The organism is Paenibacillus sp. NPDC058174 (genome assembly GCF_042883865.1).
Classification (GTDB): domain Bacteria; phylum Bacillota; class Bacilli; order Paenibacillales; family Paenibacillaceae; genus Pristimantibacillus.
The window spans coordinates 173,015-215,268 of record NZ_JBHVUY010000004.1 but is presented as its reverse complement, the minus strand read 5'-3'; the positions used below and the strand labels follow the sequence as shown (position 1 = coordinate 215,268).

34 protein-coding genes (1 of these 34 cut by a window edge) are annotated in these 42,254 nt (G+C 50.8%); 10 read left to right on the top strand and 24 right to left on the bottom strand.

Annotation, left to right across the window (positions count from 1 at the left end; genetic code table 11):
* Positions 1-742: 742 nt before the first annotated feature.
* From ACFVVF_RS20185 to ACFVVF_RS20170, 4 genes are all read right to left on the bottom strand, one after another.
* Entirely contained in the window at positions 743-865 is a 123-nt protein-coding gene (locus ACFVVF_RS20185; protein WP_387813601.1) for a hypothetical protein, read from the bottom strand.
* Positions 866-1,084: 219 nt separating this feature from the next.
* Positions 1,085-1,915, bottom strand: coding sequence for a sugar phosphate isomerase/epimerase family protein (locus ACFVVF_RS20180; RefSeq protein WP_387813598.1), 831 nt, complete (start codon positions 1,913-1,915; stop codon positions 1,085-1,087).
* Positions 1,916-1,935: 20 nt separating this feature from the next.
* A complete protein-coding gene (locus tag ACFVVF_RS20175; protein ID WP_387813595.1) occupies positions 1,936-2,820 on the bottom strand; it encodes a sugar phosphate isomerase/epimerase family protein in 885 nt (294 codons plus the stop codon).
* Between the two features lie 2 nt (positions 2,821-2,822).
* Positions 2,823-3,899: a Gfo/Idh/MocA family protein gene (locus ACFVVF_RS20170; RefSeq protein WP_387813592.1), complete on the bottom strand. Its 1,077-nt coding sequence runs from the start codon at positions 3,897-3,899 to the stop codon at positions 2,823-2,825.
* Positions 3,900-3,992: 93 nt separating this feature from the next.
* Between ACFVVF_RS20170 and ACFVVF_RS20165 the strand changes: the two genes are divergently transcribed.
* A complete protein-coding gene (locus ACFVVF_RS20165) occupies positions 3,993-4,859 on the top strand; it encodes a helix-turn-helix domain-containing protein (RefSeq protein ID WP_387813589.1) in 867 nt (288 codons plus the stop codon).
* Between the two features lie 100 nt (positions 4,860-4,959).
* Here the strand turns inward: ACFVVF_RS20165 and ACFVVF_RS20160 are convergent, their stop codons facing one another.
* A complete protein-coding gene (locus ACFVVF_RS20160) occupies positions 4,960-5,121 on the bottom strand; it encodes a hypothetical protein (RefSeq protein WP_387813586.1) in 162 nt (53 codons plus the stop codon).
* Between the two features lie 284 nt (positions 5,122-5,405).
* Between ACFVVF_RS20160 and ACFVVF_RS20155 the strand changes: the two genes are divergently transcribed.
* On the top strand, positions 5,406-6,233 hold the full coding sequence (locus ACFVVF_RS20155) for a hypothetical protein (RefSeq protein WP_387813585.1): 828 nt from the start codon (positions 5,406-5,408) through the stop codon (positions 6,231-6,233).
* Between the two features lie 59 nt (positions 6,234-6,292).
* On the opposite strand, the gene ACFVVF_RS20150 is transcribed toward ACFVVF_RS20155, so the two are convergent.
* Positions 6,293-7,501, bottom strand: coding sequence for an RDD family protein (locus tag ACFVVF_RS20150; RefSeq protein ID WP_387813582.1), 1,209 nt, complete (start codon positions 7,499-7,501; stop codon positions 6,293-6,295).
* A gap of 220 nt (positions 7,502-7,721) precedes the next feature.
* Here ACFVVF_RS20150 and ACFVVF_RS20145 point away from each other — a divergent pair, with 220 nt between their 5' ends.
* Entirely contained in the window at positions 7,722-10,460 is a 2,739-nt protein-coding gene (locus tag ACFVVF_RS20145; RefSeq protein ID WP_387814284.1) for a TPM domain-containing protein, read from the top strand.
* A gap of 236 nt (positions 10,461-10,696) precedes the next feature.
* On the top strand, positions 10,697-11,368 hold the full coding sequence (locus ACFVVF_RS20140) for a DUF2306 domain-containing protein (protein ID WP_387813579.1): 672 nt from the start codon (positions 10,697-10,699) through the stop codon (positions 11,366-11,368).
* 499 nt (positions 11,369-11,867) lie between these two features.
* Here the strand turns inward: ACFVVF_RS20140 and ACFVVF_RS20135 are convergent, their stop codons facing one another.
* A complete protein-coding gene (locus ACFVVF_RS20135) occupies positions 11,868-12,707 on the bottom strand; it encodes a protein-glutamine gamma-glutamyltransferase (RefSeq protein ID WP_387813576.1) in 840 nt (279 codons plus the stop codon).
* A gap of 245 nt (positions 12,708-12,952) precedes the next feature.
* Between ACFVVF_RS20135 and ACFVVF_RS20130 the strand changes: the two genes are divergently transcribed.
* On the top strand, positions 12,953-13,522 hold the full coding sequence (locus tag ACFVVF_RS20130; RefSeq protein ID WP_387813573.1) for a MerR family transcriptional regulator: 570 nt from the start codon (positions 12,953-12,955) through the stop codon (positions 13,520-13,522).
* A 30-nt stretch (positions 13,523-13,552) separates the two neighbouring features.
* On the opposite strand, the gene ACFVVF_RS20125 is transcribed toward ACFVVF_RS20130, so the two are convergent.
* A complete protein-coding gene (locus ACFVVF_RS20125) occupies positions 13,553-16,699 on the bottom strand; it encodes a choice-of-anchor A family protein (RefSeq protein WP_387813570.1) in 3,147 nt (1,048 codons plus the stop codon).
* 230 nt (positions 16,700-16,929) lie between these two features.
* Between ACFVVF_RS20125 and ACFVVF_RS20120 the strand changes: the two genes are divergently transcribed.
* On the top strand, positions 16,930-17,661 hold the full coding sequence (locus ACFVVF_RS20120; protein WP_387813567.1) for an ankyrin repeat domain-containing protein: 732 nt from the start codon (positions 16,930-16,932) through the stop codon (positions 17,659-17,661).
* 43 nt (positions 17,662-17,704) lie between these two features.
* Here the strand turns inward: ACFVVF_RS20120 and ACFVVF_RS20115 are convergent, their stop codons facing one another.
* The 5 genes from ACFVVF_RS20115 to ACFVVF_RS20095 all read right to left on the bottom strand — a co-directional run bounded on the left by ACFVVF_RS20115 (position 17,705) and on the right by ACFVVF_RS20095 (position 20,297).
* Entirely contained in the window at positions 17,705-17,881 is a 177-nt protein-coding gene (locus ACFVVF_RS20115) for a hypothetical protein (RefSeq protein WP_387813564.1), read from the bottom strand.
* Positions 17,871-18,365 (bottom strand): hypothetical protein, encoded by a 495-nt coding sequence (locus tag ACFVVF_RS20110; RefSeq protein WP_387813561.1) that lies wholly within the window; start codon positions 18,363-18,365, stop codon positions 17,871-17,873. Before ACFVVF_RS20110 ends, ACFVVF_RS20115 begins: the two co-directional genes overlap by 11 nt.
* Positions 18,366-18,503: 138 nt before the next feature.
* Positions 18,504-18,830, bottom strand: coding sequence for a DMT family transporter (locus tag ACFVVF_RS20105; RefSeq protein WP_387813559.1), 327 nt, complete (start codon positions 18,828-18,830; stop codon positions 18,504-18,506).
* Positions 18,827-19,384 (bottom strand): TetR/AcrR family transcriptional regulator, encoded by a 558-nt coding sequence (locus ACFVVF_RS20100; RefSeq protein ID WP_387813557.1) that lies wholly within the window; start codon positions 19,382-19,384, stop codon positions 18,827-18,829. Before ACFVVF_RS20100 ends, ACFVVF_RS20105 begins: the two co-directional genes overlap by 4 nt.
* A gap of 163 nt (positions 19,385-19,547) precedes the next feature.
* The gene (locus ACFVVF_RS20095) at positions 19,548-20,297 is read right to left on the bottom strand and encodes an SDR family NAD(P)-dependent oxidoreductase (RefSeq protein ID WP_387813555.1); all 750 of its coding nucleotides are present in this window, start codon (positions 20,295-20,297) and stop codon (positions 19,548-19,550) included.
* A gap of 121 nt (positions 20,298-20,418) precedes the next feature.
* Here ACFVVF_RS20095 and ACFVVF_RS20090 point away from each other — a divergent pair, with 121 nt between their 5' ends.
* Together ACFVVF_RS20090 and ACFVVF_RS20085 are read left to right on the top strand one after the other, a co-directional pair.
* Positions 20,419-21,324 (top strand): LysR family transcriptional regulator, encoded by a 906-nt coding sequence (locus ACFVVF_RS20090; protein WP_387813552.1) that lies wholly within the window; start codon positions 20,419-20,421, stop codon positions 21,322-21,324.
* Between the two features lie 14 nt (positions 21,325-21,338).
* Positions 21,339-21,956, top strand: coding sequence for a cyclase family protein (locus tag ACFVVF_RS20085; RefSeq protein WP_387813549.1), 618 nt, complete (start codon positions 21,339-21,341; stop codon positions 21,954-21,956).
* Positions 21,957-22,013: 57 nt separating this feature from the next.
* Here ACFVVF_RS20085 and ACFVVF_RS20080 read toward each other — a convergent pair whose 3' ends face one another.
* A complete protein-coding gene (locus ACFVVF_RS20080) occupies positions 22,014-22,250 on the bottom strand; it encodes a DUF6953 family protein (RefSeq protein ID WP_387813546.1) in 237 nt (78 codons plus the stop codon).
* A gap of 126 nt (positions 22,251-22,376) precedes the next feature.
* Between ACFVVF_RS20080 and ACFVVF_RS20075 the strand changes: the two genes are divergently transcribed.
* Both ACFVVF_RS20075 and ACFVVF_RS20070 read left to right on the top strand, forming a co-directional pair.
* Positions 22,377-22,724, top strand: a complete 348-nt coding sequence (locus tag ACFVVF_RS20075; RefSeq protein ID WP_387814282.1) for a DUF1304 domain-containing protein — start codon at positions 22,377-22,379, stop codon at positions 22,722-22,724.
* Positions 22,725-22,923: 199 nt separating this feature from the next.
* On the top strand, positions 22,924-24,324 hold the full coding sequence (locus ACFVVF_RS20070; RefSeq protein ID WP_387813543.1) for an aldehyde dehydrogenase: 1,401 nt from the start codon (positions 22,924-22,926) through the stop codon (positions 24,322-24,324).
* A 1,262-nt stretch (positions 24,325-25,586) separates the two neighbouring features.
* On the opposite strand, the gene ACFVVF_RS20065 is transcribed toward ACFVVF_RS20070, so the two are convergent.
* The 10 genes from ACFVVF_RS20065 to ACFVVF_RS20020 all read right to left on the bottom strand — a co-directional run.
* A complete protein-coding gene (locus ACFVVF_RS20065) occupies positions 25,587-26,642 on the bottom strand; it encodes a hypothetical protein (RefSeq protein ID WP_387813540.1) in 1,056 nt (351 codons plus the stop codon).
* Complete coding sequence (locus ACFVVF_RS20060) at positions 26,639-28,423, bottom strand: HSP90 family protein (protein ID WP_387813538.1); 1,785 nt, start codon at positions 28,421-28,423, stop codon at positions 26,639-26,641. The genes ACFVVF_RS20065 and ACFVVF_RS20060 overlap by 4 nt, the downstream gene beginning before the upstream one ends.
* Positions 28,424-28,592: 169 nt before the next feature.
* Positions 28,593-30,002 carry a glycoside hydrolase family 30 protein gene (locus tag ACFVVF_RS20055; RefSeq protein WP_387813535.1) on the bottom strand — a complete coding sequence of 470 codons (1,410 nt, stop codon included), beginning with the start codon at positions 30,000-30,002 and terminating at the stop codon, positions 28,593-28,595.
* Between the two features lie 118 nt (positions 30,003-30,120).
* Positions 30,121-31,701, bottom strand: a complete 1,581-nt coding sequence (locus ACFVVF_RS20050; RefSeq protein ID WP_387813533.1) for an extracellular solute-binding protein — start codon at positions 31,699-31,701, stop codon at positions 30,121-30,123.
* Positions 31,702-31,772: 71 nt separating this feature from the next.
* Complete coding sequence (locus tag ACFVVF_RS20045; protein WP_387813531.1) at positions 31,773-32,714, bottom strand: carbohydrate ABC transporter permease; 942 nt, start codon at positions 32,712-32,714, stop codon at positions 31,773-31,775.
* A gap of 12 nt (positions 32,715-32,726) precedes the next feature.
* The gene (locus ACFVVF_RS20040) at positions 32,727-33,629 is read right to left on the bottom strand and encodes an ABC transporter permease (protein ID WP_387813529.1); all 903 of its coding nucleotides are present in this window, start codon (positions 33,627-33,629) and stop codon (positions 32,727-32,729) included.
* A gap of 255 nt (positions 33,630-33,884) precedes the next feature.
* A complete protein-coding gene (locus tag ACFVVF_RS20035; RefSeq protein ID WP_387813527.1) occupies positions 33,885-36,206 on the bottom strand; it encodes a helix-turn-helix domain-containing protein in 2,322 nt (773 codons plus the stop codon).
* A 15-nt stretch (positions 36,207-36,221) separates the two neighbouring features.
* Positions 36,222-37,220 (bottom strand): LacI family DNA-binding transcriptional regulator, encoded by a 999-nt coding sequence (locus tag ACFVVF_RS20030; RefSeq protein WP_387813524.1) that lies wholly within the window; start codon positions 37,218-37,220, stop codon positions 36,222-36,224.
* Between the two features lie 699 nt (positions 37,221-37,919).
* Complete coding sequence (locus ACFVVF_RS20025) at positions 37,920-38,927, bottom strand: LacI family DNA-binding transcriptional regulator (protein ID WP_387813521.1); 1,008 nt, start codon at positions 38,925-38,927, stop codon at positions 37,920-37,922.
* A gap of 108 nt (positions 38,928-39,035) precedes the next feature.
* Positions 39,036-42,254, bottom strand: partial view of an S-layer homology domain-containing protein gene (locus tag ACFVVF_RS20020; protein WP_387813518.1) — the 3' portion only. 1,476 nt of this gene lie beyond the right edge of the window; only the last 3,219 of its 4,695 coding nucleotides appear in the window; its start codon lies beyond the right edge, outside the window — the gene reads right to left on this strand; its stop codon occupies positions 39,036-39,038.

The following is a 42,254-nucleotide window of genomic DNA, read 5'->3' as shown; positions in this document are numbered from 1 at the left end:
TTCCTGCGATTAGAATCCAACTTTGCACTCATCACACTACTTGCAACGAACCAGCTTCGCTATTTAGCGAAGACAATTTCGCTGCGCTGCTTGCAGCATGCATGCCCTACAGCTCCAACGAAGGTAGCTTCGCTACTCGTGAACCTAGGTTCACGAACTGCGAAATTCAGTTCGCTGTTGCCCAACAACCACCGTTCTAGCAACACTTTAGCGAATTTAGCTTCGTTAATTAGCGAACCAGCTTCGCTGAACAACAATTTCACTTAACCCACTTAACCATCCCTGCCCCTTCCTGCGATTAGAGTCCAAATTTGCGCTCATCCCAAACTCAGAACGAACCAGCTTCGCTATTTAACGAAGACAAGTTCGCTGTGCTGCCTGCTGCAAGCATGCCCTGTAGCTACAGCGAAGCTAGCTTCGCTACTCGTGAACCTAGGTTCTCCAACTGCGAAATTCAGTTCGCTATTGCCCAACAACCGCCGTTCCAACCACCCATTAGCGAATTTAGCTTCGTTAATTAACGACTCTGCTTCGCTAAACTGCACCAATCGCAAAACCGACAACAGCAATGTTACTTAACTAACTTTACCACCTCGCCGATGCGCCTGAAGCCAGTCCTCCTTAAGCATCATCCGCAATCGCCCCGTCCCCAGATGAATGCAACTATGCGAAAAAGCCGCCATCCCGAATCAACGATTCGAGATGACGGCCCCCATCTATACATGAATGCTGTGGCTCCGGCTTATACGTCGGAGTCGTCCCATTTTTTCGAATAGGCCTTTTTCGTTACCCACAATGTCATCCAAGTGAGCACGGCCACAATAATAATAGCAAAAATCCATACACCAGCTGGTACGCCGCCCATGCATGACCCTCCTTTGCCTTTTTCATTATCATACCGGACATTGGAGGCGCATACTCGCCGTAAATATTAACATTTTGCAACTTTTTTGTCATTCAACGCTTACAGCTCACAGCATGTGGCATGGACAATGTACTCCCCGAACTTAGCTCATTCATCCGCTTAATTGTAGTATGCTTCATTATCTAACCCCGCATACAATCATTGCTCTCAAGCCGCAGTCTAAAGCAATTGCTCCAATGTCGCCAACGCGCGCTTTGAGGCAGATTGCTGCTCCTCATCGCCTTCGTACTCCACGGTGTACCAGCCATCATAACCGATTTCCTGCAGCTGCCCGATAATAAACGGCAAGTCGACTACGCCTTCGCCTGCAACGCGCCCGGCATAAGGCTTCCCGCTTAAGGAGCGGTAGAACGAGCCTTCATAATCTTGTTCCACCTGTACAAAATCCTTCACATGCACATGCCTAACCAGCGATTTCAACTCTTGAACCGCATTGCTGGGATCCTCATCAACAAGCAGAAAATTACCGGCATCAAACGTAGAGCGCAAGTTAGGCGAATTGACATCCTGTATAATTGCCGCAACCTGCTCCGCTTTGCCAGCGAGCAAGCCGTGATTTTCCAAGCACAACATGATACCCTGCTCTTCCGCGTACACTGAAGCTTCCTTCAAGCCTTCAATAATCCAGGAACGCACCTCGTCGAAAACAAGCCCGTCCCGCAAATCGCCTGCGAATACGCGCACGACACCCGCTCCCAGCAGGACGGCGTTATCAATACTTAACTTGATGTCCGCCAATTGAGCCTGCCGTTTCTCTGGGTCAGCGTCAGCAAAATTGTTAGAAGCGCCGAAGCAAGCCAGCTTAAGCCCAGTACGGGCCAAAGCCTCCTTCACTTCCTCCGGGTCCCGCTCCGGATTCCAATAGAAGCTAAGCAGCTCCACGCCCTGTGCATCCGTCGTTGCCGCAAATTCGATAAACTGCGCATTTGTCCATCCATCGTTATAGAAGGAATGACAGCTCCATGCGCTTAGCGCGATTTTTGCTCCCATGGTGAACCTCCCTGCCTGCCCTATTTAAAAGAATGAAGAAACTGTACCGCTTTGCGAATATCCGTCTCCGGCTGATCTCCCACTTCACGTTCGATCGTCAAGTAGCCTGTATAGCCGATCTCTTTCAGCGCCGTTAAATAAGCCGGAAAATCTACGCCGCCCTCGCCAAGCGGAACCTCGCGGAAAAACTCGCCCCGCGTCACCATTTCCGATATCGTGTCGTGATCCATCTCGCCATAACCTAAGTAACCGTAGACTGCTCGCGGATCAACATCGGCAAGCTTGATGCCATCCTTAGCATGCGTATGAACGATATAATCCTTCAGCAAGTAGACGCCCTGTACCGGATCATCGCCTGTAACCATGACCATATTCGCCGGATCGAAGTTAACGGACACTCCGTTTGTAGACAAGGAATCCAGGAATTGCTTCAATCTTGCAGCTGGCTCTGGTCCAGTCTCTATCGCAAAATAAGCGCCTTTTTCACTCGCATAATTGCTTAACTCCTCGCAAGCTTCCTGCATCGCCGCATAAATCTCGGAGCTGCTGTCCTCTGGAATGATGCCGATATGCGTCGTTACAATAGAAGTGCCAAGATCGAGCGCCAGATCGAGAATACGTTTGGACTTCTCAATCTTCTCCACATTAGCCTTCCGGTCTTGAAAGCCATGACCGCCAAGATCGCCGCAGAGGGCAGATACCGTTAATCCGAGTGAAGCAATGTAATCCTTCAATTCCTTGCGCGCTTCCGCCGTAAGATTGTCCGGGTCCATCTCGCCGCTCACAGCATAAATCTGAACGCCGTCTGCGCCAACCTCTTTCGCTTTCTGCAGACCGCCGCGCAGCCCTGCATTAAAGCTCTCGACGATTACGCCAACCGGATTGTTAATTTTCACCTCAGTCATCGTTATCCTTCCTCCCCATCGCTCAGTACGATCTCGCGTCCTTCTGCTGCCGATTGATAAACCGCATTCAAAATCCGCATCAGCTCCAGACCGTCTTCAACCGGACTGACTGGCACCGCTTCGCCCTTGCAGCAAGCGACAAAATGAGCAATCTCGTTATTGAACGCCGACTGGAATTGGAAGGTAAGATGATCGATTTGCGGCTCTATATTCACGATCGTATTGAACTGTTCGCTAACAATGACAAGCTCCGGCTCCAGCTCCGCGCCGCCTTTGGTGCCAAAAATTTTGGCCGAGGATTCATCCTTGGAAGCATGCAGCGTAAAGCTCACGTCGACATACAAGCTTGCCCCGTTCTCGAATCGAATAAGAGCATTAGCCAAATCTTCAACATCATTTTTATCCGCATCATAATCGGCTGCTTGGTAGAAGGAAAGACCCTCCACATGCGAACGGTTGCCGAGCTGCCGATACGTATTGCCGCTGACCGATTTCACCTTCGGTTTGCCCATCAAATACCAGCATACATCAATCATATGTACGCCAAGATCGATAAGCGGGCCGCCGCCAGAACGTTCCTTGTCGGAGAACCAGCCGCCTGGATTGCCGAGCCTGCGTATAATCGACGCCTTCGCATAATAAATATCGCCAAATGCGCCGGCTTCTCTATATTTATTCAATAGCTTCACCTGATCGCTGTAACGGCGGACAAAACCTACAAGCAGCAGCTTGCCCGTCCGTTTGACGGCAGCCTCTACCTGCTGAGCTTGTTCGACCGTCTGCGACAACGGCTTTTCACATAGTACATGCTTGCCTGCTTCCAGAGCTGCTACAGCAATTTCCGCATGCGTGTTATTCCATGTACAAATGCTGACCGCATCTATCGCCGGATCGGCAAGCAGCTGTCTGTAATCGGTATAAATGCGAGGAATGCCGAAGCGTTCCGCCTTCTCTTGCGCGCGCCCTTCGTTAAGATCGGCAATCGCTGCCAATTCTACTTCGGGATGGATAGAATATGCCTGTAAATGCGTGCTGGAAATGGAACCTGCGCCTATAACGCCAACCTTGAGTGTTGTCATCGTTTTCTTCGCCTCCATGCTTCATATAACTAATCCTTGCATCCTTAACCATTCAAACTTAACATGATTATATAAAGGAAAGGAATGAACAACATGGTTAAGTTCATGGATTATATGATCAGCACTGAACCGATACGGGTAATCGATCTGACCCTCGATCCGGCCAAGCTGTCTGTTCGTTCGCTCGTCATCCGCAATGTCGGCCATTTGCCGGGAAGAACCTTGTTTCGCCATGAAGCGGTATTCCATCACTGGGCCATTGTATATATAGCCGGAGGCTCTGGCAGCTTTCAAATGAGCGGAGGTTCTCCCCAGCGGGTTAAAGCCGGCAGTCTATTCTTCTTCCAGCCCGGTGTCGTCTATAACTATGGGCCTGACGAGGGCGGACACTGGGACGAGTATTATTTTACGGTCAAGGGGAGCCGCATTGAGGAATGGGTTCGGGATTGGGCTATTCCCGTTCGATCGGTTGTCTACCCGGGAATCGACGCATCCCAGCAAAATCGGATCGACCGGATTTTCGCTTTAATGGAGAGCGGACAGCCGGCTAATGCCGACCGGGCAGCGCTCCTGCTGGAGGCGACCGTCTTCGAATGGATACAGCGCCAATTGCCTTCACCTGCTATTGAAAAAAACGCACGTCTTGCCCAGCTTCTAGAGGACTTATCGCAGTCGTTGCATGAGCCCTTCGATGCCAAAGCATTCGCAGAGCGCCATCATTGGTCGCTCTCAACGCTTCGCCGCACGGTCAGCGAATATACCGGCTTTGCACTGCATGAGTATGTACACCGGCTCAAAATCGCGGAAGCCAAAAACCGGCTGCTCAACACCGATCAGCCCGTGAAGGAAATTGCCGCTTCACTCGGCTATAGCGATGTGTTCTATTTCTCGCGGCTGTTCAAGAAGCTGTCCGGCGAAGCGCCCAAGCTGTTCCGCGAGCAGCGGCAATCGCAGCGTTAACGAGAACGGGCTGTATCAGCAAAAAAAGCCCTTCAAGCCGCATCATCGGTCTCCCAAAGGATTACTCGATGCCGGTTTGAAGGGCTTTAGTTCAGATCGTTTAGGACTGGGACTGAGGAGCAGCATCCGTCTCGCATACCTCTTCGGCAGCCGACTGAAACTCCTCTTCATTTCTTTGTGCCAGCTTATCCCCGAATTGATCTAACCGGTCCGGGCTGCTTGCCGGTCCATCATTATCGGGCTTGTTGTTTCTGCCTGACATTGCAACACACCTCCTCCATGAAGAAATCAACTTCCTTGGCTATCATTGCACGCCGCTTCTTCCGTTATGCATCCGTTGTATGCCGCATCAAAGGACTAGCGATGCTTCCTTTTATTCCATTCAGAAAAAGCTTGACTATCATTTGGATATTCTTGTATATTGATAGCGATTCAACCAATTTAATCGGCTAACAATGGGAAGCACCCGTAAGAGAGAGGCGCATAGCGCCTTCCTTTTGCAGGTGCTTTTTTGCATGTTCAGCCGTAAACCAAGGAGGTAAGACCATGTTGTTGAGAAAATCGAAGCTTGTCGTCATCATGCTGGCGCTATCTTTAGCCGCCGCCGTCTCGCTGCCCGTGCCTGCCGCTAATGCCGCCCCGTTCGAGTTCACCGTTACCGCCAAAACCGCCTATGACAAAATGATTGCCGCTGCTCCTGCCGCGACAGCATCAAAGCTGGCCAAGCAGTACAGCGACTTGCAGACATCCCAAAAATCCGATATCGAATGGGACAAAAAAATTAACGATCTCCATTATCGTAATGAGGAAAACATGCTAGCGGCCCGCGCTAAAGTGAAAGAAATCGATGTCGCCAAACACGCCAAGCTTTCCGAAGCGATTGTGCAAGCCCGAAAAAAATACGAGCCGCTCTTTAATATGCATGAGACGTTGAAAAAGCAGCTCGCTATGGCGAAATCCGCTAAAAATAAGGCAATGGTAGCTATTCTGCAGCCTCAAGTGGACACGGCCAAAACCGCAGTCACGATAGCTAAGGAAGATATTAAACAAAAGGAGGCAGCGCTGAAAAAGGCCAAAGCGGAAACGATAGCAACCAAGAAGACGATTAATACCACCTTATCCAGCGCCGATACGCTGAAAGTCAAAATCAAGGCAGCAAAAGGGACAATCAGCAGCTTGAAAAAGTCATTTTCGACAGAGGGAACTTTGCTGAATCAAGCCGTTCGCAAAGGAGATGCAACAGCCTCCTCCACATCGTTCACGCGGATGCTGTCCTGGCAGCAGCAAATCATCGCGCAAAAGCAGAGCATCTACAGCTATGAGCAGCAGATTGAAACGGTAATCGCCAAAGCCAATGGACAAATCCCGAAATAACGCTGTAAAAAAACCAGGCGGCGGTTATTACACCGTCGCCTGGTTGAACATACGCCCCTCTACAGAGAGTAGGCCGTTTCTGTGAAGCTTTCTATTATGTTCTCCAGTTCAAACTGAACCGCCTCAAATTTATCAACATCGGATAATGCGATAAACTGATGGACAGCAGTTTCTGTCTGAATGACAACAACCAAATAAACATACTCGTAGCTCTCAATTTGTATCTGGATAATAAATTTCTGCGCGTCATATCCGTTAACAGTGAGCGCCACAGGCTCCTCAACGATCGTCGTATCATCGTAAATCACCAAGTTATCCATGAAGGCTTCCGCATAATCGCTTAGCAGATCAGAATCGATTTCGCCCGGCTCTATATTCTTGGAGACGACCATAAGCGAATTGTTCTCGAAGTCAACCAAGGATAGATTAACCCCATTACCCTCTTCAGACATCACACTTTCTTCCCAATAAGAAGGAGTCGTCACTTTAAATGCAGCGTCCCGGCTGGTCCACTCGATATCTCCTGTCGATTGCTCCTCAGATTCCATAGCGTCGCTGTACTCCGATTGAAAATCACTGATCAAGTTGCTGTCGCTTGCGTTGCTTGCCTTGACTAGACTTACAATACCTAACACCCCGCCAATAAGGCCAATCAGAGCGATGACTGTAAATACCGGCGCCAGCACCACGTTATTTCCTCGCTTGTCCGGTTCTAAATCCCGAACTTTAACGACAAAGGTTTTAGCCGCCATATCGCCAAGCCGCTGCTTGTTCCGTGTAGCAAGCACCGTAATACCTGCCGGCAAGCCTCCCGCCAGAAACGGATTGGTGTCAATGATTCGTACCGAAGATCGAATGAGACCTTTAACAAAGCCGGGTGTACCCCCTTCTCCATTCACAACCCGAATTCTAAGCAGCATTTTGCCAAGCGTATAACCGGTGAGTCCCTCTAGCAAAATATAATAGGCAAACACCAAGAGAGGGTACGCAACCACGATCAGCAAAATAGCGCCTAAATTATCACTTCTGATATAAGAGCCCAGCACTCCGTAGAATGAAAGCAAAATCAAGAGCAATAAAATAGAATCGATAACGGTAGCACCCCACCGGCGAAAAAAGATCGAGCTGGAATACGTGGCAGACAATGTCTGCATCGGAGGCTCCGGCGTCTGGTTAAAATAATAAGGCGGCGGGCTTAACGGCGTACCGCTTGTTGATTGCGCCCCGTTCCACTGCTGCCCTCCATTATTAGCATCATCATGACTCAAAAATCGCACCTTCTTTTTTACATATTATCTCAATATTAAAACACCCCTTCCTTAAAGCGTCAATTATCAGCTGCTCTCAGCGTACCCTTCGACAGCTGCTGTCGAAGCTTGTTTTTTGTGTATAGTGCTAACGTCACAATTCCGCTATACTAGAGAGACGAATAGAAAATGCTGGAATAGATTGATTTCCGTGCGTTAAGGAGGACTTTCATTGAGACTAATGCGAATTGCCGTGTTCCTCGTTCTTTGTATGCTGCTGGGGACAAGCACGATCTTTGCAGCGGAATATCCTAAAAACTTAGGCCATGTGCAGGACCGCGCCCAATATTTTCAGGAGAAGGATAAAAAAGCGCTGCGGGCCGAAGCCGTTAGCGGCAGCCTGCACTATTATATTCTTACGATCCCATCGCTAGGCGGCGAGGATTCCGCTAATTTTGCTACCGGAGTCTATAAAAAATGGGAATTGACTAAAAACGATATATTAATCGTAATCGCTGACCAAGAGCGGCGCGTAGAAGTTAACTTCAACAACAAGGAGCTTCAGAAAAAGCTCGATAAGCTGCCTGCCGATTATGACGGCGACGGAAACAAAAACGAAAAGAAGCTAGTCGAATTTGTCGATAAGCATTTCATTCCCTCCGCCAAGGAAGGCGACTTCACAGGTGCTGTACGGAGTTTAATGACTTCGATGAATAAGCTGATGCCCGCGGAGACAGCTAAACCTACTGAGAAACCAGCTGCAGCCGGAGCTCAAAGCCCGGTAAAGACTGAGGGTACAAAAAAACCGGAAAAGACTGAGAAAGCGGAGAAGCCAGAATCGTCTGGCGAGCCTATTAACGTAGCACCATTTTTCATAGGCGTATTGATATTCTTCCTTTTCATAGCTTTCATAATAGCAGCCATTATAATATTGAAGCGTTTGTTCGGCGGCTTGAAGCTGAAAAAGAAGCTTGCGGAAGTTCGTGAGCAGATAGCGATGCAGTCCGTTGAACTGGCTCAAGCGCTGGACTCGCTTACTCCACTCGCGGAGATGAGCCAGGGCCGGACAGGCGCTGTCGTCAAAGATCAAGAGAAGCAATTAACGACGCTTCTGCTAGATACGGAAAACATCGGTAAAGCAATGGATGCCGACTCTATTATGGTTTTGAATACAAAGATGCTCTATTACAATCTGCTCCTCTATACCGAGCATATGGTAGAAAACGAGAAGAAAATTGCCGTCGTTACACGCAAGGCCAATGAACTAGCGGACGCCGAGAAAAAGCTTGGGCCGTTCGCCAGCCGGATTGCCGGCAACTTGAACCGGATCGAAATCGGTATTAATGATATGGCCCAGAAGCTGGGCAGCCAATTGATGCCTCTCCGTCAATCGCTGGAGGAAGCCAAAAACGTACTTGCCAAAGCAACGGAGCAATCCGCTTTCGATGTGCTCTCAGGGACAGAATGGGCCTTAAAGGCGGAGCGTACCTGTAATGCCTTGCAATCGGAATACGATGAGCTGGTGGAGCTGCATGGCCTATTGCTCGGATTCCCCGAGCAGGAACGAAATTGCCGCGAAAGCGTCAAAGAAATCATTCACATTCATAATTTGCATGCATTTGAAGCCGACACTCTCTCTCTCGTTGACCGGAGTAAAACGCTGTCGGAGCAGATGCTGGATGAATTAAAGCAAGGTCAAGTCTCACTCGCACGCTCCTTGTGGGAGCAGTGCCTGAAGCTTCTGCGTGAAGCCGTGACCAGCATTACCAAGCTGGGTGAACTCAGACGGAGCAACATGGACAAGGCTGAAGCTTTGGACCATAAGCTTAAGCAGCTCATCGTCACACGTGATAGATTGAACGACGAATTGCTGCAATTATCTCACCGCTATGTAAAATCATTGTGGGCAGAGATGCAAGAAGAATATGACAACTGGCAGAGGGATCTAGCTGCGGCGAGCAAGGACCTGGATATTGCGAAAACCCAGACCGGGGACCGCGAGCAAAACTTTGAGTCCGCCAAAAACATTTTCGACGACTTAGCTGAAGATTTCGAGACATTTGAAGCTGCTGCAGCCTCCATGCTCGAGACGATCGGGCAATGGGATAAGGCCAATTATGATCTGCGCAACCAGTTCGATGCCGATCTTTCCCTTTACAACCAAGCCATTGAGCATTGTAAGACTAACCGTATTTTTCTGACGCCAGAGTTCATACATGACGCAGAAAGCGCCATTCGCACGCAATCAGAGACATTCCAGAATGCAGCAACCAGCAGTCCATGCAACTTGATGCTGCTTGAGCAGTACGGTAACAGCTTCCACGAAACGGTGGCTTCAATCTGTACGATGATTCAGCGGATCGAACAAAACAAATATACGGCTATTCAAAAGCTTACGATGCTGGACACCTCCTTTAAGCAGCAATTGGTATTGGCCAAAGGGATGCTGTACAAACGGAAGATCAAGCAATCCTATAATGAATTGAAAAATGCGGCAGAACGCTGCATTCAGACCGGCATGTACGAGGAAGCGCTAGGATGGCTCAAACAATTGGAAGAGTTCGTTCTCTCCCTCAGCAGCGCCAATCGTATCCAAAGCCAGCTGCACGCAAATGCGCAAATACAGCAGCAACAGCGGGTCCAAGCGACCCGAGCCGCTGTATATTATCAAACAACCAATGAAGATCGTGAAGAGTATGAAGAGCGGCCTCGCCCTAAACCTCCTAAACCAAAATCCAGCTCTTCCTGGTTTAGCAGCAGTAGCAGCAGCAATAGCAGCTCACGGCAACCCGACAAAAAGCCGGAAACTAAAAATAGCAGCGGCGGCTCTAGCTGGGGCAGCAGCAGTAATAGTAACTCCTCTGGCGGATCTTCATTCGGCGGCGGCAGCAGTAAAAGCTCCTCTGGCGGATCTTCATTCAGCGGAGGAAGCAATAAGAATAGTGGCGGCGGGAATTCCTCCGGCGGCTCCAACTGGTAATCAGATATTGTAATGGCGGTGCTGGGGATTTGATCCCCGGTACCGCCATTTTTAGCTTTCTAGCAAGTTGTTGTGCGACCACCCCTCTGCCGGGTTTGGTACTGACCAATTACCCCCAACTTGAGACGGGTATTTCCATCCGCCGCAGGTCTATTCAAGTGCTGCTGCTCCAATGTTACAATGGAAACAATAAAGTAAACTTATTCCAAATATTCAAAGGAGATGCCTCCATGAAGATGAGCGGCAAAGTTTTTCGATTATGGGCGTTTGGGGCACTCGCTTTTTTCTCCCTGGCAATTGGGGCTTACGCACTTATGTTTTATGGTTCGCCGGAAGGTCTGCGAGAGCAGCTATTTGTTACGGAAAAAGGAGCAATGCCCGCCATTTGGTACGGAATCCTCTGGGCGCATGCCGTGTCCGCCGGAATCGCCTTGGCGATAGGCTGGCTTCAATTCGTGAAGCGGCTTCGACATAGGGTGCCTTGGCTTCATCGGGCCATTGGCTATCTGTACTCGGCCGCGATAGCAATCGGCGGTCTAACGGGCCTTTATCTCGCCTTTTATTCCAATGGAGGCTGGAGCGCCCGCATCGGCTTCAGCGTACTGTCCCTCCTCTGGCTCTACACGCTGTACCGGAGCCTGGAGAGTATCATCGTCCATCGCGATGCCGCCAAGCATGGCCGCTGGATGACTTATAACTATGCGCTTTCCTGCGCAGCCATCTCCCTTCGCCTCTATACAACGTTGGCAGCAATCATCTTGGGAATTAGCGACACCAACGAAACCTTTATTGTTATCGCTTGGCTGGCGTGGGTACCCAACCTGCTGATCGCCCGGTACATTTTGGGCAAAGGCGGGAGAACGAATAAGCGGCCGTTCAATAATCAAACAAAGGGCGTTATTTCCTAACCAAAAAATCGGCGATCACCCAGCTCGCCGATTTTTATTTTCTTTTGCAAAGTTTTGCGCACCGGCGTGTGACCGAGTACCATACGTACCGCGACGGCACCGCGCGCTGGGAGGCGCGCACCGTGTTAACACGCATACATTGCTTAGCGAAGCTGGTTCGCTGTTTTGCGAAGCAGATTTCGCTATACAGGCGCTCCAATCCGGCTCAAATACAAATAGCGAAGCAAGTTTCGCTTTCCGTGAACCTTGGTTCACGAGTTGCGAAATTCACTTCGCTATTACAAGCTGCCTCTCGCGCAGCAGTCTGTCCAGCGAAGCTGCCTGCTCTATTTAGCGAAACCGCTTCGTTCTGACGCATACTTTTTAATTTCAGCCTGAGTACTAGCTTTACCCCTATGCCCGCTTCAAAAAGCGTTAGCGAAATCGGGCTCCGCATACCCTCCCACTGCTCCCTATTCAATCCTGCAGAGCTAGTAGCTAGCTCTTACACCCATTGCAGCTACCGCGCAACTTTCTGCGAGCCGATCACTGCAATGATCGGCACCTCTTGCCGGGATGCTTTCTTCTCTCTTGCTCTCCTGTTCAGCTCTGCATGCAAACGTACGGAAAGCCTGCGCAAATATTCAAAGTTCGGAAACACGACGAGATCCGACAAATACGCCGGTGTATTGCTTCCTGGTTCCCGGGCCTTGTTCAGCGCTGCGATCATATCATCATCTGTCTCGATGCCAACGCCATGTCCGAAGAAAAGATTGCCGTTCAGCTTCACGACGTTCTCCCCTTGCCATTCCGGCGTATTCACATTATGATCCGGATTTTTGAAATAAAGAACATCGCCGGGAAAAGATTCTTTGCTGTCATGTGTCGAAATGAGCCAGAGATCGCTATCATGATTCCAATCACGCAGGTAAAGGTTGGTGAAATACAGGTTGAACGCGTCATCGCCAATAACGTCAAGAATGGCTTTATACCAGGTAATCACGATGGCAGTCGCGCATTCAAAAGCGTATTGCTTGCCATTGGTGAAAATGTCGCGAATGGCATCCGACGGCCGGACTCCATTTTTCAATTGGAAGCCGCCGCTGTCCGTCCGCGTCCAATATTGGCTGTTGCAGCGTGACTTCTCAAAAATCGCAAACGACGCATCGCTGTCGTGCAGCGCCTTGGCCGCATTAACGATGCTTTGGCGCATCGCCAGCTCGAATCGCAGCGCCTCCGGCGAATCAAACCGATAGACGACCGGGCTCATCTGCTTGTCGCGAACAATCTCCTTCTCCAGCTCCGATAAAGGCATTTGTTGAATCGCCTGCTCCGTGTTCACGCCTGAAATGACAATCAAAGCTTCCCCTCCTCCTGCTCTAAGTAAGGTTCATTAGGTTATTGTACGTACGCAACCGCCTATCGGTGTGGGCGGACTGCCGAGTTTCTCCTATGAATCCCTGCCCCTTCTTGCGATCATCTGTCCGCCGCTAATAGCAAATAATCACTTCTTTTAGCGATTGAACACTACCTTTGTCAGACCGGAAGGGACTTCCGCATTCAGAGCGAATACCTGATATATTCCGAACCGTGAGGTGATCATTCATGACGTTGCTGAAAACGAAAGAAGCTGCTCAGCAGCTTGCTGTCAGCGAAACGACCGTCAGACGTTGGGTCTCCCTGTTCCCGTCCGCTTTTCCGAAAGACATGTTTGGCCATTATATTTTTGACGATGAAGCGCTGGATAAACTGAAACGGATAAAATCCGAACTGGAAGAAGGCACTGGACTGCCCGATATCAAGCTCCCGGCTAGCGAAGAGCCTCTTCTGCTGTCACCCCAACTGCAGTCAGCCAAACTCTCGGCTGCTTCGGCTGCACCGCCTGTTACGGAAGAGCCCGAACCGCTGCTTATCCGGCTCAGTCAGCTGGAAGCATCCCTCTCTCATAAAGCAGATGAGGTCGTAACCTTCCAGCTGCTGCATCATCGGCAAGAGATGGAGGAAATACGCCAGACCCTCGCCCAGCTTTCGGCAAGCGTCGAGACCCTGTATGCGGCACTTCAAAATGCAGCTGTCTCCAGACCTCCTTCCAAGTATCTTCCCGATCTTCCCGTTGCAGCAACTGGCAGCCGCAAGAAAAAACGCATGCTTCGGACGATTTTCCCCTTCCTATAATTTGTGACGGGAAGATGCGGGTCCGGTCATCTACTCCTCCTCTTCTTCAATCGTTAGAACCAGCTGGTTCGAATCGGAAACACCCCGCAATTGTCTGGAGGTCGACGGGAAGAAAAATGTCGCAGACACTTGAGCTGGCAGCAGACCATTGCTTGTTTCGGCCTTCAATATGACGCCGTACGTAAGTACGATTGAGTTTCCTGGAGCCAGCTCTCCGAGGGGCACGCCTGCCGAAAAATTATTAGCGGGAAGCGGCACGCCGTTCCTTGTCAAGCTTCCCGGCAATGCGGAGGTCAACGGAGGCAGCAGCTCAAGTAAAGTTATGCCTGTCGCTTCCGTCAAGGAAGGATTCGTGACCGTCACGGAAAACACGATTGTATCTCCTGCCATCGCCGCCGAACGATTAGCGCTTAATTGCACGGCCAGACCAAATACCGTATAAGCTGCAACACTGCTGTCCAGATTGAGCTGATCCGAGGTCAGCTTCACACGGTCGGTCACAACGCTGCCCGGCGCTGCCCGCACAACAACCCGTACATTTCCTCGCAGATCAGATCCCTCTACAAAACGATTCAGCCGAACTGAGCGAAGCAGCAGCGAGTCCCGGATGAAGACGTTGGTCAAATCAACATTCCCCGTATTGCGTATTCTGACAACATAATTTACAGCTTCTCCTTGAATAACTTCGGTTGGTGCCACAAATAACTCCAAGCTCACATTTGGCGATGCCAGTACCACCACATTGGCGGATACAGTCATCTCTTCTGTTTGTGTGCTATTTACTGTTAGCGATCCTTTAATGACCGTACCCGGCGGTGTATCCGGCAGTACGGCAAACACACCCTCCAAGCGATAGCTCTGACCGGGAGGCAGCTGCTGCAGCAGTCCATTGTATTGAAAAAGAGGAGATTTCAATTGAATATTCCTTATGGTGACGCCGGATATATTGGTTAAGATAGCGGTGAAAACAATCGATTCGTTAGGAGCTGCCAGTGAACGATTCGCAAATCCGGTTACACTTAGCATAGCTTCCGCTGGAACCCGTCCGGGCTCTAATCCTGGCTGTGGTTCTGGCTCCAGTTCTGATCCTGGCTGTGGCTGTGGTAATGATACGGTCGTAACGATAACTGATGCATCATCCGTTATCGTACCGAGAGTCGGACTCTGCGCAACGACGGTATTGCTGATAATCGTGTCCGTCGGCGTATCCCTCGGAATGAAATAGATTGCTGTGACAACAGCTTTTTCACCAATTTGTATTGGCGGAACGGTCTGACTGAGTCCAACGAGCGAGTCCGTCAACGTAATATCCGTCAGAACCGTATTGCCGGTATTAATCAATGTTATCGTGTATTTGATGAGATCGCCGGGGCTCGCAAACTCCTTATCAACATCTTTGGCAATAAGCAGTCCTGGACTGCTGCCTATTCTAACCGTATTAGATGCCTGTTCGACGCCATATGCCGATCGCAACGTTGCCGTATTGTCGATCGTATTCCCTGCCGGGGCTTCAGCGGGAACTTTATACAATTGAGTGTAAGTGACGGCAGAGTCTGGCGGCAGCGTATCGATCGATTTATTTAAGCCCAGCAGTCCATCAATAATTTGCAGATTGTTAGCTGCTGTAATAATCGAGTCATTGGAAATCCGAATCGCATACGTAATGACGTCTCCCGGCAACGCTTCCTCCATGCTGCTCCGTTTACTCAAGCTGACCGCAGGATTTTCAGTAATAAGTACGGCAGCAGAAGCTTGGAGATAGCCCGGAAAAAGTAGGTTGGCAGCCATCAGCCTTCCCGTGCTCGTAATAACAGACCCCGGCTTTGCATTCTGCGGGATCCTGTACGTCTGTGACAACAGTTCTCCTGAGAAAACTGTGCCTAACGTTTTGGATACGCGCAGCGAATTGTCGGTGACCGTCGCATCGGTTAACGGCGCATTTCCGTTATTGACTAAAAAATAACTAAAAACAACTTCCTCCCCGGGAAGCGCAGTCTTCTTATTTACCGTCTCAACGAAAGATACATCGATAGGCAGCGACTCAATAACGATACGTGAAGAAGCCGATTGCTCCGCTGTTTGATCGCTTTTGACAGTGACGACGTTGTCGTATTGCTCCCCGGCCCTTCCCTCCCTTATAACCGCATTGAATTTACAGACATACATTTCTGCCGGTGCTAATGTCGCCACAATCTGCTGAACATCAAGCAGACTATCATTGATCGAAATATTAGTTAACGGAACAACACCGGTATTCCGCAGAACGACCTGATAAACGAAAGGAGTACCTGGTACCCCTGCGAATTGAGCAGCGCCTTGCGCGGTTTTTATCACCGACAGGGAGGGCAGGCCGCAAAGATTGGGCAAGCAGCCCATAAACGGATACGAGGCTTCCATCAGACTGTTCGTATTGCCGTCATAAGACAAGGCAATCAGCTGGCCGTTCAATTGGCCCGAGCCCATCGCTGTTACAACGGCTAATGGCGCCAGCACCGACCCCGTAATAATTAAGCTGTGGTGAAAAAAAGCGGCAGCCTCCGGGACATTCCACAGTATACGGCTGCCCGGCGCAACAGAATCGCTCCCGTTCGGCAGCGTAATGCTGTAGCTGCCAAAACCGATATTATTGCCAAGCAAGTTGATCAATGCAAAAGAACCATTTGGAATATGAATCGTGACATTGTTCGCACCGGCAAGCGATACACCGCTTCCATCGATATTGCCGGCATCGAACGTAAATACGTTCAGCACCGGATCCTGTCCTGTAAGAACCAGGCCGCCGAATTGACTAACTGCTGTGCCATTGACCGGCAGTGCCGCCCATGCGGCAGAAGAGCATTCCAGAAAAGACTGCACTTCCTCAAAATCAATTCTTTCGTCGATAAGAGGCTGGGCAGGCACTCCATTCCGGTTGCTCATCGTATATTGCGTCACTATCGAGGCCGGAGCGGCAATTGTATTGCCGTTATTTGTCCCCCGAATGATGTTGATATCGCCGTCTATTATTAATTGTGCGTCCGTCGTGGAGACAGGCAAGGCGGTTCCAACAGAATAGTCCCGATAGCTGGCCTTCCCTCCCACCGCTACCCTCCCTTGGGCAGCGGCATTCACCTGCGTATGATCCCCGAACAAAAAAACATTAAATGCATTGGCTGCGCCAAAATTGATACATGCCACCTGCCTCAGCCTCCCGCTCCGATGATTCTCTTCACTCATATATAGTGGCGAGAACGGTCAAATATCCCCGAAAACAGCCATTTCTGGTAAAATGGACAGCCTAGCAGGCCTGCACTAGCGGACAAGCTATATGCGCAGCATATGGATAAGCGATGAAATCCGTATTTTTGCCTATGAGCACTTCATGCTATTATGGCGGTAGCACAGGCACGAATAAGGAGAACACGCAGATGCATAGACGAATGCGCAGTGGAATAGGGCTGCTTTTGTTAAGCATGATACTGCTGAATGGCTGTCAAAGCGGGCATTCGCCAATAAAACCGAATGATGGAGCCAGCAATATGGTAACAGAAGAAACGGAGGATGTTCAGATGAAAAATCTGTTTAGAGCGGCCGAAGCAGGCCGGACTGACGAGGTGCTTCGTGAATTGGAACGCGGCGCCGATATTAACGGACGGGATTCCAGAGGGCGTACGCCGATTATGGCGGCTGTACACGGCAACAAACCGGAGACCGTCCAGGCACTAATTGAAGCCGGAGCGGATATTAATATACAGGATAATCGGCTGGACAACCCTTTCCTGTATGCAGGCGCTGAAGGCCTACCTGAAATATTGAAGCTTCTGATTGAAGCCGGGGCCGATCCTGCGATGACGAACCGGTTTGGCGGTACAGCGCTCATTCCGGCAGCGGACCGCGGGCATGTCGAAATCGTCCGGATGCTGCTGGCAGAATCCGAGGTTGCGATTAATCATGTCAACAATTTAGGCTGGACGGCGCTGCTGGAGGCGGTCATTCTCGGTGACGGAGGCCAGCGGCACAGCGAAATTGTACAGCTGCTTATCGACAATGGCGCAGACGTAAATCTCGCTGACCGCGACGGTACAACGCCGCTTCAGCACGCGAAGAAGCGCGGCTATAAAGCGATGATTGCCGCGCTGGAAGCAGCCGGGGGCAATTAAGAATCTGGACTATGAGCATGTGCCCCCCGCCTTATTACAAGCTCTATTCACGATCGCTTTGCCGTTCTTCCGATTCCTGCGGCAGCCGAATGCTGCCGTTAATGGAATCGGAAGTATTGCTCTCATCAAGCAGAGCTTTCGGATCAGCCGGCCGTTTCCGCCTAGGACGGCAGCGTCTCGTATGACGGCTGCTCACGAACAAGCGCAGGTTACGTTCCATAGAAAAAGACTCTCGCCGTGGAGCCTACCGGCATCAATTCATTTACATACGACTGAATGACGCTTCTGGCCTGCTCCTCAATGGAAGCGCAGCTGTATGCGTCCAGATGAACAGTTCCCGTGCGAAGATCGTAGCGTCTATAGGCCACAACCACGCCCGTAAACAAACCGTTCAGTTCGGCAAACACACCAGCCTGATCCAGACTGCCGTTCATCGCTGCTTTCCTGAGCCGCTCCGGCACTTCAATTGGAGCGATACCGTCCTCTACTGCATAGGAATATGGTTTTACCGTAAAACAGACGTCCTGCGGCAAATGATCCGAAGCGAACCGAAGCAGGTCGGACGTATCCTTTTCCGATAAGCTTAAATGCTCATCCCACGCGTAAATAACGGCTTTGTGGCTGCCCGTGCTATGAATGCGTATATACCGAACATGCGGAAAACGCTGCTTGATGACATGCTCCATCCACAAACGAGTCCCCATGATAACACCTCCAATTGATAGCGCTTACAAATATCTTATGGTTCCCCCTCCAAACTATTCCGGCTGTACAAAAATCGTGCGGGCGGCATAAAAAAGAGCAGGCTCAGCCGCTCTGGCTTCACTTGCTCCTTCATCTCATTAATGGGCAGCGCCCTTCATATTCAACACAACGACGCCTGCAATAATCAATACAATGCCGACCGCCGTCGACAAGCTCGCTGTCTCTTTCCAGATCACAATGCCGATTACCGCCGTAACTGCAGTACCCACGCCAGACCAGATCGCATAGGCCACGCCAAGCGGAATTTGCTGAAGCGACAGCGATAATGAGTAAAAGGCTATAGCAAATCCGATTGCCGTCCCAATACTCGGATAAAGCTTCGTAAAGCCGTTTGACGCCTTCAGCATCGACGTTGCCGCAATTTCACTGGCGATCGCGAGCGCCAGAAATAAGTATGCCTTCATGCGCCTTCTCCTTCTTTCATCCCAATCCCATGCATTAAAATATCGACGGTCTGTTTCACTGCAAGATCCAGCGTCAGGCCGCCTTTCGTTTCCATAAAGTAATAAAAAGTGCCGACGTACATATCGATAAACAAGTCGATATCGAATTTTCGCAATAGGCCTTCCTCACGGCCCTGTGCAATAAGCAGCCGGATTTGATCCCAGCCTTCCTTCAGAAAACGATCCATCACCGTCCATTGTTCCGGGTACAGATTCCGCAAATCCTGCATCGAGCGCATGTCGTAGAACGCATAGCCGGTCGGCAAATTAACGAGCGTATGGTGCAGCTTTTCCCATGTCGTCAGCGATTGATCCTGCATTAACGAAGCCTCTTGCGCTCTCATATCCTCTATCGATGCCTCAACGAGGCGGGCGACAATTTGCTCTTTGGAGGAAAAGTTCTGATACAGCGTCTTTGTGCTGATGCCGGCTCTGGCTGCGACTTCGCGGATTGAAAACTTCAAACCGCGCTGCGACACCTCATGCTGAACGGCCTCCATAATTCTCTCTTTCATCACTATGCACTCCTCAGACACAATAAAACCGCGGAAAACATTTTGTTTTAATTGTTTTCCACTCCTTGAGTTTACCATAAGAATAAATCAGCGGTCAAAAGTAAAAGGACATCCCGGGAGGAAAATATCCTCGCCCGAAATGTCCTTGTATATCAGCTGTCAATTATTTGAAAGAAGCGTAGCCCTGATCGACCATTACGACACTGCCTGTAATCGCTTCAGCTTCCGGAAGAGATACGAGATAGACCGATTTGGCCACAGCTTCCGGCTTCGTCAATTCTCCGCCCATTACTTTCGCCCGCATGCTGTCCAGCATTCCGCTATCCTTATAGCCTTGAATAATTGGCGTATCGACTGCGCCTGGCGCAACCGCTACGACACGAATGCCATGCGGCGCAAGCTCCAAAGCGGCCGATTTGCTCATCATAATGACAGCGCCTTTCGTAGCGTGATAAGCAAACGTACCCGGCGATGCCAGGAAACCGAAGACAGAGGCCGTATTAATAATAACGCCGTTAATGCCAAGCTCCTTCATTTTGCGTCCTGCTGCGATGATGCCGTAGGCAACGCCATGCTGGTTGATAGCAATCGTTTTATGATACAAATCCATGTTCTGACTCAGTACAGGCCCCGCTCCGCCAATGCCTGCATTGTTGAACATGACATCGATACGCCCGTACACCTCAACTGTACGCTCTACCAGCGCCTCAACTGCCGCCTGATCCGAGACGTCGACCTGGATAAACGTCGCTTCGCCGCCAGCCTCGGTAATCCGGTCAACTGTTTCTTGTCCGCCCGCTTCGTTGAAATCTGCAACAACGACACGGTCGCCTTTGCTTGCGAACAGCAGGCTTGCCTCTCTGCCGATACCGCTTGCTCCGCCTGTAATGACTGCAACCCGTTTTGTATCCATCTATAAGAACCTCCTCTGTTATGAAGAAAAAAATATTTACAACCCTATTGTAATCCCGTCTAATTATTAAGTATATTTATACTTAATTAGGTGTAACTTAAGCAGAACTGAATTAAGGGACGTGAATATTATTCATTTGGAGCAGCTGGAGTTCATCGTCGAAGTGGCGAAGACGGGCTCGCTTACTCAAGCCGCGAAGAACTGTCATGTCACGCTGTCCGCTGTCAGCCAGTCACTTTCCAATCTGGAAGCGGAGCTTGGCGTTACCTTGTTTGCCCGATCCCGCAATGGAGCGGCAGCTACGGTGGAAGGGCAAGCCATTGTAGACAAAGCAGTCGAGGTGCTGCAAAAGCTGCAGGAGTTGAAGCAGGAGGCTCAGCTGTTCACCGGTATTCAACGAGGCGAGCTGCGCATGGCCGCTATTCCGGGTCCATTGTCTTTGCTTATTCGTACGATCATCAGCTTCAAGCGGGATTATCCGCATATCGAAATGGAAATGACGGAGAAGAGCACGGGAGAGATTATGGACGATGTACTGCAGCATCGGGCGGATATCGGCCTCATTATTTTGTACGAGGACATGCTCAGCAAACATGGCAATCTATCCTTCGGCAAGCTGCTGGAAGGGCGGATGGTCGTTGGTGTAAGCAAACAATCGCCGCTTGCGCTGCGCAAGTCGATTACGCCTCACGAATTAATGCAGCTTCCAATCGTATTGTACAAGGACGATTATTTGAAGTTTTTCATTGAGCAGCTGGAACAGGATTACGGGCCGTTTCAAGTCGTGTTCCATACGAACAACCTTGTCGCTATTCAAAAATCGGTCGTCGATAACCTAGCGGTCACGGTAGGCTTAGACTTCTCCTTTAATACGCAGTCGATAGGGTCCGATCTCGTCCTGCTGCAGCTCGACATGCCTGGCAATCGGCCCTTTCAGCTAGGCTGGATCAGCTCAGCTGAAGCGACGCTGTCAGCAGCGTCACAGTTGTTTATTAAGCGGCTTAATCATGAGCTGAAGGAAGGTTAGGTGAAAATGGATACATGCTGATTGATCTGTCTCATCCTATTCGTACTGGTATGCCCGTATATCCCGGCGATACGGCAACGGAACTGGAGCATGCCAAGCAATTCGCGAAAGACGGCTACAACAACCATCTGCTGACGATCAACATGCATGCTGGCACTCACGTCGACGGCCCGATGCATTTGCTCGACATCGATAATCGAATTAACGAGTTTCAGGTCGACAGATTTATCGGCCGGGGTTGTCTGCTGGATGTAAGAGGCCAGAGCGTCATTGATGCGAGGCCGGAATACGAGGCACTCATTCAGCCGAATGATATCGTTATTGTGCTCACCGGACATGGCAAGCAATACGGGAGCCCGGGTTATTTTGACCAATATCCGGTTCTGACAGAGGGCTTCGCCAAGCTTATGGTACGCAAGCAAGCAAAGATGGTCGGCTTGGACACGCCTTCTCCGGATCAGTATCCGTTTGAGGTGCATCGGATTTTGTTCCGGGAACAAATTTTCCTGATCGAGAATTTAGCCAATGCGGAACAGCTGCTGGATGCCGGTCCGTTTGAGGTTATTGCGCTTCCTCTGCATATCGATGCGGATTCTTCGGTTGCCCGGGTGGTCGCTCGTTCGCTAACTTGATGAAAAAAGGACCGGTCCCCAGGCTTCAAGCAAGCCTCTGTACCGATCCTTTCATCCTTACGTCCATGCCCAGAAAAAGCCGTCCCGGTCCCAGGCTATTCTTCCTTTATGCAGCTTGCGGAACGCCTTCTTCACTTCCTTCGACAGAGAGGGATTGCCCTTCTCGTTGACGAAGACGAAGGCTTCTCCGAAATGGGCTTTGACGTAGTCGATGGCGTCGCTCTGATGGAGATTCCCCTTCGATCTGATTTCTTCCACCATCCATTCGGCAATCTGCTGTTCCGTTATTTCCATGGCTGATTCGCCTCCTTCTTCACCTTTAAGGAAGCTTAAGCATAATGCAAGACCTATTAAATAGCAACGAAGTGAATTGCTCGATCTACTACCATTCGTTCGAAAAGAGGGATTTTATTGCTGCCGATGATTTTAGTCGCTATTGTCGCTATTGAGCATCTTTACATTTTGTATCTCGAAATGTTCCGCTGGACGGCTCCGCGCACGCTCCGCACCTTTGGACTGACCGCCGAACAAGCGGAAATGTCCAAATCACTCGCTGCCAATCAAGGGCTGTACAACGGCTTTCTTGCCGCTGGCCTTATCTGGGGCTTGCTGTATCCGAATGCGGATATCGGCCAGCATATCGAGATTTTTTTCCTGGGCTGCGTGCTGGTTGCCGCTCTGTTCGGCGGATTGACTGCCAAAAAATCGATTTTGCTCGTCCAAGGACTGCCTGCATTAATCGCCCTAGTTTGTGTATTGTGGCTGTGAGCTAGCCATAGTGAGGGAGCCTTCTGGCTCCCTATAGATCAGCACTCTGCCGGTTGGACACAACTAACAAGCGGGGTGCTTTTTTTCTTTTGTAACCCTTCAGTTTTATATTTGCAGGCGCAAATAATGGTTTCTACTTGTCAAAGCCCTTCATTTCGCTCACAATAAAATTAGAAAATAATGACAAGGAGGGCTGTTGATGACCGCAACCGCAACGATAGATGCAGATCGTGTTCAGCAAGCGATAGAGGAGCATAAGCGATATTTTGCCGCCGGGACCACACAAGATGTGAAGTTTCGGATCGCACAGCTGCTTAAGCTTCGCGACGCTATCCAAAAGTTTGAACCGCAGCTTACGGAAGCGCTTTACCGGGACTTGCGGAAAGGCGATTTCGAAGCGTATGCCACTGAAATTGGTTTTGCGCTGGACAGCATCCGGCACACCGCTAAACAATTGAAGCGCTGGACGAGGCCCCGCAGGGTTAAAACGCCGCTTGTACTCATGCCCTCAACCAGCTCTATCCGCTCGGAGCCTTATGGCACGGTCTTAATTATTAGCCCTTTTAATTATCCCTTCCAGCTTTGCATGGAGCCGTTGATCGGCGCAATCGCTGCAGGCAACTGCGCACTGCTGAAGCCTTCGGAACTAACGCCGAATGTGTCCGCAGTTATCGCCCGGCTGATCGGTGAAACCTTCGATCCCGCTTACATTCGTGTCGTGGAAGGCGAGAAGGAGGTAACCTCCCTCCTCATCAATGCCCCTTTTGACCTGATCTTCTTTACCGGGAGCACCGCTGTCGGAAAAATCGTCATGGCTGCTGCAGCCAAAAATCTTGTGCCAGTCATTCTAGAGCTGGGCGGCAAAAGCCCCGTCATCGTCGACGCCTCCGCCAATCTGGATTTGGCAGCCAAGCGGATCGCTTGGGGCAAATTTATGAATACGGGCCAGACCTGTATCGCCCCGGATTATATTCTCGCGCATGCCGACATTAAGGAGCAGCTGATCGCCAAGCTGAAAGAGACGATTTCCGGCTTTTACGGAACGGATGCCGCTGCCAGCCGTGACTACGGCCGGATCGTCAATACGAGGAGATTTGATCAACTGGCGGCCATACTGGAGCAGGATCGGGCTGGCATCCGCTATGGCGGCACAGTCGACAGGGATGATCTGTATATCGAGCCCACGCTGCTCGATTCAGCTTGCTGGAAAGACGCGGCGATGGCGGAAGAGATTTTCGGCCCGATTTTGCCCATTATGGAGTATCAGGATCTGGAGGAAGCGATTAACGGCATTAATGCGCGGCCTAAGCCGCTCGCTCTTTACGTGTTCACGGAGAACCGCAGTGTGGAGCGGGAGGTGCTGAGCCGGATCTCGTTCGGAGGAGGCTGCGTCAACGATACCATTTCGCACATCATCAACCCTTATCTGCCTTTTGGCGGCATCGGCAATTCCGGTATCGGCACCTACCACGGCAAGCACGGCTTCGACCAATTCTCCCATCAGAAAAGCATCCTGAAAAAAAGCACGCTGCTGGATATCACCATTCTGTTCCCACCTTACAACGACAGGCTGAAGTGGATCAAAAGGCTGCTGAAATAGGTAGAAGACAAAAGAACGAAGGTAAACAAGGCAATCCCCCAGCTAGAACTGCTGGGGGATTGCCTTGTTTAGGGCGTTTGGAGCCTAATTGTTGCGCTATGCTAGCATGTAATTTCGAGCTCGACTGTTTATCTCTGCCGGCAAGTTACATTGGTTTGTTAGTTTATCCCTGCTGGGAAGATCATCGGGTTTAGCAGTACATCCCTGCTCCTACGCAGCTTCGCATCTCATCCGTCTCCCATTAACGAACCAGCTTCGCTATTTAACGAACCAAACTTCGCTCGCGGGGGTCAATTCAACTTCGGCTAGCATGATAGCGAATCCAGCTTCGCTACTTATGAACCTAGGTTCACGGATAGAGAAATTTAGTTCGCTGTAGCTAGGCCGATGTTCTTTTTACATCTCTATAGCGAATCTGCCTTCGTTATTTTGCGTAGGCGCTTCGCTAAATCTAGCCTAGTGCACGGCGCAAGCTGCTTCCCATTTGTCCGGTCAATACGCATTATTCAAGGTTACTTTTCGCACCGAAGGTTCTTTCCCTGCTGGGATCTAAGTTGGAGCACGACAGTCCATCTCTGCTTGGCAAGTAATTTCGAACTCGACCGTTCATCCCTGCTGGTAAGTAACTTCGAGTTCCTCCGTTCATCCCTGCCGATAAGTAACTTCGAGTTCCTCCGTTCATCCCTGCCGATAAGTAACTTCGAGTTCCTCCGTTCATCCCTGCCGATAAGTTACTTCGCGCTCCCCAGTTTATCTCTACCGATAAGTTAGATCAGGCTCCTCAGTTCATTCCTGCTGGCAAGTACACTCGCACTTCAGATTTCCCGCTTCCCCCGTTAGCGAACCAGCTTCGCTGTTTAACGAACCAAACTTCGCTCGCGGCGGTCAATCCAGCTTCGGCTAGCATGATAGCGAACCTAGCTTCGCTACTCATGAACCTAGGTTCACGGTTAGCGAAATTTAGTTCGCTGTAGCTAAGGCGATGCTCTCGCTGCAACTCTACAGCGAATCTGCCTTCGTTATTTTGCGAAGGTACTTCGCTAACCTCTCGTTAGCGCACCTGCCTTCACTATTTTGCGAAGTCTCTTCGCTAATCTCTCACTAGCGCACCTACCTTCGTTATTTTGCGAAGGCGCTTCGCTAACCTTCGAGCGCTAGCGACGAGCTGTGCGCGAACTGCCGCCGCGCACTCGCCCCATCGTGCGGACTCACATCACGCCCCGCCCCGGGGCGCGCAGTGCAGCGACGCCAAGCTGCACCAATCAGCCGCCGCTAATTTTGTTCAGCAAGCGGCTGATGTTCTGCTCCTTCTCGGCAATGAAGCGATGCATATAGTCGTTGCCGTTGCGATCGTTAAAGGCTTTTGCGAGCGCACCTATTTCCTCATCCAGCCAAGCGAGCGTAACCTTGTCAGACTCAGCAAGCTTCTTGCGGCGCTTCCTCTTCGACCATTGCTGGAGGAACAAGCGGACGGACAGCAAGTATTGGAATCGGTCCCACGGCAGCTTGCTGTCCAGTCCAAGCTGAATCGTTCGCTCGTACAGCTTGACCGCCTTGGGCATGTCCGTTACCGTAAAAAACTCCATGAACACGCCATATTCCGGCAAGTAGGAAGGTCCCTCGATAGAGCGGAACGCCCGTTTCGCAATATCAATTGCCCGGTCGAACTCGCCAAGCTTCAACAGCGGCACGATCATATTGCTGTACGTTGTCTGGGGAACGGAACGGCAGCTGAGTCTGCCATCCAGAATCGGCTTGATCGTCTGCATGCCCCGCTTCAGATGGTTGATGCGAAAGTAGTACTCACCGAACAGGTTCTGCTCGCAGGCCAGACAATCGGACAGCGAATCACGCGGAGTCTCCTTCCACTGCTTATGATAAGTAGCTGCTTCCTCCAAATGGCCTTGAGACAGCAGAAAGTTAACCTTTTGCTGATAATAGGCCCGCAGCGTATACCCGTACTGCCTGCATTTCCTCTCAAAATCCGCGAATACCGCCTCGATCTGCTCCAGGCTGAACTGCGGCAGCCGCCAAATCTGATTCAGCACCCATTTGTAATGCCACATAATGCTGTAGCTGGAATACTGCCCGGGGTTCTGCTCGAACTTAGCCAGACACCAAGAGAACGAGATGAACAAACGCTCCGGACAACCGCATTCCAGCACCGCAGCGGAATAGTCCATTCTTACATCATAAGCATCGCTCTCTGTCATGTATTGATCGGCAATGCGGATCGCTTCCTCCAAAACAGCCAGCTTCCGCTTGTCGTCGGGCATCGACCAGATTTCCCGACGCAATCCGTAATAACGCTGCTTCATCGTTCCCCTCCGTTTGCCTCGTCCAAGCCCCTGTTCATAAAATGCAGCAGCGATTCATTCATTAGCCGAAGCTCCTCCGCATTCATCGAATGATTGCCCATCAGAAGCGCCTGCGTATAGAACAGCTCAATGCAAACCTTTTGCAGCTCTGTATCTCCGGAAGCGGCCGCTTTGCGGACAATCGGATTGTTATAGTTAAAACAAAGCCGCGCATAGGGCTCATCATACAGCTCCTGCCGGATGACCTGAACAATGCTGGCAAACAGCGCATTAGCTTCCCGTTCGCTGTCATCCGCCAGCTTGAAGAGGTTGACCTCCTCATTGATCGTATATAAAGCCGGAATGTCGGCCGGTTCGAACCATCTAACCGAACAGCGGCATTGAAATCGCTCCAGCAAGGCGTCGGCCAAATCAAGAAACGGCTCCAACGCCTTATGCTCCTCGCGCTCCAAAAGCTCAAAGCGGTTCGCAATCGTCAAAATATCAAGAACAGAGACGCTTGTCTCCTCCGAAACGTCCGGAAGCTTGCGTACCAGCTCGAAATCATGCACATATCCGCCGTTGATGACCATCATCCCCTGCGATCTTGCAACGCGGGCAATCTGCCGGAACTCATCCAGCGTTGTCGTAACCAGAATTTCCGAATGGCCGGAGAGTATCTCCGACATCGTCATATCTCCATAGGAGGTCTCGAAATTGAGATAACGAATAACCAGCTCATAAAGCTCCTCGTCCTCGACCGCCATCGCCTTTAGCGAAGCATAATGAATGAGTATAATCCGCTTTAGCAGCTCCGGGTCCGTCTCCGACAGCCCGATCAGATGCTGCTTGATGCAATTACCAAGCTCGTCCCTGACCAGGAAAAACAAATCATTCTCCTGAACCGATTCACGGGAAGCAGTAGGCCGCAAGCTGTCAGCATTCAATATGCCGTTGACGAAAAAGGCCCAAGGCGGCAAAATCGTCGGCATTTTATCAGAAAGCAGCATGTTCTTCAAATAGACCTGATGCCGCTTCTCGTCCTGAAGACTAACGGCGTAAGGCAGGATGTAAGCAACGCCCTCTACACCGCCAATCGCTGAGCGGAGCGGAATGACATCCATTGCCTTGTAATAGGCCGAACGCTCGATATAGTCCAGCGCACCCTCCCGATCAAGTGTCCAGGGCGGCATCGCTTCATTAATCCACTCCTCATGTCTGCCTTCGGTCAAATAGATTGGCGTCTGCAAAAATTGACCATATCGCGTCAGCAGATCACGAACCGTATCATATTGGAAATACTCCTCATACTCCGCCTTCGCTTTCAAATAGATCGTAGTACCGATCTGGGCCTGCTGCTTCAGCTTTTTGACTGCATATGTACCGTCCGGCTTGCCCCGCCATTCAAGCGAGTCCCCATCTGCTGCGGAGCGCGTAATCAGTATAATTTCATCGCTCACAACGAAACAAGCGAGCAGCCCTACGCCAAAATGACCGATATAATCATCGGCTGCATCCAAATCATCCTTCTTCGTGGTGCTTCCAATACGCGCGAGAAATTGTTCGATCTCTTGCTGCGTAAGACCCGCTCCATTATCTTGAAAGGATAAGGTATGCGAAGACGGGAACAGTTCGACTGTTACTTTCTCCTCATACAGATGGCCGAGCTTTCTTCTAGCCGTTATTGCATCTACACCGTTTTGCAGCAGCTCTCGGATAAACACACCCGGATCGGAGTAGAGATGGTTAGAAAGCAAGTCAATAATACCTTGAAGGTTCACTTGAAAATTCATATTTTCCATATAATACCTCTAATATGTCTTAATATAATGATGTATGCTCTATAATTCTATTTTTTTCACGCCTTCACCTGCTTTATTTACTTATTTTTCTTTACGAATATAAAAAAGAAAACTTCCCTCCGACGCGATTCTCGCGCTCATGGGGAAGCTTTCTCTACTGTGATCCTCGTTACTTCCAGCGGTAAGTGCCTACCGTATTCGCAGGAAGACTGTCCGCGAATTGCCGGCCCCCGCATAACACGCGGAACGGCTGCAAAGTTTCACTCTGATTGATGACAATGGCAATGAATTCGCCATCCGGATTGCGGAATACCACATTGGTAACGGTCTCCGCAGAACCATACGTACTGCCGACTCTTACCGCTCCCCGCCGAATGAACTTCGAGAATTGGCCGAGCAGGTAATACTCCGGCGTTACCCAGCTGACGTCCGCTTGATCCGCATCCTGGATAAAGAGAGTCGGACCGGGAGTGCCCAGCCATTGATGCGTGCCGATCCGGCTGTCCAGCATCGTCACCCAAGCATTATAGCTGCAGGCGTAGTTGCGGAAATATTGCGCAATCCGGTCCGCTCCCGCCGTTCCCCAGACTGAACGCTCAGTCAAGTAGATCGGTTTATCCGGGTATGCGGCATGAAGCTCGCTCATCGCCTCCGGTGATCCTTCATAATCATGGAGGGCGATGCCGTCAGACGCTGCAAAGCCTTCCGGATCATTCAGAATTGGTGTCACATATCCCATTGCATCTATGAAATTATGATCGAAAATCCATAGCTTCGTTGCCAGTCCATGCGCCGCGAACTCACGCTTAAGTGCAACAGCCAGATCCTTCTGCCGTTCCGGCGGCATATAGCAGCTCGGATAATCGGTCTCCAGCAGCGGCTCATTTTGCATCGTCATCGCATACACCGGAATACCATGCTGCGCATAGGCTTGAATCGATTTCCGGTAATACTTAGCCAGCGCGTCGGTATAGGCATGCCCTTCCTTCAGCATGCCCCGCTTCAAATCGCCGTTCGTCTTCATCCATGCAGGCGGACTCCATGGCGATGCAAAAATCCGCACATCCGGAGCCATGGCGATCAGCTGCTGAATGGTCGCAATAATCGAAAGCTCAATATCCTTCTCAATCGTGAACCGTTCCAGTTCGAAGTCGGTTTCGCCTTCCGGCAAATCGTTATACGTATAAAACGGCTCTGCCGTGAAATCGGACGTGCCAATCGCTATACGAATCACGTTCAGTCCGATTCCTGCCTCCGGATCAACCAGTTGGCGCAGCACCTGCTCCCGCTTATCCGGAGACATTTTCGCCAAGTTGTGAATGGTCGTCTCTTCAATGGAAGTGCCGATGCCCAGCATTTCCTGGTAACGATGCTCCGGCGTCACCAGCAGCGCAGTCGACTGTGCGGCCTCGGGCGCTGTCCACGAAAGTGCGGGCTGCTGGCTCAGCCTGTGCTCCGTCTCATGCGGTCCAGTGAACCACTGGCTGCCGCCGGGCGCCAGCGAAGTGCTGTACCATACCTCTACCTCAGAATGATCGCTTGTATTCGAATTTATAGCTGCATGGTTTATCTTGTTCATATCGCTCTCTCCTTTTTCTTCTCTGTCTACTGCCTGCCTGCACAAAAATGCAATAAAGCGAAGACAGCATCGCGGCTAAGCCAAATTCAGCTTAGCCGCATCATGCTATCCCGCTATATTATTGAATGCCTTTTTCGTCAAAATATTTGTTAGCTTCGCCTTGTACATATGCCAGAACTTTCTCAACGCCTGCCGCTTTCAGCTTATCGCGGTACGTTTTCAAGGAAGTATCGACATCATTGGTCAGACCAAGCATCAACGGCTTGCCGTATTGCTCGAACACTTGGTTGACTGCTGCAAGCTCGGCTTTAACCGGCTCGTAGTCCAAGGAGATTGGTCCGAAAATATCCGGTTTGCTGATCGGCTTGAACTCTTCCTTCAGCACGTCCAGACCTTCCCAGCCGCCTTTCTCCTTCTTCATGTTCGGCTCATAACGCCAGCCCCAGCTTGCGATGTCATAACGCGGAGTTTCGTTCAGGTCCACGCCAGGAGCCGGGATGACGATCGTTTTGTCGTCTTCGCCTTTTGCCCAGTGCGTGCCTTCGATACCGTAAGTCATCAGATTGAAATAAGCTGGATCGTTACGCAATTTGTCCAATACCATCAGGGAACGTTCCGGATTCGTCGAAGCTTTCGGAATCGCCATACCGTTTGCAATTGGAATCGTCGGAATGACATAGTTGTGGAAGCGGCTGAACGGGAAGTAGCCGATTTCCATGTTCAAGCTCTTTGCCTTCACTTCATTGATGAAGCCGCCTGCGCTCGAAGGGTTACGCCAGTACAGCGCGCCTTGGCCCGTCTTAATGAAGTCGCCCGCTTCCTGTTTGGAAGACAGCGAGTTTTTGTTCCAGTAACCTTTGCTTTCCCATACTTTCATCTTCTTCACCCAAGCCTCATACTCGTCCGTGAACGGAAGCACTTGAATGTCGCGAGGTGTCGCATAGGACATCGAGCCGATGATCTCGCCCGTAATTTGCTGGAAGTCCACCGAAGCGCGGAACAGCGTTGCAATGTTCTCGTATGCAGCGCCATTGATTGGCGTTACTTTTTTCTGCGTCTTCACGGCATCCATGTAAGCTTCAATCGAATTCACGTCTGTGAACTCCGGCAGGTTCAGCTCTTTGCGCCAGTCTTCGCGGTACACATAGCCGATTGGCGTATATTCCGCGTTCGTGTTCGGCACTGCATAGATGCCGCCGCCCACAGTTACCGACTCCCAGTCCTGCTTCGGTACGTTGCCCCAAGTCGTTGGCGCGTACTTCGGCAGCAGCTCTTTCAGATCAAGGAATGCGCCTTGCTTGGACAGCTTGTAGAACTCCGCCCAGTTGGATGCAAAGATCATGTCAATCTTCTCGCCGGAAGTCAGCAGCAGGTTGTATTTCGTCTGCCAGTCATTCCACGTCGTAAACTTCAGGTCAACCGTCGTGTTCAGATCCTTCTCCAGCATTTTGTTCCATTCCGCAACGATTTTATCTTGGTTCTTGTGCGCGTCGCCAACCAGATACCAGGTCAGCTTGACCTTCTTCAATTTCTCGCCCTCGGCCTCTTTGCCGCTGTTCGTTGCTACCGGATCTCCATTTTTCTCACCGTTTGTACTAGGCTTGCTGCTATTGTTGTTATTGCTTCCGCATGCTGCAAGCAGCGAGAGAACAAGCGACAGAAGAAGAACAAGCGATACCCATTTCACTCTCTTTTTCAAATTCGACTCCTCCTTATTTATAATTGCCATCATCTATGTTAGCCGGTTGCCCGGTTCTAACCGTTACTCTATTAACCTTTAACCGCGCCTATCGTAAGCCCTTTCACGAAATACCGCTGAACGAAAGGATAGAACAGGATGACAGGACCTGTCGCCACGACGGCAACCGCCATCTTCAGCGTCTCGGTAGGCGGCACGATATTGGCTGCCAGGTAAGCGCCGTTGTTCGTCTGCAGCACAGCTGCGCTGGATAGTATCTTGTACAGCAGGAACTGGAGCGGATATTTGTCGCCGGAAGTAATGAACACGTTGGCGTTGAACCAGTCATTCCAGTAGCCCAGCGCCAGGAACAGCCCGATGGTCGCGAGACCCGGTGTCGAGAGCGGCATGATCAGCTTCCAGTAGATGCGGAAATCGCCTGCGCCGTCGATCTTGGCCGATTCCACGATGGAATCCGGGATCGACTTCATGAAGCTGCGCATCAGAATAATGTTCCATGCGCTGACGAGCGGCGGCAGAATGAGCGCCCAATAGCTGTCCTTCAGCCCCAGATGCTTCGTCATCATGATGTACCAAGGGATTAGTCCGCCGCTGAATAGCGTCGTGAAATAGATAAAGAACGAAAGCTTATTGCGGTAAACGAAGTCTTTGCGCGATAGCACGTAGCCCGCCATTGAGGTTACGAGCAGTCCCAGCAGCGAACCGACAACCGTGACGCCGATCGTCACGCCGTATGCCCGGTAAATCTGCTCCGGATTGGAAAATACCGATTTATAGGCCTCGAACGATAAAGCGTTCGGGAACAGCTTGAAGCCTTCAGCGATAATTTCGAGTTCGTCCGTGAACGAACCGGACACAATCAGCCAGAATGGAATGAGACAGATAAGCGATAGAACCGTCAGCATCGAATAGCCGATGACGTTGAAAGTAATGGTTGCACTGTCCGCTTTTATCCTCGTCACTTTATAGGAAGGAGAAGACTGCTGCGGCATGGTTTGGCGATTAGAGCTCATTGAATTCCCCCCTTAGAACAACGCGTACTCTTCGCGCGTTTTTCGGATGATGTAATTGACGGTCATGATCAGAACGAAGCCGAAGAAGGACTGGTAAAGGCCCGCCGCAGTACCCATGCCGATATCGAAGTTAATAGTCAGTGACCGGAATACGTACGTATCGATAATATCCGTAGCCTCGTACAGCATGCCGTTGTTGCCGATGATTTGATAGAACAAATCGAATTGTCCCTTCAGGATGCCGCCAAGACTGAACAGGATAAGCAAAATGAAGGTTGGCATTAGCAGCGGAAGCGTAATGCTGCGGATCTGCTGAAAAATATTCGCCCCGTCGATTTTCGCCGCCTCGTAATATTCGTCGCTGATGCTCATGATCGCCGCCAAATAAATGACGGTGCCATAGCCGATGCCCTTCCAAATATGAAAGAAGACGATAATATATTTCCAAGGCGCAGTCTCGATATAAAAGTCATACGGCTGCAAGCCGATTTGCTTCAGCACCGTATTGACGACGCCAAGATCCGAGAACAGGTTGAAGACGAATGCTCCGACCAATACCCAGGACAAGAAATAAGGAAGGAACATAATCGATTGTGCCGTCTTTTTGAAAAACTTGCTGGACAGCTGCGCCAGAAACACCGCGCAAACGATCTGCATCACATTGCCCACAATAATAAAAGCGATATTGTACAGCACCGTATTTTTAGTTAGATTCCATAAAATGCCCGACTTGTACAGAAAGGCAAAGTTTTGCATCCCGACAAACTCGCTCCCGAATAATCCGCCGTCAAAATCGAATTTGGTGAACGCGTAATACACGCCTACCATCGGAATGTAGCTGAATAAGATAAAAAACAGCAGTGTCGGAGCAATCATGAGGAACAACGTTTTGTTCCGCATTATTTCCTTGATCATTTTTCGGCCTCCCTCTTGCTCTCCTCTTTATGTGCAGTTGCTGATGTGCTGCTTCCGGACGATCACGCCGGCTGCAAAACCTATGGTAGAGGAGGAGGGAAAAACCGGCAACTAACCATCCCCGACATCACTCACTTTTTGCTTCAAACGGCGACTAACCTTTTTCGAACACGCTCTCTTTTTCCGTCACAGCCCAGTCGTATCAACGGTTTTCAGCCCTCACGGGTGAAAAAAAGAAGGCGGGGAGCAGCGCCCTCAGCCTTCCTTTTGCAGCTCCCAAAACTCATCATCGGCACTGCCGACAACCTCGACGCGCTGCTCTCCGTCTTGTTGAAGCCTGCCAGCCTTGCGGAATTCCGCCGGCGTCACGCCGTTATGTTTTTTGAACGCTTTATAGAAGTAAGGATTGTTGGCAAACCCGGCCTGCTCGGCAATATCGCCGATGGAATCATCGCTTGCAATAAGCAATTCCCGCACCCGGTTCATCCTTACCTCGTGAATATAGCCCAGAATCGTCTGGAACGTATGCTGCTTGAAAATCCGTCCAATATAAGTCGCCGACATGCCTAGCTCCTCTGCAATCATATCGAGAGACAGGTTCGGATCTGCATACCTTTCGTCCACCATCCGCTTGACTCGACCTGGCATATCATCCTGCCGCGTCTTTTTCTTCTCCTCCATATGCTTCTCCAGCCGGTCGAACAGCGCTATAAAACGCTCATTCAGCTCCGCCATCGACTCCATTCGTTCATGCATATATAAGTTCAGCAGCGGCAAATCCGGCTCACCTGCTTTGGAGGAATGCTGACCGATTATTCGAATCGCGTTTTGCAGCGCATGAGATACATGCGTAATCGCCAATTGAAAGGACATATAGGAATATTCAGCCGTTTCCCCGACAATCTCATGGAACAGCCGCTTAACCTCCGGTATGCGTCCCAGCATCAGCTCGTCGATAAGCTGCTTTTCCTTATGCAGCGGGTACTCGTAAGGCCGCTCCTTCATCCGCTCGACCGTCTCTGCATCCACAAAGCTGCCCGGGCCGTTGAACAGACGGTTGAACGAAGCCTCAATCGCTTGCTGGCACAGCCGGTGCACCGAATCCACTCCGCTGCCCGTCATGCTTGCCGAGATGGTCACCGACAGCTTCAAATACTGAGATACCGCAGTCTGAATTTCTGCCGCATCCTTGCGAATCGTCGAACAATCCCCTTCCTCCTCGCTGAGACCGCACTGAGCCAGTATCGCCACCCGGTCGTCTCCAAGATCTACGGCAGCGGTTACATAACCGCCCGCATGCAGCAGCTCCTGTCCGATATTCAAAATGCCGTAGCGGAGCAGCTTCCGGTCTTCCACTGAATATTCAGAGGTAAAATGACGGTAATTGTCTATCGTGAACAAAATAACGCGCATTGGATCGGACGGGTTCAGGCCGATATGGTAACGATCGAAAGTTTTGCGAGCCTGTTCCGCGTCGCTATGGCTGTCGCCGGACAACAGCCCTCGCAAATACGCAGTACGCATCTTTTGAAAGCTGTCACGCCATTCCTCTTCCAAATTGCCAAGCCGCAGAAGCTTCTTGTTCAGTCCATAGAACAGTCTCCGGGAAGCGATATAAGAGAGCGCCAGACCTGCCAGCAGAATCGAGCCCCCTGTCAGGATCGTCTTCAAACGCATGCTGTCGATGCTTTCGGTAATTGTCGAGTATGGAATGATGCGGATATACCGCCAACCCAGATAATCGGGAGCTGTATACGTAACGAGCGACTTTACGCCGTCTACTTGCTCTGAGAAATAGCCCGATTCATCCCGGTCATTAACCACCCGGTCGATATAAGAGGTTCCCTTCATATCCATCAGCATAGGATGCGTCCAGCTGTTCGACACCAGCCGCCCTTCCTTATCAATCAGAAACGTGTTGCTGGCATCATTCGCCAGCGATCCGTCGATATGCTTATGAAGCTGTGTTTCCTTAATGTTGACGACTACGACGTTTTTGCGGGCGTTTTGCGTCAGCGTGTCGTAGAGCAGGAACGTGTAGGTATCCCGTTCCTTTTCCGCAATGTTGCCGACCAGCCCGTCGATCAGCAGCCGGCGCGGAATCGGCATCAGCGTCTCGTAATCGTTGAGATGGCTCAGCATCTCTCTCATCTCATTGTCATAAAACTCATTTTCCGCGAACACTGTCGGCACGCTCATATCCGAGCTGACGAAAAAAGTCCGCGAGATCGCGTTATACACGTAGATAGAATCGATAAACGGCGAGGATTCGCGATAATTGGTCATTTGCTTGACCGCCGTATCAATATCCACCGCCCCGATGTCGGGAAAATTGAGCAGATTGGCGATATGCTGATCGCTGTAGATTTGTTTCGCGAACGTAGCGGCTGTCACGGCCATGACCGACGCTTCCTGCGTCGTCTGCTCTAAGCTGTTCATCGTCTGATCATACGACTGGTCGAGGGCAATCCGCTCGAAGCTGAAATACAGGATGCTGGAAAGAATCGTTATCGTTAAAAAAATGGACACCGTCGTGAACACTAATATTTTCCCGTAATACCGATTATCCTTGTCCATCTGCTTCCCCTCCCATTAAGATGAACCTTTAATGACCAGACTGGAATCAACCTTCAACTGCCGTTTGTCGGCCCATACGTTGTCATTCATTTGATCAATAAGCTTCTCTGTCAGCAAAGCGCCCATCGTATACAGGGGCTGCTGCACAGAAGTAATCGGCGGCTTGACGTAATTCGTCAGTCTCACATTGTCCACGCCTACAACGGCCATCTGCTCGGGAATCGCCAGCCCTAGCTCAGCGCAGGCTTTGTAGACACCCAGCGCCATTTCGTCATTGGCGGCAAATACAGCAGTGAAATCCTCGTTCCTCGCCCGCAGCCGCATAAAAGCCTCATATCCTTGATCCTCGTTAAAGTCGCCGTTCTCGATTAATTCCGGAACGAACGGCAGCCGGGCGTCGCGCAGCCCTTTCATATAGCCCTCCAGCCTTCCGAAGCTGTCCGTCGCATCAGCATATCCGCTGATAAAGGCAATTTTGCGATGCCCACGCTCCACCAGATGCTCAATGACCTGCTGGCCAAACTTCGCGTTGTCAGTGTACGAGCAAGGCAGCTTGGGATGATCGATGTTTCTGCCGATAAGTCCGATTGAATAGCCGTTATCGGCGACGGCCGCAATCTCCTTGTCGGACATTTTTGGCGTTATAAGAATGAGTCCGTCTACCGTATGATTGACAAGCAGCGACAGAAATTCTTGCTCCTTCTTCAGCTGATTCTGAGCGTCGCAAATTAATATTTTATAGCCTAGAGAGTTTGCCATGTTCTCGATGCCTTGAATGATTTCGGCGTAATAGAACACGCGAATATCGGAGATGACGACAGCGAGTGTCATCGTCTTCCGCGAGCGGAGCTGCTTGCCCATTGCATTGGGCGTATAGTTCAACTGCCGGACGGCGCTCAGCACCTTTTCCCGTGTCTCAGCGCCAACGAGGCTTCCTCCGTTCAACACCCGGGACACTGTCGCCACCGACACTTTAGCCAATTGTGCAACATCGGTCATCTTGCTTTCTTTCATTCGCGATCACACTTTCCATAGGTCGATACATCATTATAGAACAGAAGTGAAATCGATTACAATAAAATATAGGAGAAAAGTAGCGATTTAGTACGTTTTACAATAAAAACGATTACATGGGCAGCTTCGATATGATGCGCTTAGTATTGAAATCTAGCGTTCATTCCTCCTCTGCTTAACGCTCCCAAGTATACAAATGATTTCTGCCGCTGGTGCTTAGGGCACACATTCCTAACTCTGTTGCTGGCTGCTTCTGTACCTAAAGCATTCTATTCCCTTGCATCAAAATGTAAAAGTACATTTTGTTTCGGTCGCTGAACACCGAAATACCGTTCAAAATGCGAAAGTGCATTTTGAACGGGCGATAATCGCTCATTTGGAGCAAAATGGGGCCAACAAACTGCACATTTACATTTTGAAGCCTATAAACGGCCTTTTTCAGCTAATCAAACTGCACTTTTGCATTTTGTTTTGCCGGAAAGGGCTACAAGCAGCCCTCAAATCCAACATCCCCCTGGGAAAAAGCGTCTTCAGTCTGCACATGGTCGTGCGCCTTCTGCACTCTTACAGAAACTTGCGAAAAAGAGCCCGCAGCTATGGGGCAGTCTAATCCCATGTGCCGCAGGCTCTTTTCCCGATTTTACCTAAGCTACCCTATCTGCTGCTTTATTGCCAAGCTTCTACTACCTTCCCGCTGCCCTACGCTTTCCGGACAGAAGACTCCCGGATAATAACCTCCGAGTCGATCACAAATTGATGCTTGTCCTCGAATTCATTGTCGGTCAATCGATCGATCAATTTTTCCGCCATAATGGCGCCCATCGTATACTTTGGCTGCTCGACCGTGCTAAGCGGCGGAAGCAAATATTTCGTAATCCGGTTGTTGTCTACGCCTACGACGGCCAGATCCTCCGGAATGCGAATCCCCTTCTCCCGGCAAGCTTTATAGACACCGAGTGCCATCTCGTCATTGGCTACATAGACTGCCGTAATCGGCATTTTGGTGTCCAAAAGGCGCAGCAGTGCGGCATAGCCGCCCTCCTCCTCAAAATCACCGTTATCGATCAAGCCCGGACGAAACGGAATATGATGCTCTTTGAGCGCCTTCATATAGCCCTCCAGCCGCTCATAGGTTTCGATAGAGTCGGGATATCCGCCGATATACGCAATCTGCTCATGCCCTTGTTCAATAAGATGCTCTACCACTTGGCAGGAGAACTTCACGTTATCCGTCTTGCAGGTCGGAATCCGTTCATGCGTAACCGTCTTGCCGATAATGCCGATCGTATGCCCTTTATCCGCATATTCGTACAATATCGTATTGTCTATCAGCGGCGTTACGAGAATCATCGCATCAACTGCCCGGTTCGGAAGCAGTCCCAAATACTCCTGCTCCTTCTCCGCCTTATTGTCGGAATCGCAAATGATGACTTTGTATTTCCGGGCGTACGCCATATTCTCGATGCCTTTAATAATCTCCGCAAAATAGGAAACATTGATATCCGGCACGATGACGCCGAGCATCATCGTCCGCTGGGAGCGCAGATGCTTGGCGGCCGAATTCGGATGGTAATCCATCTCCTTAATTGCGGCAAGCACCTTTGCTTTCGTGCGCTCCTTTACGAGGGAGCTATCATTTAAAACACGCGATACGGTTGCCGGGGAAACGCCGGCCCGTTTGGCTACATCTACGATCTTCTTGTCCATGACTAGGATCAACCTTTATCGAAAAAGCTATATTTTCCTTTCATTATATGATTAAATCGATTTCAAGAAAAGCCCGGACAGTCGACTGTGACCGCCCAGGCTAGCCATTTACTTCGATTGAACCGCTTCGATCAACCGGTACAGAACAGCAGAAGCCTCTGCACGGGTAGCCGCTTTATTCGGGTAAAAGAATCCGCTCGCTTGACCCGTCACGAGACCGGCATCAAGCGCCTGCGTCATCCCTGTCACAGCCCATGCCGCGATATCGGCGCGGTCTTTGAACGCTTCAAGCTTCTGCGCGCCTTGACCGGCTGCCGGAGTATGCCCCATGAAAGAGAGGGCACGTGCCAACGAAGCCGCCATTTCCTGTCTCGTCACCTTCGCTTCCGGCTCAAACTTGCCGCCCGGCAAGCCTTGCATAAGACCGGCCGCTGCAGCAGCCGTGATCGGCTGTTCATACCAGCGTTCCGCCGGTACGTCACTGAAACTAGCCGATTGTTCACTTTGGCTCGGCACCAGACCAAGCGCCCGGGTCAGCATCGCCGCCCATTCCGCGCGGGTAACCTGACGTTCAGGTGCAAACCGGTCTTCGAGAACCCCGTTCAAAATAAAGCGGGACGACAAGGACTGAATTTCTTTTTCCGCCCAATGTCCTTTCGTATCGGCAAAGCTTTTATTAGCTGCTGCAACTGCATATACACTGTTGTGGTTCGCACGGATAACAGCTTGCAGCTGCCCATCTTTTCCCGTATTGAACACGGTTAGAACCGGATGCAGACCGCCATCTTCATCAACCATTACTCCTGTTGCTGATGCCGGCTTACCACTTGCTCCAAGCGGCAGCGTACGTACAGGAAAATAAGAACCGAAGCTAGTCACTTCCTGCCAAGCGTCACCTGCGCCGATCCATACAGTAAACGCAACAGGCTGGCTGACCACTTGTCCGCCTTGCTTCTGAATCGCCGCCTCCTTCGCAAGCTTTTCTTCACCCTCCAGGCTGCGGATGGCGATACGAAGCTGCGCTTCGGCACCGCTTTTGCTCAACTGAGAGGCTACTGCTAACAAAGGCAGCTCATAGGAGCCAAATGGGCTCACAACGGTGATACTAAGCTTATCGTTCTTCGCCGCCAGAGCCTGCAGCACTGATGCTGGCAATGCCACCTGCACGTTGCGCTGACCCTTCGCAGCTTCTCTGACGTCAATCTGAATGACCTGTACGCCGTCTCCTTGTACTGCCTTTTCAAGCAGCGAAGCCTCGATGCCAAAGACAGCCGCTTGGCGGTTGTCCGCGCCTTGTTCCTGCTTAGGCTGCAAGCCGGAGATTACCGACGTGCTTCCTTCCCTCGTTACGGTCGGCCCAGTCACGACTGTCCCGCCACCGCTGGAACCGCCGGAACCATCAGAGCCGCCCGGCTCCGTAGGAGGCGTTCCGTTCGATGGATAGCTGTAAATTTCAAAATCATCGATGGCTGCCCAGTTGCCCGCTTTCGCATCGGAGAATACGCTGATCTCCATTTTGCCTTCCGTTACCGCAATCTGGTCGATGGCGAATAACGTCCAAGTGCCGCCGCTGGCGCTGCGCAAATCTCTCGTCCGCAAATCGCCGCCGTAATTTTTCACTTCCAGCTGGAACGTGTTCTGACCTCCTCCGGTCCGCACCCATACTTGCACCTTATAATTGCCGTTAGGCACTTCAAGCGTCCGGTACGTAGACTGCTTATACGCCGATCCGCCCCAATGCGTCAATTTATATTGACCGCGCGGGGAATCACTGTCAACAAAAGCAGCCAAAGCTTGGCCATCCGGATGCCATTCCTGCCACGGCTCAAGAACCCCTGTCTCAAAATCCATATTCGGGAACGGCACAAGCACGCCAGCCGCCGTCGGTGTTGCCGATACCGCTTCGCTTCTTGCCGATTCATTGCCGGCCTGGTCAACTGCCGTTACTGCAAACTCATAACGCTGACCAGCCTTGAGGCCAGTAACCGTATAACGTGACTCCGTTGCTGGATCTACCGAAGCCCGCTTCACGCCATTAACGTAAACATTGTATTTCAGGAAGTCGCTTTCCGTATTCGCTTCCCAGACCAGCATGACCCTTTCCACGCCAGGCTCAGCAGTCAGGCCAACTGGCGCTGCTGGTGCTGTCGTATCAGAGCCCGGCTCTGTCGTTGCCGTCGCCGAAGCGGAAGCAGCTGACTCGCCATCGGCATTATAAGCCGTTATCCGGTAGGAATAGGAAGTGCTGCCCCGTAAGCCTTGATCGGTATACGTACCTGCTGAGCCCGATACCACACTAACGAGACGATAGTCCGCGTAGACCGAATCCGATACGGAATCCGAATCGATGCCGGAGCGGAAAATTTTATAGCCCGCGGCACCTTCAACAGCACCCCAGTCCAGCTTAATATTGTGACCGCCTTGCAGCGTTGCAGCAACGTTCTGCGGTGTTTCCGGTGCTCCAGCGCCTTGCGCTGTTGCAGGTGCCTTCGTCGTAATGCGCATCAGCTCCACGTCATCGAAAGCCGCCCACTCATTGGCTGCATTATTGGAGTGAATGCCGATCTCCAATTGCCCGTTCGTCACCGGGATGGCTGGGATGATAATCTGCGTCCAATCTCCGACATAACCCGTCGTTCCCGCCGATACGCTGATATCAGGTCCGCCGTAATTTTTAGCTTCCAGGCTGACATTCGTGCTGCCGCCCTTTTGATACCATACGGAAGCTTTGTACATGCCGTTTGGCACTTTAACCGTGCGATAAGTCGTTTGCTGATAAGCTTCATTGGAGTAGTGCGTCAGCTTATAGTTGCCGGTACGAGGTTTCTCTCCATCTGCTTTTTGCGCAGATGGCTGACCTTCCGGACTCCAGCTGCTCCAGCCAGCCAGACCGGGTTCCTCGAAGCCTCCTCCGATGCTCAAATAATTGTTGCCGTCCTGTGCAAAATCAGAAGAGAACTGGAACCAGTTCAAACGCACATTGCCAGTAAATACAGCATACAGCTTATGCGTTCCGGCAATACCGTCTACCTGCACGGTTTTGGTCTTCCACGATTGAAGGCCTCCTGTATCAGAGAGGTCGACTCCGCCCGCATAAGCGCCTGTCGGGCTATCCAGCCTGAACTCGATTCGTCCGTCGCTTTCAGCAGCCGCTCTCACGCGCAAGCTTGCCGTACCATTCACAAACTCCACTTGGTCGAAAGCAATATAACCGCCATCGCCAGTCGGAGCTGCATATTGGCCGCCGCCATCGTCCTCAGCGATCCCTTTGACGATTTGGCTCGATTGATTGAACTCTTCAGCTTCCGTTCTGGAATACGGGCTTAT

What these genes read in the sequence shown, in the direction of transcription:
- ACFVVF_RS20185 (WP_387813601.1), bottom strand. Translation starts at nt 865, where the DNA reads ATGGGCGGCGTACCAGCTGGTGTATGGATTTTTGCTATTATTATTGTG.
- ACFVVF_RS20180 (WP_387813598.1), bottom strand. Translation starts at nt 1,915, where the DNA reads ATGGGAGCAAAAATCGCGCTAAGCGCATGGAGCTGTCATTCCTTCTAT.
- ACFVVF_RS20175 (WP_387813595.1), bottom strand. Translation starts at nt 2,820, where the DNA reads ATGACTGAGGTGAAAATTAACAATCCGGTTGGCGTAATCGTCGAGAGC.
- ACFVVF_RS20170 (WP_387813592.1), bottom strand. Translation starts at nt 3,899, where the DNA reads ATGACAACACTCAAGGTTGGCGTTATAGGCGCAGGTTCCATTTCCAGC.
- ACFVVF_RS20165 (WP_387813589.1), top strand. Translation starts at nt 3,993, where the DNA reads ATGGTTAAGTTCATGGATTATATGATCAGCACTGAACCGATACGGGTA.
- ACFVVF_RS20160 (WP_387813586.1), bottom strand. Translation starts at nt 5,121, where the DNA reads ATGTCAGGCAGAAACAACAAGCCCGATAATGATGGACCGGCAAGCAGC.
- ACFVVF_RS20155 (WP_387813585.1), top strand. Translation starts at nt 5,406, where the DNA reads ATGTTGTTGAGAAAATCGAAGCTTGTCGTCATCATGCTGGCGCTATCT.
- ACFVVF_RS20145 (WP_387814284.1), top strand. Translation starts at nt 7,722, where the DNA reads ATGCGAATTGCCGTGTTCCTCGTTCTTTGTATGCTGCTGGGGACAAGC.
- ACFVVF_RS20140 (WP_387813579.1), top strand. Translation starts at nt 10,697, where the DNA reads ATGAGCGGCAAAGTTTTTCGATTATGGGCGTTTGGGGCACTCGCTTTT.
- ACFVVF_RS20130 (WP_387813573.1), top strand. Translation starts at nt 12,953, where the DNA reads ATGACGTTGCTGAAAACGAAAGAAGCTGCTCAGCAGCTTGCTGTCAGC.
- ACFVVF_RS20120 (WP_387813567.1), top strand. Translation starts at nt 16,930, where the DNA reads ATGCATAGACGAATGCGCAGTGGAATAGGGCTGCTTTTGTTAAGCATG.
- ACFVVF_RS20115 (WP_387813564.1), bottom strand. Translation starts at nt 17,881, where the DNA reads ATGGAACGTAACCTGCGCTTGTTCGTGAGCAGCCGTCATACGAGACGC.
- ACFVVF_RS20110 (WP_387813561.1), bottom strand. Translation starts at nt 18,365, where the DNA reads ATGGGGACTCGTTTGTGGATGGAGCATGTCATCAAGCAGCGTTTTCCG.
- ACFVVF_RS20105 (WP_387813559.1), bottom strand. Translation starts at nt 18,830, where the DNA reads ATGAAGGCATACTTATTTCTGGCGCTCGCGATCGCCAGTGAAATTGCG.
- ACFVVF_RS20100 (WP_387813557.1), bottom strand. Translation starts at nt 19,384, where the DNA reads ATGAAAGAGAGAATTATGGAGGCCGTTCAGCATGAGGTGTCGCAGCGC.
- ACFVVF_RS20095 (WP_387813555.1), bottom strand. Translation starts at nt 20,297, where the DNA reads ATGGATACAAAACGGGTTGCAGTCATTACAGGCGGAGCAAGCGGTATC.
- ACFVVF_RS20085 (WP_387813549.1), top strand. Translation starts at nt 21,339, where the DNA reads ATGCTGATTGATCTGTCTCATCCTATTCGTACTGGTATGCCCGTATAT.
- ACFVVF_RS20080 (WP_387813546.1), bottom strand. Translation starts at nt 22,250, where the DNA reads ATGGAAATAACGGAACAGCAGATTGCCGAATGGATGGTGGAAGAAATC.
- ACFVVF_RS20075 (WP_387814282.1), top strand. Translation starts at nt 22,377, where the DNA reads ATGATTTTAGTCGCTATTGTCGCTATTGAGCATCTTTACATTTTGTAT.
- ACFVVF_RS20070 (WP_387813543.1), top strand. Translation starts at nt 22,924, where the DNA reads ATGACCGCAACCGCAACGATAGATGCAGATCGTGTTCAGCAAGCGATA.
- ACFVVF_RS20065 (WP_387813540.1), bottom strand. Translation starts at nt 26,642, where the DNA reads ATGAAGCAGCGTTATTACGGATTGCGTCGGGAAATCTGGTCGATGCCC.
- ACFVVF_RS20060 (WP_387813538.1), bottom strand. Translation starts at nt 28,423, where the DNA reads ATGGAAAATATGAATTTTCAAGTGAACCTTCAAGGTATTATTGACTTG.
- ACFVVF_RS20055 (WP_387813535.1), bottom strand. Translation starts at nt 30,002, where the DNA reads ATGAACAAGATAAACCATGCAGCTATAAATTCGAATACAAGCGATCAT.
- ACFVVF_RS20045 (WP_387813531.1), bottom strand. Translation starts at nt 32,714, where the DNA reads ATGAGCTCTAATCGCCAAACCATGCCGCAGCAGTCTTCTCCTTCCTAT.
- ACFVVF_RS20040 (WP_387813529.1), bottom strand. Translation starts at nt 33,629, where the DNA reads ATGATCAAGGAAATAATGCGGAACAAAACGTTGTTCCTCATGATTGCT.
- ACFVVF_RS20035 (WP_387813527.1), bottom strand. Translation starts at nt 36,206, where the DNA reads ATGGACAAGGATAATCGGTATTACGGGAAAATATTAGTGTTCACGACG.
- ACFVVF_RS20030 (WP_387813524.1), bottom strand. Translation starts at nt 37,220, where the DNA reads ATGAAAGAAAGCAAGATGACCGATGTTGCACAATTGGCTAAAGTGTCG.
- ACFVVF_RS20025 (WP_387813521.1), bottom strand. Translation starts at nt 38,927, where the DNA reads ATGGACAAGAAGATCGTAGATGTAGCCAAACGGGCCGGCGTTTCCCCG.